We start from the raw sequence: 57,671 nt of genomic DNA, 5'->3' as shown, positions 1-57,671 counted from the left end.
TGAAAAAGATAAAAAATCCTCACTGGCCATCCTGATTTGATGGGATGCGTTACAAATAATCCAATAACCGGACAGGCGGGCATAGTGAGCTATCAAAATTTTATTCAATTGTTGTTTTTCCGAAAACCCGGTACCGGAATTTTCTATTTCTTTCTTGTCATGAATTCGCATCAGCAGGGTGACAAGTAAACGGAGTATATTTGAAAAAAGCTCACTGACGGTCAGTTCTTCTTCCACAACAAAGGCAATGAAAAAGTCTCCCGTCGGAAGGGTAAGACAGGTGCTGATTAAAACATGGTATATATCAGGAAAAAGCTCCTTACGATTGATGGCAACTGCCGGAACCGGGACAACATCTTTGCTTTTTTTCAGTTTCTGTAGATGTGTTTGACCATCCCGGCTGTTTAAAAGACGGGTTAGCACGTTCCGCTCTTTTTCCGGAACGGGAGTTATAAAAGTATATTTTTTTTCAGGCGATAACTTGATAATCCAAAAACTTTTTAATTGATTATAACGGTTTAATCCCCTGATGATTTTTTCCCAAACATTTTCGGGAGGGGTAACCTCCAGTAATTCATTCACCAAACGTAAACTTTCTGCATAAATTTCCACCCGCTGCAGCTGTGCTTCGTGTCCTTTCCGGGCATCTGTAAGGGTGCTTTCCCACTGGAGATGCAGCTTGCGGATTCTTTGTTCGAGTAAAATCAGCGAAAGCGTCATGATATAAACAGGCACCAAATCCTGAATCAACGATGGGTTGTGGGTCTGATAAATCAGGATGTTTAAAAATGGAATTGTACCGGAATAAATCATGAAATACCGGAAAAATGCCGAAAAGATCCAATACAGAAAGATCAGAAAAATCAACCCCGGAAAAAAGATATTTACATGCTTTTTCCAGGGGAGAGACTTTAAGTTAAAAAAACGGCGCACCTGCGAATTTGTCAGAGCGACACGAAAAAACAAAATGGAATAAAACCCGAAGATGGATTGAATCAGGATATGATAACCCAATTCAGCAGATGAAAAGGGCAGGGCGTATGTAGAATGGGTCCAGAAGAAAGGTTTGAAAGAAAGCAACACAGGAAAAAGGGTAAAAGAGCTCAATATCATAACAAAGCGGTAGAATATATCGAGGACGATCATGTCTGTCCAGATAGTATTCCCGGTTTCCCGGGAAAATTTTTCTCCCAGTCCATGCCATAAAACCCACAGGATATAAAAAGCAAAAAAATACACCGCACCAAATTCTGTCCCTTGTCGGAAGAGAAGAATTGAGAGATATCCCCCTGAAAAGGCTGAAACCAAGCCATATTTCCAGCCCCATACGATGGCTATGTACACCGGGAAAAAAATTCCCATATAAAAAGGAATATCAAAGATCCCCAGGTTAATATTCAAAGGATGAATATTCAGGGTAAAGCTGAGAATGCCGAAAAGTATGGAGACGGAAATCTTATAGTATTTTTGTTTGCTTATATTATGCAAATATTTCACCGGAGCGGATCCTTTCAGCATGTAAAAGAATAATTGTTCTGAAAAGTTTTACGGGCAAACATGGTTTCTCCGGAATTTTCATTCGGTTTAAGTTGGTTTTGAAATCTAAAAAAACTCGTGTGGACTTAATAAGGGATTCTGGATTTGTTATGAAATTATTTTGTAATTTTGCTTATTGAGAAACTTTTGTTTGAGATTTTGTACTAAAGGATATGAAAGTTCTGACGGCAAATGCGCTGAAAATAATGTTAAGCCGGCCTCTTCCGGGAGCGGCGAGTCACCGGGCAATGTGGCCCGAAGATCGTGAAGATATTCCTTTGGAGGATCTTTATCCCGCAGCCACCATGATTCTGATTTATACCCGGGATGGTCGGCAATATTTTCCTTTGATTCGAAGGAGCGACCGGGAAAATGATGCGCATCGGGGACAGATTGGTCTGCCTGGCGGGCATCACGAAGCGGGAGAAAGTTATTTGGAAACCGCTATTCGTGAAACAGAAGAAGAAATTGGTGTTAAAATCAAAGCGCATGAAATTGCAGGAAAACTCTCTCCGCTCGCCATTACACGCAGCGGATTCATTGTTTACCCTTTCGTGGCTCTTACCGAGGAAGCCATTACCTTTAAGCCCGACCCTGTCGAAGTGGACAAGGTTATTCCCGTATCCCTGGAAGAACTCATCAGACACCCGGAAAATAAAACCTTTAAACTGGAAAACGGGCGGGAAGTCCCGGGATTTCTTTTTTCACAGGTGAACGTGTGGGGGGCGACAGCGATGATACTCAATGAGTTTAGAATAGTGAGTGGAGAGTTTTGAGCGGTGTACTGAAAAACAGCGTTTTATTCTGTATAGTGCAACAAAGATTCTTGTTTACCTAACCGAAGTAATCACCGAGCCTTTACTTAAAATTATCCAGCTAAAAACCGGGGGTGTATCGAAATACCCCCCCGTGATATCTTTTCTGTAAGCACCTCATTTTTTTATGAAAAGTTTGGAATACCCATAAGGGTTTTCATGTTGAAACCATCACACAGTTTTTCTTTTAATCTTGACAAAATAGTATAGATTTGAGTAAACTCTCGTTCAAATGAAAACCGAGGAGACCATGAGCAAGGATCGCGAGCATATTGATTCACTGACGAAGAAAGAGTATGAATTTGGTTTTGTAACGGATATTGAAATGGAAATGGCTCCAAAGGGGCTGAATGAGGATATCATCCGTTTGATAAGTGCCAAGAAAGGGGAGCCGGAAAGCATGTTGCGGTGGCGTCTGAAAGCCTACCGGCGCTGGACCGGGATGAAGGAGCCTGCCTGGGCTTTTATAAAATATCCTCCCTTCGATTATCAGGATATTTACTATTATGCAGCTCCAAAAAAGAAAGATGGACCGAAAAGCCTGGAGGAAGTGGATCCGGCAATTCTTGAGACTTTTAATAAGCTGGGTATTCCTTTGGAAGAGCGGGCAGCTCTCGCCGGTGTGGCAGTAGATGCCGTCATGGACAGTGTATCTGTTGCTACAACATTTAAAAATAAACTCAAGGAACTGGGTATTATTTTTCTTCCCATTTCAGAGGCAATTCGTGAATATCCCGATTTGATTAAAAAATATTTAGGCTCAGTAGTTCCCCCTACGGATAATTTTTTCGCGGCCCTGAATTCCGCCGTATTTACAGACGGCACCTTTGTCTATGTGCCCAAAGGGGTGCGATGTCCCATGGAGCTCAGCACCTATTTTCGCATCAATGCCGCAAATACAGGTCAATTTGAGCGGACCCTGATTGTGGCCGATGAAGGAAGTTATGTGAGTTATCTGGAGGGGTGTACTGCCCCTGTGAGGGATGAAAATCAACTCCATGCCGCGGTTGTGGAACTCATTGCCCTGGATGGGGCGGAGATTAAATATTCCACTGTTCAGAACTGGTATGCCGGGGATAAAGACGGCAAAGGGGGAATTTATAATTTTGTGACGAAGCGGGGTGTGTGCGGTAATAATTCCAAAATCTCCTGGGCTCAGGTAGAAACAGGATCGGCCATTACCTGGAAATATCCCAGTCTCATTCTCCGGGGGGATAATTCCGTGGGGGAATTTCACTCCGTGGCCCTCACCAACAACCGGCAACAGGCCGATACCGGCACCAAAATGATCCACCTGGGAAAAAATACCCGGAGTACGATTATCTCTAAGGGAATTTCTGCCGGTTACAGCAATAATTCCTATCGGGGTCTGGTGAAAATCGGTCCCAAAGCCGATTACGCAAAAAATTACTCCCAATGTGATTCCCTTTTGATTGGCGATCGGTGTGGAGCCCATACTTTTCCCTATCTGGAGGTGGACAATCCCACCGCCAATGTGGAACACGAAGCGACCACATCCAAAATCAATGAAGACCAGCTTTTTTACTGCAATCAGCGGGGAATCGGCACGGAAGAAGCCATCGGTGTGATTATTAACGGTTATGCCAGGGAAGTTTTTAAACGTCTGCCCATGGAGTTTGCCGTAGAAGCCCAGAAACTCCTCACCGTAAGCCTTGAAGGCAGCGTGGGTTAATTTGAAAATAAAGGACATACGTATGTTAAGCATTCGGAATCTGAAAGCATCCATCGAAGGGAATCACATCCTCAAAGGGATCAACCTTGAAATCCATCCCGGCGAAGTTCACGCCATCATGGGCCCCAACGGTTCAGGAAAAAGCACACTGGCTCATATTCTGGCCGGACGGGAAGGATATGAGGTGGAAGACGGAGAGGTGATTTTTGACGGGAAAAACCTTTTGGAATTGGCACCTGAAGAACGTGCGCGGGAAGGACTCTTCCTGGCCTTCCAGTATCCCATTGAAATTCCCGGCGTTTCCAATACGACCTTTTTGAAAACAGCATTGAATGAAATCCGCAAGCACAGGGGACTGCCCGAACTGGATGCCATGGATTTTCTTACGCTGGTCCGCAAACGGATGAAACTGGTGGATATGGATGCCTCGCTCCTGGGCCGCCCGGTGAATGAAGGCTTTTCCGGCGGGGAGAAAAAACGAAACGAAATTCTTCAAATGGCTGTTCTGGAACCGCGGCTGGCAATCCTGGATGAAACAGATTCAGGATTGGATATCGATGCCCTTAAAACTGTAGCTAATGGGGTGAATTCCCTGAAAAATAAAGACAATGCCACCCTTGTGATTACCCACTATCAGCGCCTTCTGGATTATATTGTTCCCGATTACGTGCATGTGCTTTATGACGGCCGCATTGTGGAATCAGGGGACAAAACCCTGGCTCTTGACCTTGAACGGAAGGGATATGACTGGATAAAAACCAAATCGGGAGAGAGTCAATGACACACCGTGCACCGGACACAAAACACTTTTATCAAAATCTTTGGATGCCCACCTCCGGTGATCAGATGACCTTTCTGAAAAATTTCCGGGAAGAATCCCTGAAAAAACTGGAGAAAACACCATTTCCAACCCTGAAACATGAAGAGTGGAAATATACGGATTTAACGGATCTTTCAACTCAAGCGCCTATACAATCAACATTGTCAGATTTAGACGGACTAACGCCCGAAGCGGTATATCCCTATACGTTCAATCAGATGAAAAGCCATGTCCTGGTATTTGTGAACGGTTATTACGCTCCCCGTTTTTCCACGACGCACGATCTTCCAATCGATATGTGTGTGGAAAGTTTTGCAGAAGCAACCCAAAAAGATCCTGACGGGATAAAAGCATACCTGGGGAAGACCGATAAAAAGGGGAATGATTATTTTTCTTATTTAAACGGCGCTTTTTTTACAGACGGTGCCGTGATTCGTATTCCCGAGAACTACCAGTGTGAAAGACCGATCCATCTCCTGTATCTTACGGTGGGTAATGAAAATCTGCGCTACTCGGCAATCCGTAATATCATCCTGATGGGAGCAGGAAGCTCAGCCACGGTAGTAGAGACATACGACAGCCTGGACCGGAAACCCGTCCTGACCAATGCCGTAACCGAAGTGTTTGTCGGAGAAAATGCCGGTTTGCGTCATCACATCCTGCAGCTTCAGAATGAAAAGAGTCTTTTTTTCGGAAGTACAAACAGTACTCTTCTGCGGGACAGCCGTTATCTGAACACATGGGTTTCTTTAGGAAGCCGCCTTTCCAGGAAGGATGTGGACGCTGATTTAACAGGTCCGGGCAGTAATTGCCAGCTCTATGGCCTCTACGCCGGCAGGGACGGTCAATTGATGGACAACAGGACCGTCATAACACACCACACCCCCCATGCCACCAGCAATCAGGTGTATAAAGGCATTCTGGACGATGAATCACGAGGGGTATTTAACGGTAAGATTCTGGTGGCACAGGATGCCCAGAAAACAGAAGCCCATCAGTTAAACAGGAATCTGATTCTTTCAGACAAAGCTCATGCCGATTCCAAACCCCAACTCAAGATTTTTGCCGATGATGTCAAGTGTTCTCATGGGGCCACGGTTGGGCAGCTGGATAAAACAGCTATGTTCTATCTTCAAAGCCGGGGGATTGCCAAAGAGGTAGCCCGCTCCATGCTGACTTTTGCCTTTGCCAATGATGTGGTGGATTCCATCATTCTGGGATCAGTCCGGTTTTTCCTCTATAAGCGGCTTTATAACCGTTTTGGGCGGGACTGGGGCTCCGCAGAGGATTTTGAATCTCTGCATACAATGAAGGAGTGAGAATATGAATAACGATATCAGAAAATCCTTTCCCATTCTTGAAGAAACCGTTAACGGTCATCCTCTGATCTATATGGATAATGCGGCGACCACCCAAAAGCCTCAGCGGGTGATTGAAGCCATTTCCAATTATTACCTTCATCAGAATGCCAATGTTCACCGGGGGGTTCATACCCTGAGCCGGAAAGCCACAGACCTTTTTGAAGCATCACGGGAGGAGGTCCGGTCTTTCCTTAATGCTACATCGTCAGAGGAGATTGTCTTTGTCCGGGGAGTTACGGAGGGTATTAATCTGATTGCTGCGTCTTTCGGTCGCTCCCAACTGAATACCGGAGATGAAATCATTCTCTCGGGGATGGAACATCATGCAAACATCGTTCCATGGCAGATGCTGGCTCGTGAACTGAAATTTTCCATCAGGGTGATTCCTTTCAGCCGGCGTGGCGAGCTGGACCTGGAGGCATATAAAGAAGCCTTTAGCCCCCGGACACGCTTAGTGGGTGTGGTGCATGTATCCAATGTTTTTGGAACTGTAAATCCCGTCAAAGAGATAACAGCGATTGCCCATGAGCACGGTGTACCGGTTCTGGTGGACGGCGCTCAGGCCATTGCCCATGAAAAAGTGGATGTGCAGGATCTGGATTGTGACATGTATGCGCTGTCAGGACACAAGGCCTATGCTCCCACGGGTATTGGTGCCATTTATGTGAAAAAGAAACATTTGGAAACATGGCCGCCCTATCACGGCGGCGGTGAAATGATTGAAGAGGTGGCCTTCGGGAAATATCCCACCTTTGCCGCCCTGCCCTACCGTTTTGAAGCCGGCACACCCCACATGTCCGGTGTGGTGGGATTGGCCGAAGCCCTCCGGTTTATCCGGGATACAGGCTACGATGTTATTCAGGAACATGAACAAACACTGCTTGAGCATGGCCGGAAACAACTTTCTGCAATTCCGGGGCTCACGTTTTATGGAGACGCCGACCGGAAAACGGCCATCTTTTCATTTCTTATTAAAGAGATTCATCCCCTGGATGTCGGCAGTTTCCTGGATGCCCGGGGCATTGCCGTCCGGACCGGACACCATTGTGCCCAACCCGTGATGCAGCGTTACGGCATCCCTGGAACCGCCAGGGCCTCCCTGGCGATTTATAATACGATAGATGAAATCGATTACCTGGCGGAATGCCTCCGTGATCTGGTGAAACTCTTCGTCTGAAAGGAGGAAACATGACAGAAAAACGAAGTATTAAAGAGATCCGTGAGGAAGTTATCAAGGTGCTGAAAACCGTTTATGATCCTGAAATCTGGGTCAACATCTATGATTTGGGCCTTGTTTATGATATTGACATTAGCAATAACCAGGACGTTTATATCAAAATGACACTCACATCACCGACATGTCCTGTGGCTGAATCCCTTGTTCAAAAGGTGGAAAGCAAACTGAGTTATATTGAAGGGGTAAACGCGGTGGATGTGGAAATCGTGTGGGAACCGGCCTGGAATCAGGATATGATCACGGAAGACGGAAAACTGGCTCTTGGAATTATGTAAATGAAGCTCACCACTCAGGAAGTGTACGGACTTCGTTGTATTCTGCGCATAGCGCGATCCGGCAAAGAAAATGGTATCACAATCCATGAAATCAGTGAAAAAGAGGGGATTTCCGAAGCTTATACGGCCAAAATCCTCCGGATTTTACGATTGAAGCATCTGGTTCTGAGTGAACGGGGGAAACATGGGGGATATGTCCTTGCCGATGTGCCGAAAAATATCCCTGTCAGCCGGATTGTGGATGCCCTTGGAGGAAAATTATACGAAGCCGATTTTTGCTATAAATATCATCCGGACAGGAATAAACTTTGTGAATCCGTCGAATATTGTTCTCTCCGGCATCTCTGGTTTTCCGTTCAAAAAGCCGTGGATCAAGTCCTTAACGGAATAACCCTTCAGGATATACTGGATCAGAATGTGGGTATGGGACGACTTTAGAAAGAGGATAATCTTTTCTGTTATGTGATTCATTGATCATTCCTCAAAGTATTAGTAAGTTTAGCAGAATTTTTAAACAAGAGGTTCATGATGGATATGCGAACCATTCTGATCGATTTCGATGTACATAAAGAAATAGAACGCCGCCGCCGTTCTTTCAAGGAAACGCCCAATGATGTATTAAGGCGGAATTTTGGATTGCCGGCCCTGATGCCGGACGAAACGGAAAAAAAACGTGAAGAACCGGGACTTGCAGTGCGGGGGACCGTTATTCCCAACGGAACCAAGCTCCGGGGGACATACAAGGGAATCCAGTATTATGCCGAGGTGAACGAGGGACAGATAATTTTTAATGGTAAAAAATTTAAATCGCCTTCGGCTGCCGTGATGGATATTACTCATGTGAACACCAACGGTTGGGTATTTTGGGAATATTACGATGCCGTAAACAGCGAATGGCAAATTTTAAAAACCCTTCGTGAAAAAGCACAAGACCCTATGTGATGAGAGAATAAGTGTATAACATAAGGGGCGGTTTTTAGCCGTTTTCTGCTCCTCAACCTCAACCTCAACCTAAACCTAAACCTAAACCTAAACTTCAACTTTATCCAAACCATACAATGAAACACAATCTTAAATCTCTTTTGCTGATCCTATCCCTCACAGTGCTTGTAACGCATTGTGAGCTGCCCGGAACTGTAACAAAATGGTCCGGTCAGACGATGGGGACTTTTTATCATGTCAGTGTTTATGGTCCGGCGATGGATAAAGCCAGCCATCTTCAGATTCATGACGGCATCGATTCCGTGTTGCAATCCATGAATAAACAGATGAACACCTGGGATCCTGAAAGTGAGATTTCACGGTTTAACCGCCTGAAAGAAAGTGATACCCTGGAGATCTCTTCCGAATTTATCCGGGTGTTGGAAATATCCAAGTCTGTTTGGAAGGAGTCTGGAGGTGCTTTTGATCCCACCGTAGGCCCGCTGGTGGATTTGTGGGGATTCGGCGCCGGTTCAAAGGAGAAAAAAGCCCCGGATCTCAATGAAATAAAAACCTGCCTGGAATACACAGGATTTGATTTGATCGGATGGGATAACACGAAACTGACGAAAAATGATTCACGTGTCCGGCTGGATTTAGCAGCGGTAGCAAAAGGATTTGGCGTGGATGCTGTTTCCCGTTATCTGAAAAGCCGTGGATTCATGAATCATCTGGTTGAGATTGGCGGGGAAGTGTTTGCCTGTGGAAAGGTGAAGAATCGTTCATGGCGTCTGGGCATAGACAGGCCGGATGACAACGCGCTCCCGGGTGAAAATCTCAGCTCAATCATATCCATTTCAGGACAAGGTGTGGCTACATCCGGAGATTACCGCAATTTTTATATGGATAAAGGTCGAAGAATTTCTCATACCATCAATCCCAAAACCGGTGAACCTGTGACGCATACCTTAGCCAGTGTAACCATTATCGCCCCGGATTGTGCCCGGGCCGATGCCATCGCAACAGCGTGTATCGTGATGGGAAATGAAGCGCCGGATTGGCTGGAAAGCCTGGATTCCGTGGAGGGATATTTCATTTTCAGACAGGATTCCGTCACGATTCAGGAAAAAATGACCAACGGATTTGGTCGTTTTCTTGTCAAATAGAATCAATTCACCTTAACGATCCCCGATTAACGGAGTCCTATAATGATAAAATTCTAATGAAATATATGAATAATCTTATAATTATGCACCCCCGGGGATAAAATAATCCCCGGATAAGAAAAAAGCAAGATTATATGATTGTTAATATATTATACGGAAATAAAGAGAGGGGATTTTATATAAGTACAAAATGATCATCGGTTTGTTGCTGGTTTTCCATAAAATAATTCAAAAAAATCATGGTTTTACTTTATAACTATTATCTTATGCTGTAAATTTTAATCCTGACGGTTTTTTAAATACCGTCAATTGCTTGTTTGATAACCTCCATATTAAAGTATAGCGGTCCAACCGCCAATAAAAAGGAAAGGCTATCCTCAGGAATCATGAGAGTCTTCCGGAAAATCATACTCACGACTTTTTGCATGGCATCTCTTTTGATGGGAGCTGATACGGGTTTGTTGCGGGGAACGGTTCTTGATGAAAAGGGCAGCCCGCTTCAGGCGGCCAATGTCATGATACCCGGTCAGAAAACGGGCTGCAGTACGGACGAAAATGGATATTTCAGTATCCGTCTAAAAGCAGGAAATGTCCCTTTTACCGTATCCTACATGGGGTATAAAACCTACTCCGATACGATTACGATCCCTCCGGAAGGTTCCAGAAATGTTACCGTTCAAATGGTTCTGGATTATTTCAAAATCGGCGATGTTGTGGTTCTGGCCGAACGGGAACTGCTCCCGGATGCCGTGGAAACCAGCACGCGGATCAACAGCGGTGAAATTGAACACCTGCAGGCTTCCAGCCTTGGGGATGTGATGCTCCTGGTGCCCGGGCAACGTTTTGAAAATCCCGGTATGGCAGAAAAGAAGCAGGTTTCTATCCGAAATAATGTGACGGACAGTGATGCGGAATCGAATGAACTGTTCGGTACACAAATCATTATTGATAATATTCCTCTGTCCAACAATGCCAATTTACAGCTGGATACTAAAACAACCACAAGCAGCGGCGATGTGCTGGCAACTGCCAACTCCGGTCTGGATATGAGACAAATTCCCGCCGATAACCTGGAAAAGGTTGAAGTTATCCGCGGGATCCCCTCTGTGAAATACGGTGACCTCACGTCCGGTATCGTGAATGTCAAAACAAAAACCGGTCTTCGGCAACACAGCCTGAAAATCAAATACAATTTCAACAACCAGGAAGCAAATCTGGGAGGCGGTTTTTCTCTTTTCGGACAACAAATCGATTATAATGCCAATTATGCTCACAGTGTGCGCAATATCCGTATCCCGGAAGAAAATTATTCGCGCTTGGCCGGTCAGATCAGCATGACCTCCGTCCTTATGGATAATATCCTCACACTGAAAAACAGACTCTATTATACACGTTCTTTTGATGAACGGGGACTCCGTCCGGATGATCTGTACCAAACGGTGAAATATAACCGGGATTACACACTGCGTTTCAGTAACCAAAGTACCTATCTGCTCTCCACTTTCCAAAAATTGGATTACAATTTTTCCGTCAATATGACCCGGCAGAATTCATACCGGAAACAGCTTATCAGTACGGACCATACCTATATATCGGACAGAATGACCGAAGGATGGCAGGAGGGTATATATGTTCAGAATTATATGTCTGAACTCTCTGTGAAGGGCAGGGCCTGGAATATTTATCAGGATTTAAGTTATAACCAGGAACTCATCCTCAATAAAACAACCCACACCTTTCTTGCAGGTATAACCTGGCGTCTGGAATTTAATGATGGTGAAGGAAGGATCTACGATCCCCTGAAACCGCCGACAGTAAACAGCAATAAACGGGAGCGCCCCCGGCCCTATGACGATATCCCCGGCCTTTCCACAACCAGTTTTTATGCCGAAGACAAGATTGAAGGCCGGTTTCTCGTAAATTATCAATTGAATCTGGGGGTTCGTTATGATATGTATGGCAAAAATCGCTTTGCCGGGACGGATCACGGCTCCGGCCTGAGTCCGAGAATTAACCTCATGCTCTCCCCCTTCCGGGATACCCGTTTCCGCATTGGCTACGGACGGACCTCCAAAAGTCCCTCCCTCGGCATGCTTTACCCCAATCCCATCTACTTTGATGTGGATGATATCAATGATATTCTCAACGACCGGGTTATTGTATCCACCTATATATACAACCTGGAAAATCCGAATCTGAAAGCGTCCGTACAAAATAAGATTGAAGCCAGCATTGACCAGAAAATCGGGAATTTCGGCATTTCCCTGACAGCCTTCAGCAATGTGACGGACCAGGGCTTTGCAACCACATTGACCCGGCCGATCTTTGAATATAAATATGACCGGGATGATCCCGCCATGCCGGTGAGGGATTCTGTTTTTACCACCTATTCCGTTTGGGAAAACAGCCTGACCACCTATTCCCGGGGAATTGAAGCCAGTATACAATCCAGACCCCTGGCCCCCCTGAACATGCAGTTCCGGCTGGAAGGATCTTATATCTATACGACCAGCGAAAAAGAAAATGCCTATGATTATGCCACCTCCTATCGCTATGATCCCACCCTGGATGAACGGATCAAACCCTATTGGAAACCCATCACCATGGAAGCGGATAAATTTCTGATTAACTACATCCTGGATTTCAGGCTCAAGGATCTGGGCGCCTGGGCGACTCTTTCCGCACAGCAGGTAGTGTTTGACAGGGATCGCTTCCTGGGGCTGGAGGATTCCCTGGCAGTGGGGTATCTTACCCCCGGCGGGAACAGGGTGCTCCTCACGGAAGAAGAAGGATCTGCCTTTGTCCGGTCACAACCGGCATATAATTTCAGAACTGAAAATATTCAAAATATCTGGGTCTTTAACTTCAGGGCGACAAAAGGACTCGGCGACAATGCCCGGCTCAGCTTTTTTGTGAATAATTTCTTTAATTCCCACCCCCTGTACCGGCGAAAGCGGACTCCTGTTGAATCCTACCTGAAACAAAATCCGGACCTCTATTTCGGCCTTGAACTGAGTGTCCAGATGAATCCTCTGTTCTCACTCGGGGAGGGTAAAGAATGAAAAAGTATACCCTTTTGTTCAGCATGCTGTTCCTTTTTACCTGGGCTTGTGTGGATGTCCCCGAATCCCCCCATTCAGCCCATTTTAACCTGAAAATTCAGTTGCAGGATACCACGGTTTTCAGTACCGGTTCCTTTAATAGTACGGAAGGGGCTACCGTAACCCTCCTCTCACTGACTGATGGAAACAAGTTTACAGCCGTCACCGATTCGCAGGGAGTGGTTCTTTTCAATGCTATCCTTCCTGACCGTTACAGCATCTCTGTCTCCCGCCCCTTGAAAACGGAAGAAATCTGGGAAGTTCTGAACCGGAACGAAATGTGGACCCTGAATGGGGATTCTTCCAACGTGATCCTTTTTGCCGAGCCCGGAGAAACCCTTACGTTAACCGTTCCCCTTGCACGGTCCCGCTCCGGAAGCCTGGTGATTTCTGAAATTTATTACAGCGGGTCTAAACCCGACCCCATCCCCAATTACTTTCATGACCAATTTCTGGAAATTTACAATAACTCCGAAACCATTCAGTATCTGGACAGCCTCATCATTTGCGATACGGATTATGGTTTTGCCGATGATCAATACCTTCATGCCATCCATGCCTATATGTTTCCTGGGACAGGGACCGATTATCCTCTGGAGCCCGGCGAGGCTGTGATTATTGCCCAGGATGCCATTAATCACGCCCAATACAATAAGAGTTCCATCGATCTTACGGACGCAGATTTTGAATACTATGTGAAAGACCAGGGAGATGTGAACAACCCCAATGCTGTAGATATGATCCAGGTTCATCATAAGTACGGTATTGATTTTCTCTATTCCGTTTTTAATGATGCGATTCTTCTTGTAAAAGTCAAAGATCCCTATCAATACGGTTATGACAATTTTGAGCGCCTGTTGATTCCCGTGACCAGTGTGATTGACGGGGTAGATTATCGGGAGAACACTTCCCTTATGGATAAAAAGCGGCTGAGTCCTGCCATCGATGCAGGACTTACAGGTGGCATGCCGGCCTATACAACCCAGTCTGTTTCCCGGATTGTGGATACGGTCGCCGTGGATGGACGGGTCATCCTGAAAGACAGCAACAACAGCAGTTTTGATTTCATTATCAGCCAATCGCTCACCCCAGGGGAGGTGCCCCAATGATGAGACGATGGGTGTGGACGGTTTTATGCCTCTTCATGGGCATGACAACGGGACTTCCCGGTGCTTCTCCAGTGGAATATTTTAAAGGATCCCCCGTTATTCATGCCACATACATGGAATTTGCCAATCCGGCATCCCTTGTTGCACCGGCCCCGAACGGTTCATGGTATCGTTATGGATTTAACAATATATCCGGCTCCATTCACCACCCTTTTGAATCCGGGGCAGCAACATACCACACCCTTACAGCGGCGGGATATAAAACCCTGACAAACAAAACACTCTTTTCCGGAACCTTTTCTTACAGGGAAAACCGGGAATATGACCGGCTTTTTCGTCACAACAGCACTCTCAACGGACAGATACCGGTCTATCTGGCCGATTCCACAGCCGGCGACTGGCACATGAGCGGAATTCAATGGACCCTGGATGTGCAACAACCCCTGTCTGAATCACTATCCGGAGGACTGGGCCTGACATATCTGGTGGATGAACACATCAAGCAGAATTTTCCCAAACCCGGTGTGAAACGAAACGGTTATGAACTGACATCCGGCATTCTCTATCGTTCCGGAAGGCAGGCCATGAGTCTTTCCGCTGCCCTGTTTGAGTTCAAGGAAGAGATTGAAACAGTAAAATACAGCCTTGAACAAAATCTCACCCCCGTTTTTATGCTTTTTCGCGGTTTCAATCATCCCGTCTATTACCGGGGGCAAACCAGTTATGAACGGCTCCAGACGCGCCAGGGATTTTCCGTATCCGCAGGCATTGAAACCACACTTCCGGCCAGGACAACTCTGAAGGGAGAAGTAACGGCGGAATGGAGCCGGGGCGAAGCAGAAGACGAAGGTACCGATGCCATTCCACAAGGATCCTGGACCACCCGTCGGATTAACTGGGATATTTCTGCCCAAACAAGCCGGGAATCCTTCATCTCTCCTGTTCTGACTGCAGAAGGACAAACTGTGACGTCTGAGGCAACACATCCCGATTTTCCCCTGACGCTGTATAAAGGAACCCTGACGGAAATGTCCGCCTTTGCCGGAATAACTCTTGGTAAGGCCTCATATCTCACCGCCGGTGTGTGTATGGAAGGTTTTGAAACATGGCGTGAGGATTCTTTTCACGGAAGAGGCATTTACGGGAAACAGGTTATGGCCGGACCGAAACTCCAGGCGCATACGGATCCGGAGGCCAATCTGTCATCACGTTTTTATGTGGCGGTTTTGAAGGAAATTTCCGGGGAATCCCTTTTGAAGCAGACTTTTTACAGCATTCCCCCGGCTTTTCTGGAGGATGAAAGATGGGCCATGACAGCCGGTAACACGCTCCTGAAAGCCGGTTCATCCATCGATGTAGAGATTCTTTCACGCCTTAACGCCCGCCTGGATGCATCCTATGCCTGGTTGGCGGAGATGGATGATCTCCGCATCGTAAATGCCCGGCGGGATCAATTTCTTTTGAATATTACACTCATTCCCAAGTATGAATAAAAGGAGAATCTTCTTTATGAAGCGTATGATGACAACCCTTGCGTTGCTGTTCATCTTCTTATCCGGATGTACTCACACAATGGTACAAACAGGCAAACTGGCACCTGAAACCGGTGAAAAACCCGGCATTCTGGTGTTTATCGATGATAAAACTCATGAGCATGTCCGCGAGGAACTGACGGCCTATCTGGAAGCCCTCCGGTATGACGGGATGAAACCCACACTTTTCAGCAAGTCCTGGGAGAACCCCGGTGAAATCAAAGACAGTATCATTGCCATGATTGATAAGAATCCTGCAACAGAAGGCGCCGTTTTTGTGGGGGATATCCCCATTCCCATGATCCGGGATGCCCAGCATCTTACTTCAGCTTTTAAAATGGATCCGGTGAGGTTTAAGGACATGCAGCGCTCATCCATCGCCTCCGACCGTTTTTACGATGATCCGGATCTGCGTTTTGATTTTATCAGCCAGGATACCAGTGATTCCCGCCTCTTTTATTACTCCCTGCGGCCCGATTCCCCCCAGCGGATCGAAAAGGATATCTACAGCGGACGGATTATATCCCCCCGCCATTCTGATGAAAAATATGAGGATATCGCTGCTTATCTGAAAAAAGCGGCTGAGGCGAAATATGAATCCAATGCCCTTGATCATGCGATTACATTTGCCGGACACGGATATCATAGTGAGTCCCTTAGTGCTTGGGAAGACCAGCTTAACATGCTGAAGGAACAGTTTCCCCAACTCTACCTGCCGGGTGCTTATCTGAAAAATTACTATCACACCATGAGCCAGGATTTAAAATCCATCCTTCTGGATGAATTGCAGCATCCTGATTTGGATCTGGCTGTTTTCCACTGTCATGGCGGATATGATACGCAATATCTTCTCGGACTTGAAACACCCCGGAATCCCGCCATGGCGGCAGAGTATATTAAACGTCATTTCAGAAGCAAAGTCCGCACTGCCCGGGAACGCTATGGTGAAGAAAGGGCTGAAGAGTCCCGGAAATATTATCAGGACGCGTATCATGTGAAGGATGAATGGTTTGAAGGTCTCTACGACCCGGAATCCATTCGGGAAGATTCCCTGTATTACGCGGCGATGGATATCTACAGTTCCGATATCTTAAAAACGGATCCGATGGCGCGAATGGTGGTTTTTGACGAATGTTTTAACGGACAGTTTTTTAAGGAAAATTATATTTCCGGTACTTATATCATGGAAGAAGGGGCAACGTTGGTGGGGGTTGCCAACACGGTCAATGTGAAACAGGATATCTGGCCCAATGAACTGATCGGCATGATATCCCGGGGGGCGCGAGTCGGCCAGTGGCATCAGTTCAACACGTATCTTGAAAACCATGTGATCGGAGATCCCACCTTTCATTTTTCCAACCAAAGCCGGGAAACGGTATGGTGGGATTGGCTTCTTGCCTATCATAAAGACGATGTGAAAATCTGGGAACAACTGCTCGAATCCGAAGATCTGACGCTTCGGGGACTGGCTGTCCGGAAGGTGTTTGAACTGGAAGGCAAGGCAGGGAAGGACTTTCTGGTGCGAACCTTCCTCGAAGATCCGTCGGAAAACGTCCGGCTTCAGGCCCTGAAATGCCTGGCAATCCTCCGTACGCCTGAATTTTATGATCTTCTGGAAAAAGCGGCGAAGGATCCGTCCGAACTGATTCGCCGTATTTCCATGAATATGATGGGCGCTGCAGGACACGAACGTTATCTGCCGGTTTTGGCCGGCGCCGTGGAATCCGATGTTTCCAAACGGGTCCGCTTTGCCGCCCGGGGAGCCCTGGAAATTATTCTGGCCGATGAACAGGAAACCTGCTATACCTATCGTAATGATATTAAAACCGACAATGAACTGTCACGTATTAATGAGACGATTCAACGTTTGGACCGAAGTTCAAACCACCGCCTTTACGACGATTTACTTAAGTCCCTTGAAGATACAACACTCACAGATAAAGAGAAAAACAGGCAGATCCGGATTTTTAGAAACTACCAGTTTCCCGAAGCCATTTCCGTCCTGCTGAAATATGGAGCATCACCTCAAGAAAGTGAATATATCCGGACTGTTGCACTGGAAGCTCTGGGATGGTATCATCTGAATCCGGATGCCCCCGGGCTTGCCGAAGGAGCACTTTTAAAAATAGTTGCCGATCCCAAAACGCCGAAGGCCGTCCGGAAAGAAGCCCTGAAAAGCTATAACCGCCTGAAAGAAGGCGCCAACAATCCCATTACACCCTGAGGCAACCGTCAACCGTGAGAAGAGTATACCCTCGGGATATTGAAACGAAATGCGCTCAATGGGACATAATATAAAGATGAGGAGACAGATGAAGCATAAACACATAGCATGGATCTTAATACTTGTCACCGCAGGAATCATGTTTTCCTGTGCCGATAAATCCGTGGTCAGCAAACCGGAGCAGATTCCCCTTGAGGCTCAAATCCCCGTGGATTCAAAAATATTAAAGGGGAAACTTGATAATGGCATGACATACTATATACGGGAGAATGGAGAACCGGAAAACAGGGCGGAATTGCGTTTGGCTGTCAATGCCGGTGCCATTCTGGAAGACGATTCCCAGAAAGGGTTTGCCCATTTGCTGGAACATCTTCACTTCAACGGAATGGCCGATTATCCTCACAACTCCCTGATTGATACCCTGGAGCGTATTGGCGTCCGGTTTGGGTATGATTTAAATGCCTATACCGGTTTTGATGAAACGATTTATATCCTTGAGGTCCCGACGGATTCGCTGCCCCTGTTGAAAATGGGAGTTAATATCCTTGAAAACTGGGCCTATAAACTTCTGTTTGATTCTCTCGAAGTGGAAAAAGAAAAAGGTGTAGTCATAGAAGAGTTCCGGTCCGGCCGTTCAGCCAGGGCTCGGATGTTTGACGAACATATCAAGGTTCTGTTCAGGGGATCCAAATATGCAGACAGGCTGACCATCGGTGATACCCTTGTCATCCGAAAAGCCCCGCACTCAGAAATTAAACGCTATTATCATGAGTGGTACCGTCCGGATCTTATGGCGGTGATTGCTGTCGGAGATTTTAAGGCCGACTCGATGCTGACGTGGATCCGTGATACTTTTGAACCTTTTGAAGGACCGGAAAACCCCCGTGAACGGGAACTATTTCAAGTCCCCGATAACGAAGAGCCCCTTTATTCCATTTGTACCGATAAAGAAGCCACAGCAGAGCGGGCGAGCATTTATTATAAAAAGATACCACAAGTAAATAAAACTGCCGCCGATTACCGGCAAACGCTTCTTGAGAATCTTTATTTCCGCATGTTGAATGCCCGGCTGGCCGAAATCAACCGGGAACCTGACGCACCCTTTGTCCGGGCCAGTTGCGGCAAAGGCAGTTATGTGCGGACCGTGGACGTCTTCGGACTGAATGTCATTGCCAAACCCGGACGTCTTATGGAAAGTATTGAAACCATTCTGACTGAAGCAGAACGGGCCAGGCGGCACGGATTTCTGGAATCAGAACTGGAACGAGCCAAAAAACAACTCCTGACCGGTTACAAACGCAGTTATACCGAACGTGAAAACCGGGAATCGGAATCCATCGCTGCAGAGTATATCCGGAATTTCCTCAGCGGTGAAAGCATTCCGGGAATTGAATGGGAATATAAGCTGGCACAGCAGGAAATACCCGGCATTCGCCTGGAGGAAGTCATGGCTGTATCTGAAGGTCTTATGACTGACGAAAACCGCATTGTACTGGTGGAAATGCCTGAAAAAGAAGGATTGCCTGTTCCTACGGAAGACGATTTGAATGCTATTTTTGAAAAAGTCATCACTATGGAGATTAAACCTTATACGGAAACGGTTCTCACAGAGCCACTGCTTGCAGAACTCCCCGAACCGGGAGAAATTATCCGGGAAAAAGAGTATCCGTCGGTAGGTGTCACGGAATGGACTCTTTCAAACGGGTCAAAAGTGGTATTGAAACCAACAGATTTTAAGGCAGATGAGATTGAATTTGCGGCTGTAAGTCCAGGGGGGTGGAGTCTGGCGCCCACAGAAGACCTGGTCAGTGCCAAGATAGGGGCACAACTCATCCAGCAAAGCGGATTGGGTGCTTACAATGCCACGGACCTCCAGAAGAAACTGGCCGGTAAGAATGTCAGAGTAAACCCCTACATTGCCATTCTCTCTGAAGGGATGCGCGGAAACAGCACGGTTTCCGATTCAAAGACCCTTTTCGAAATGATATATTCCTATTTTGTCCAGCCCCGTGTGGACAGTAGCGCCTTTAACACCCTTGTTGAACAGTACAGGGCACGGCTTTATAATGCTGCCGCAGATCCCGAATCCGTCTATCATGACAGTGTGATGGCGATTATGTATGACCATCATCCCCGCCGGGAGCCCATGTCTCTGGATGATCTGGACAAGATGGATATGCAGGTCGCAGCGGATTTCTATAAAGACAGGTATGCAGATGCCGGCGATTTCACCTTCGTTTTTGTCGGGAGTTTTACCTTGGAGGAGATGCGCCCTCTGGTGGAACAATATCTGGCCACGCTTCCCGCGTTGGATCGGAAGGAAAGCTGGAAAGATGAAGGCGTCCGTTTTGCCGGGGGTCCGGTTGAAAAGGAAATATACCGGGGTGAGGAAGATAAAAGTATCAATTTCATGCTGCTCCACAGTCCTTTTAACTATTCTCCCGCCGAGGAATTTTATATAACAGCGATGAAAGATGTGGTTAAGGCTCGGTTAAGGGAGGTTATCCGTGAAGAAAGCAGCGGGACATACGGAGTGTCTGTCCGGGGAAACATTTCACGGTTTCCCGTGGAAGAAACCTCCGTGCAATTCTATTTTGCCTGCGAACCTGCCCGGGTTGAAGAGTTGACGGATAAGCTCCTGGATGAACTGGAACGGATAAAGGCCGGAGAACTTGATCCCGTGGCGGTGGAAAAAGTCCGGGAAATTGCCCTGCGTCAGCGCGAAAATAACCTGAAGCAGAACAAATACTGGTTGAATGAACTGAAAAATATCTACTTCTATGGAGATGACCCCGACATGCTGTTAGCCATTGACGACTATATCAAAAATCTGTCCAAAGAAGTTGTTGTGGATAAAGCCCGGAAATATCTCGACACAGACGGGTATATCCGGGTGGTTCTGTATCCACAAAAACAAATCCTGAAAAAATGAAAATAACTTACCGGTATGCCGAAAAACTCCTCTCCCGGCGTACCGGTAATTCTCCTGAAAACACAAGATATTGTTTTTGAACAGTTGTGTATATTTATGCACGTATTGTATATTATTAACGCGCAATGTTTTTACTATGTGTGCCCATATTCTGGTTTTGTCTTTATAAAGTACAGGAATTTTGAAAAAAAATTATCATATTGTTGCAAAAATATAAGATTTTCTGAAATTGATGCTTGTCATTTATCGGATAGTTTGCGAAAATTGCTTATGCTGTAAACACTCTAAACACATAACCAAGAGAAAGTGTATGGAATACGCTGTAGAATGTAGAAATCTCACACACTATTACGGAGACAAGAAGGTCTACGAGAACATGAGTTTTAATATTAAGACCGGTTCAATACTGGGACTTCTTGGCAAGAACGGAACGGGTAAAACCACCACCATTAACATTTTGAACGGGTTTCTGGAGCCCAAAGCCGGGGAATGCTTTATCCTGGGCGAAAACTCTCAGTATCTGAGTCCTGAAACCAAATCAAAAGTAGGATTTCTTCTGGAGGGACATATTCAGTATGATTTTATGAATATCTACCAGATCGAGAAATTTTATTCACAGTTTTATCCCCAATGGAAAAAAGAGCCCTATTATGAACTCATGAGCAAGCTTAAAATTACGGAAAAGCAAAAAATATCCACCATGAGTTGCGGACAGCAAAGCCAGGTTGCCTTAGGACTTATTCTGGCACAGGATCCGGATTTGATGATTATGGATGACTTTTCCATGGGGCTTGATCCGGGATACCGGCGTCTTTTTGTCGAATTCCTGGCAGAATACGGCAAAGCTGAAAACAAAACCATTTTTGTCACTTCCCACATTATTCAGGATATGGAACGCCTGATTGATGATGTGGTGATCATGGGATATGAAGGAGTTTTACACTCCTCTTCAATGGATTACTTTATGAACCATTTTCGACAGTATGATTTTCAGGTAAAAAACGGCCCGGTGAATTTGACAAAAGATGATGTCATTACCAATTATGACCGGGTGAAGAATCACGCCTCGGTTTATTCATTCAAATCCCCGGAAGATGTGAAAAAATACCTGAAAGATAAAGGTATTGCCTACGATAATTTCAGGGAAGTCCCCATGACACTGGAAGATGCCTTTATCGGCATAACCGGGAAGTATTAGGAGGAGAGATGATAAAGAACATATTCTATAAAGAATGGTTAAAAATCCGGTGGGCCTATTTGGCCATGGGATTACTTTTTGCGGGAGCCATCATTTATGTATTTGCTTCCGTGGGGCATTCGTATAAATTCTATGAAGCTGCCAGCTATTGGTATAATATCATTTTCAGGGGCGTGAAATTCTATACGACCCTTCGATATCTGCCCCTCCTGGCAGGACTTGTGGTTGCAGCGGTTCAGTTTGTCCCCGAAATTCAGCGTAAACGGATTAAACTGACATTTCACCTTCCTGTGGATGAATACAACGTGTTACTGGTTATGGCCGGGATTGGTTTTGTTTCCCTGCTGGCCATGTTCGGCGTGTATTCCCTGGTTTTTCTGCTGGTCGGATATACCTATTTTCCGGCGGAAATTGTCCACAGTGCGTTTCTCACTACGGTTCCCTGGTATCTTTTGGGATTGACCGCCTATTCTCTGGCTTCGTATGTGATTCTGGAGCCGCTGTGGAAACGGCGCATTTTCTATATTCTTTTTGCCGTGGGATTCGGAAAACTCTTTCTGTATGGATGGTTCTATAATATTTACGACAGGGTTCTGATCGGAATGCTGATTCTGACAATCCTCCTCTCAGTGTCTGTTATTTATTCCGGTCACCGCTTTAAAAAGGGGGTCTTTAAATGATTGTTCGAATCAGTCGCTATACATTAATACTCGTTGCCATTGTGGTTATGGCCATTTACCTTCCCGATTTTTACTGGCTTTTCTTTGACGTGAAAACACCCTCACCTTATGTCTCTTTCTCACCGGTGGATTCCATGTTTTTTATGCACCGCCGGAAAGATAACAAGCTGGTGTTCCTGGATGAAGAAGGGAACATCTATACCCGGGACGAATATGAGGCAAAGCTCCCATTTTTCTACTATATGCAATTGATCTCCGACGGGAGAATGCCCGAATCCATCCACGGTATCAAACTGGATGTGAATGAAATTAAAAAGAACCGGAATATGCACCGGTTAAAACCCTATCAGCTGGATATTCCCCAGATACCTCTTTATCCCCTCCTGGAATCTGAATCCGGCCGTGTGCGGCTCGAATTTCCCGATGAATATTTCCGGATCACCGATGAAGGTATGGAATTTGTCAACAGCATTACCCGGAAAGTGGATAAAGAGATGAGCGCCCTTTTTACACAAGCGCTGAAAGAAAAAGGATTTGAATTTCCGGCCAAAAAGATATTTACAAATCCCACGACCCGGAAGGCTTTTGACGAAGGGTGCTTTGTTGTGGACGCAAAGGATGACCTTTACCATATCAAAAAAGCGAAAGGCCAACCCGTTGTTGCCAATACACATTTTCCGAAGGATATCAAAATTCGTCACATGATGGTCACCGAAAATACCCTTAAGGAGTATTACGGAACCATTATATCTGAGGATGACAGGATTTATTTCTTAACCTATGACGAATATAAGCCTGTAGAATTGCCCACAAAAGGAGCTTATGACAGTGGAAAAGCAATACTCCTTATCACGACCGATCTCTTTTTCCGCCAGGTGACTCTGGATAAGGAAGACGGCATCGATGTTTTCGTAACGGACCGGGATTATAACCTGATCGATGAATATCATGAATCCTGGAAAACCCGGGAAGAATTCCCGCAGGGAAAAATTGCACGGGCGATCTTTCCCTTCTCCATTTCACTGAATGATGGTTCCACAACTTATGTGGGGCTCTATGCGGACTGGCATTTTCCATTGGCCTGGATCGGGAATATCATTGCCCTGCTTATATTTGTCATTTTTCTGAAAAAAGAAAAACGCAAGCTGAAAAAGTCCATACCTGAACTGGTGCTCGTGGCCGTTACCGGGTTATATGGACTCATCGCCTGCATGGTTTACATTTATGTGCCCGTGTGGCACTCGGAAAGGAAATGAAGAAAAGACTTTTACATTTTTGCCTGATACTTTTGATCCTTGTCGCCGGGGCTTCGGCCTCGGTGATCAGGGGTAAAGTCATTTGTCACATGGATAAAGCCGTGATCCCCGAAGCACTGATTGTGCTTGAAGATCCTGAAGACGACAACTTCCAGATGGAAACGATGTCAGATAAAGAAGGCTTTTTCATGTTCCGGGATGTCCCTCCCGGACGGTATAAGCTGGCAGCCCTGAAAGAAGGGTTCTACAATAACAGCCTTTTTGATTTTGATGTTTTACAGGATCAAACGTATGATGTAACAATCCGCCTGATCAATCAAAAAGGGCGCTGGAATTCTGAATACTGTTTTATGATCGGCGGTATCGAAGTGAAGGCCGTGGAAAAGGATGTTATCCAGAGCGAGATGGTGACAACACGCCGTATTGACAGCGGGGAAATTGATCATCTCCAGGCCGATAATCTGGGTGATGTTCTGACCCTTGTTCCCGGTGTGGAAAAATCCCGGCAGATTGGCCTGTCCTCAGATCAAAGCATTGGTATCCGGAAAGTGGCGAGCAGTTATACTACCTTGTCCGGAAACGAGACCTTCGGGACAACAGTGATGGTGGATGGCAACGTAATCAATAACGACGCCATGATTACCGGAATGAGCAGTTCCCTTACTTCCGGTATCGATTTGCGAACCATCCCCGCAGACGATATTGAAAGTGTCGAAGTCATTACCGGTATTCCCTCTGTTGAATACAGCAATTTTGCCGATGGCGTGATTAAGGTTAAAACAAAACGGGGTCAGGTCCGTTCACGGCTGAAAGGTAAATTCAACCCCGATACCAAGGGTGCCAGTTTCAGCAGCGGATTGAAGGTTCCCTTTGGAGGCACGCTGGATTACCATGTAAACTACGCCTACAGCGAACGGAATATCCGGAAAAAGGGCGATGAATATCACCGCTTCTACCTGAGTACGGCTTACTCCGGTGAAGCTTTTGATAAAAAGCTGAATTATGTGCTGAAAGGAAGATATACCCGGTCTTTGGATGATGAAAAACCGACAGATGCCAATAAAGTAGGGCGCCATAGCCATGATTACAGAACAAGCGGCGGACTCATCCTGAAATACAAACCGGATCCACAACTGATGTATTCCAACTATTTCAATGTGGATATGAACCGCAAGAATAACTACCGCAGCCGGTGGGTTAATGATCAGATTGATACGGTTTACGGGTATATTGGTGAGCTCTGGGAAGACGGCAGAGAGTGGGATATAAGCTACAAGCTGCTTCGGGACAAAACGGTCAAACGGAAAAACGGGAATGAAACCGGAACTCTCTTCGGATTGGAATTCAACTATCAGAAAAATACCGGCAGCGGCGTTCATCTGGATTCTATTTACAACTACTATGGTGCTTACAGCACTCGCCGGAGCTACTCGTTTGATGTTTATCCCGGTTTCCCAAAATTCAGTGTGTACGGTGAACGGAACTGGAAATGGACGGTCAATGACCGTTCTGTTGAGATGATGCTCGGCCTGCGTTATGACGCTATCAACGTCCGCGGGCTGGATATAAGCATCGGCAGGGACGATGTTTCTTTTCTGAATGCACGTCAGGGAGAATTTCTAAGCCCGCGTTTCAATACCCGGATCGAACTGGCGGATGGTCTTTTTTGGCGATTTGGTGCAGGACGCAGTGTCAAGTCGATTTCCCTGAGCCATGTATACCGGAATTCAGCCTATGTCCAGACTTTCATTGATTCCCAGTGGGTGGAAGTGGAATATAAACAACAGAACCCGGATTTGAAGTCTTATTATACGGACAAGCTGGAAACCAGTCTGGACTGGAAAGCAACGGACTGGCTTGGACTGACTCTGACAGCCTACTATCAGGAATCGAAGGATCAACCTTCTACGATAGCTTATCCTGTCGGATATGAAATCAACCCCGATACCCTTACCTCTCTCACCTACAGCCTGATGGAAAATGCCGCCTGGAGTAAAGACAGGGGGGTTGAATTTTCCCTGAAAACAAAGCGGGTTAAGAATCTGAAGTTTGTATTCAATGCCACGTATCGCTATTCTCTCCGGGGTAAAGAGGGCCGGTATTACGACAGTTCCGTGGATACCTCATGGGAAGAAATCTGGGTCCCCAATCACGAAACCTGGAAACACAAAATCATCCTCGGCCAGCAAACATCATATATTAATCAGGTTTTGGGCGTATGGTTCACGGTGGATCTGCAGTATATCCCCTTTGATCAAAAAAGAACTGTTTACAAATCGAATTCCATTGAAACAGTCCTCGAAGATCACCCGGTTACTCTCTACCAGGGAATGACATACTGGTATGATGCTGAACGCTGGGAATATGGTGATCATTGGATTGTAAATGCACGATTGAGTAAATCGGTGGGACAAAACACGGAAGTGTCACTGTACGTAAACAATCTCTTTGATGATCCGGGTATATGGATTGATCCCTACCGGGGAAATATTTATAAATTGAATGTGCCCATTTATTACGGACTGGAGGTCAGTACGCAATGGTGAAACATTTTATGAAACTGATCGCCTTTTTATGTGTTGTGGCTTTCCTTCTCTTTTCTTGTATGGAAGTGGATGATAAGCCGCCGGAATATGAGGGAACGCAGCAGAAAAACCTGATGATTCGCCTGGATACAACTTCTCTGGGGAAGTTTTTTAACGGGCAGAGTGCTGTTTTACCGGGAATCCCGGTTGTGTTGACAAACCAGGATTATGAAGGTTTTGTAAGGACCGGATACACCGATGACAGCGGATGGGTCTGTTTCGATAGTCTGCTAAATGGTTATTATATAGCCAGTGTGGGCGTTGATTACCCCTTTGATAATGCCCTTGATACTTCCCGGGTTACGGGACAACAGGAGTTTTACGTTCATGATGAAGTCCCGGTAACCGACACGCTGACAGTACGTGTCAGCGGAAATCCCGGACTCAAGATTAATGAAATATATTACATGGGTCCCCCCAATAAGATTTTTTACTTCTTTGATCAATTTATTGAATTGTATAATGCCTCTTCTGAAACAATCTATCTGGACGGAATGATTGTGTGTCGGATGGGATCCTGTACCATCGGCGCGGATAATGTCACCTATATTTTTCAATTTCCCGGTGAGCCTGTGACAGGTCGTGAATATCCCGTAGAACCCGGAGAATTTGTCGTTTTGGCCCAGGATGCCATGAATCATGTGATCGTTCAGAGGAATGATACGCTTGTGAACAGCATTGATTTATCAGATGCAGACTGGGAATTTGTGAATTCACAGGATTATGCCGACACAGACAATCCGGATGTACCGAACCTCGATAATATCGAAGAGGGACACCGGCGGGATTTTATGATTGCTCTTGGGAATGATGTGGTGCTGATTGCAGACGGCCGGGATATCAATTACGCAGATGGTATCGATATGGAAACAATCATCGATGTCGTGGAATACAGCTCTTCGTCCACGAATGTTAAAGATATTACAGAAGAACTGGATGCCGGGTGGGCCGGTGTGGGAGCCATTAAGTACAGTGGACAATCCATTGAACGTATTGAACCCGGTTTTGATACGGATAACAGTACTATCGATTTTATCATTCTTGATACACCAACCCCCGGATATCACCATGAATAGATTCATCAGACAACTTATGTTCCTGTTATTGATTGCCTTATCTACGGGTTATGGTTATACCAATTCTATCGGTATTTCTGTTCCGGAATCCTGGAATACATTGTGGGATTTTGACAGGCACCCCCTTCATTTTAAAACGTATAACCATTCTGAAGGCATGAATACCGTGATTTACACCGGTTATAAATCACAGAATATCCAAAGATCCTTTGACCCGGAAGCCGTATTTAGTTATGGCGCCATGTTTGAAACATATCGCAAACTGAATGAAAAAACAGCTCTCTATGCGGCAATTGATTTTGGAAACGCCTGGCATAAGCAGCAGTTCCGTTCAATTGAAAAGAATTATTATGCTACCTATATTGGATTTACCGATACGACATCCGGCGATTTCCGGTACAACGGTCCCCTGATTGATTTTTTCTTCTCCAGGGATTTCGGAAAACGGGTCACCTGGGGCCTTGGCATCAATTATGGGGTTGAACGGGGAATCAAAGATGTTTTTACCCGGGCGGAATCCCGTGAGCTGAACAGTGATGTAACAAATTCCCTGCGGATCAGGCCAATATCATCTCTTTCTGTAGACGGGTGGTTCCGACGCTATCACGGGCGGACTGCTCTTGAAGCTGTCAAGGAATACCAGGATGCCCAGGTTCAAACCTGGTTTGGTTATCTGGCTTACCGTATGGAAAACCCCGGTTCCTCTGTTGAGATGGAACATAATAAAGATGGGTATGAACTGGGAACGGGACTGCTACTGGAAAAACAGGACAGTCCGTTTTCTGCCTATCTGGGATTTTCAGTGGGTACCGAAGAGAATGACGCCCGGAAAGGCAAAAAAAGTGTTGCTTCCGAACGGGGATATTGGCAGCGTAATACATCTGAAGGACAGATTTGGCTGAATTATAAACAAGCAAAGGCATCCTGGAGTATTTTCGGCACGGTGATAAATATTGAGGATTGGGGCAAAACCGGGATATACGAAGCACTTTTCTTTGAAACGGATGAATCCCGGTATTTGGGTGGTATCGGATTGGAATTTAGCGGTATAAAGAATACCCGTTTGGATATTATGGCTCGTGCCGGAAAACGTTCGTGGGATTACCGGAATTATCTGAAAGCACAAAACCTTACCCGTGAAGAAAACGAATGGAGAGTCTCTTTTGATTTTGACATTCATCCCTTTCCGGTTGTTTCCTATACCGGAGGCATCAGTGCGGAAAAGGTGCCCCTGCATTTTACCTGGGATATTCCCTCACTGACCTGTTATTTTGTCCAGGCCGGTTTTGAATATCAGTGGGGATTCAATAGAATTTGCCCAACCCTGGTGTGGGGTGTGGAAAATGCAGACGGGTTGGATGATAAAAATACAATCTGGCAAATCCGTCTATCGGTGAAGCGATAACGGACAATGCTTCCGATTAAAATATAACAAGGAGGTAAGAATGCGAAAAGTGTTAACACTTGTAATGGTTCTTCTCTCGGCAACATTTCTCATGGGACAAACCTGGGAAGTTGTCAAAGAACAATCCATTTCCTTTGAACCGGCAGACGTATACTTTCACGATGCCCAGAATGGTGTTCTTGTAGGAGGAGAAGGCGCGATTTATTTAACGACAGACGGTGCGAAGACACTCACACCGGTTATTGCTGCCGATCCGGCCGTTCCGGATCTGGCTGATGTCCATTTTGCAGATGCCAATAACGGTTATGCTGTGGGAGATGATGGCTTGATTTTGAAAACAACGGATGGCGGCAGTAACTGGATTGATGTCTCCGATACCAGTGTGGTTGTTGATCTGGCCGGTGTTGCTGTGATTTCAGATCAGGTTGCCTATGTAGCCGGCGATGATTCAACATTGCTGAAAACGACGGACGGCGGCGCAAACTGGGTCAAAAGCACCTTTAATTTTAACAATGCCGATCTGGACGGTGGTATTGCTTTTTATGATGCGGACCATGGCATAGTTATCGCTGATGCTAATGGAGGTGATGCCTGGTATACGACGGACGGAGGTGCAAATTGGAATTATAGTCCTTTGGCCGGCTATTTCCCTGTAGGAACCACCAGTTCACGTCTGTATGATATTGATGTGGCCGGAACAACCTTCGTTGTCGTGGGATACCATCGGACCACCTTCATTTCCAAGGATAACGGACAAACCTGGACACAAAGCGGGCCCTTTTCTTATGAGTACGACCGGAACATCACGGTTGATGTCATCGACGACAATACCATTTACGTGGGAGGAAACGATGGATGGCTTCTGAAAACAACCGATGCCGGTGCCAATTGGGATACCCTCTATTTCAATACCGGAAATGATGCAGAGATTGTCCACTTTGTCAATGCCGATGAAGGCTTTGTTTTCGGAAATTATTCCCAGTGGATGGCTACCTCAGACGGAGGTGCAACATTTGAACCCATCAATGAATGGCCCTCATCCTCATTTTGGGGACTTGCACTGCCGACAGATACCAAAGTGATGGTTACCGACTGGAGCGGTGGTGACATGACGGTAAGTGAAGATCTGGGACTTACATGGTCTTATCCATCCAACGCGATTACGCAAACCGTTGTCTCTATCTATGAAATTGAATTTGCCGATGAAAACACCGGTTTGCTTGCCGGTAGCAACGGACTGGTTAAAAAAACCACCGATGGCGGACAGACCTTTACCTTTGTCGACAATCCCATGGCTCAGATGTCCCGGAAACACATCAATGCCTTGCGCTATCTGGATGAAAATACTGTTCTGGCTGGGGGATCATCCGGAATAATTATGAAATCCACGGATGGTGGGGATAACTGGGTAGAAATCAGCAGTGAAGGCAGCAGCACAGTGTATGACTTCTGGCCCGTATCTCCCGATCTGACCATTGCGTCTGTCGGAAGCGGCCAAATCCTCTATGCCGATGCTGACCTGGATACCTTTTATCTTGCCCGGGATTATGGAAAGATGTCCATGCGTGCCGTAGAATCCAGAAACGGTGTATTGTTGATTGGTGCTTCATCAGGTGAAATTTACCGGACAACGGATTTCAATGCCCTGGATTCTATGGAAGTCGTTTTTACGGATCCCGACGGGAACGATATCTATGATTTGGAATTTGTTACGGATGACCTGGTGTATGCCGTGGGTCGTCGTGGACGGATCTATAAATCAGAAGATGCCGGAGCGAACTGGGTGCAGGACGTATCCGGAGTGGAAGTCTCTGAGCCCACACTGCAAAAATGCGCATATCGGAACAATGTCCTCTGGGCAGTGGGTCAGAAAGGTGTGATCCTCAAACTGGATATGACACCGGAAGAACCTGTGACAGGTATCGTCATCAATGAAATTCTGGCGAACAATGTTGAAGCCGCCGATGATAATTTCATTGAATTCTACAACACGAATGCCGAAGCCGTTGACATTGGAGGTTTGTATCTCTCAACTGATTCTGAATCTCCTTTGGAATGGCAAATCCCCGATACGGATCCGACAGCAACCACAATTCCCGGCGGGGGATACCTGGTGATGTGGGCCGATAACCTGCCCAATGAAGGTACGCTTCATGCAGGTGTTTTGCTGGATGCTGCCGGCGGATATATCGGACTGGTTCAAAATCTGAATGATACACCCACGATTGTGGATTCATATACCTATGAAGCTCAGTCCCCCGATACAGCTGTTGGCCGCTATCCCGACGGGACAGACACATGGCAGGAAATGCCGGCGACACCCGGTGCCGCCAACGAAGAGTTCCCGCCTGTTTCTGTTGTGAATGAGTTACCGAAAACATTCGCTGTTCATGAGAACTATCCCAATCCCTTCAACCCGGAAACAACCATCCGGTTTGATCTTCCGGAACGGATGAATGTCACGGTGCAAGTCTACAATATTCTGGGTGAACTGGTTAAAACACTGGTAGACAACACGCAGATGCCGGCCGGATATCATAGTATCCGCTGGAACGGGACAAACCAGATGGGTATGTCCGTAGCAAGCGGTATCTACCTCTACCATGTAGAGGCCGGTACACATCAGTCTACACATCGTATGGTACTGCTTAAGTAATCACATATAACTTTCTGAAAGGGGGAGATCTGCATCTCCCCCTTTTTATTGTTTATCTGTATAGGGGTCGTTATGGCGAAGCAATATAACAATCGTTTGAAACAAACGATTCAACTGACAATCCTGGGACTCATTGTTCTTTTCATGCTGATTCCGCTGTTTAAAAAGGATTTTGTCGTAGATTTTGAAGCCTATTGTCCTTTCGGTGGATTGATGACACTGGGCAGTAAGGCCTGGCTTGGGAGTCTGTCCTGTTCCATGAGTGCAACACAACTCTTTATGGGTGTTGCCCTTGTCGTAGGTATCATCCTTTTCGGCAAACTCTTCTGCGGGTATATCTGTCCGATTGGAACGGTAATTGAACACCTGCGGAAACTGGCTGCAAAAATCGGATTGAAAACAATTACCCTGAAGGGATGGCCGGATCGTGCTCTGCGGGTTTTAAAGTATTTTATCCTCTATTTCACGGCTTACTTTTCCATTACATCCAGTGAGCTTTTTTGTAAAAAGTTTGATCCATATTATGGGGTAACGTCCGGTTTTGATGTGGATACAGTCCTTTGGTGGTCATTGAGTGCTCTCTTTATCGTCCTTGTCGTTTCTGTTTTTGTACGCTACTTCTGGTGCAAGTATCTGTGTCCTCTTTCAGCCGTCAGTAACATCGCTGCCAATGTTCTGGTTTCAGCTCCTATTCTTGTGGTATATCTCATACTCCGTTGGGCCGGTGTGGATTTGCATGTGGCCTGGCTTTTGGGGGCATTGGCACTCAGTGGAGCGGCAACGGAAATCTTCCGTTACAAGTTTTTTGGTTTGACTCCCTTCAGGATTAAAGTCAACGAGTCTCAGTGCACAAGCTGTGCCCTTTGCGATCAAAAATGTCCCCAGGGCATTGAAGTCCATAATTATAAAACAGTGGACCATCCGGATTGTACCCTGTGTATGGATTGTGTAAAAACCTGCCCTACAAAGGGCGCCATTCATTTCTGGAAATGGAACAAGACCTGGATTCCCCCGGTCATCATTGCCGTACTCTTTGTCCTGGCTCTCATCTTTGCAAGCAATTATGAAATCGCCACAATCAGCGAGCGCTGGGGAGATTACCGGAATGTAGAAAATGTTCAATCGGTTGAACTTGAAGATCTGCGATCTATCAAGTGTTATGGTAGTGCTAAAAGTTTACAGGGAAAACTGATGCGTAAGCCCGGTATCATCGGCCTGGATGCCTATGCCAGTGAGCACAGGGTAATTATCTTTTATAACGGGGATGTGTTGGATGAGAGTGGTGTGATGAGAGCCGTTTTTTCTCCCAGCAAATATAAAATACATTCTCCCGAACCCTCCATTGATCAGGTGGATATCCTGCAAGTCGGTGTTTATGAACTTTTTGACGGATACGACAACTATGATTTATACCGGATGTTAGCCAAACATAAAGGGGTTTTTGCCTTTAAAACAGAATTTGGCGAACCGGTTATGGTAGATATTTACTTTGATCAGAATCTTGAATCCGTTGACGATATTTTAAAGACGATCAATGGCGGTGAATATATTATGGTGAAAGAGGGAAAAGAAGAGACGGTTTATGTCGAATTTGAAACCGCCGAAGGCGAAAAACTCCTCGATCCTATATCTTTCAGGGATTTTGTCCTGGAATTCTTTCCTGCCGTAAAGCAAACCTTTAACAATTATGAAACATACGAATTGTCGGAGCTGAAAGTTCTGGAAATCGGTTTACCTGAAGCAGAAAACAGTTCCTATAAGCGGAATTTGAGTTATTATATCAGCCATTTATCCGGAAATGACGGGATTGTACGTTTTGAAACTCTGTATACGGACAGACCCATAGCTCATATTTACTTTGATCCGACACAGGTGGACTCTGCGGAAATCGTGGAAATGCTGACATCTCCCACCATGACGGTGTATCTCCGGGATGGTTCGTCCCGGGATTTTGATAATCCCTTCCATCCTGAAGAACCCTTTAAGGTGATCCCGGCACCCTGATTACTGAACAATGATATCCTGGAAAATAAAAAGCCTCCTGCAGGAGGCTTTTTTTGTTTCGGGATTCAGGAAAATTTTAAAAAATGGTGGAAAAACTCATTGACTCCCATTTTAAAAACCGTTAACATTATCCGCTTTTTGGCAACGGAGCTGTAGTTCAACTGGTTAGAGCACCGGCCTGTCACGCCGGAAGTTGCGAGTTCGAGTCTCGTCAGCTCCGCACCCACAGATAAAATTGTTATATATAATCATGAGGAAGGATGGGTCCTCTTTGTTCAGCGGTGCCATGCAAACAGGGTCCGGGAAACCCGGCTGAAGACATATATCATGAAACAGAATCGCCATATCGAGCCGATTGATCATTTTTTCTATCGTCAATAAACTGTTCAGGGAAAAGAGTCTTTTTTTCTATTGAATGATTGTCAGTTCATTCAACAGCTCATCTGCCTTTTCAATATCTGTCAGAATGAGCAACAGGTAGCGGATATCCACCGATATAGCCCGGGTCAGTTCGTTGTCATAAATCCAGTCGCTGGTCATGGCTTCATAATTTCCATCAAAAGCAATTCCTACAATGCGTCCCTTTTTATCCAGGACGGCACTTCCGGAATTCCCGTTGGTAATATCCATGGTATGGAGAAAATTGACAGGGAAATCCTGAAGCCGTTTATCATAAAAAGGTTGATTCCGTTGATTCAGATGAATGGATTTTATGGATTCAGGAACTTTGAATGGGTGTTCACCACGATCCTTTTCCAATACGCCTTTCAGGGTGGTAAAAGGTTCATACCAGATAGCATCAGCCGGTGAATATCCATTGATATGGCCATATGAACAGCGAAGGGTTCCGTTGGCGTCCGGATAAACGGTGTGGTCAAGAAATACTCTCAATGCATCAAAATAGCGTGGCATGAGGACCATTCTCTGGCCGGAGCGTTTTTTACCTTCTTTCCTGAATTCCCGGGCTTGTTTTTCCAGCAAACGCGCAAAAAGAATGAGAGGATCCTGAATTTTACTGAATTCTTCCGGCGTGATATCCAGGATATCTTGCCTGAACTCCGGATCCGTCAACCGGGTTTCGGAGTAGAGATTTTCCACAAATGTCCCTACAGCCTGAGAAACAGATTCTCCTCCTGTCGTGGAAAAAAGTGAATCGATGAAAGGAATCCGCTCTGATGGCGGTGACTTCAAAATTTGTGTAAGATGTTGGTGCAGGAGGATTTTATCCAGTGTTTCGTCATAAGAGGACAAATAATAAGCCATGGAACGCTGTTGTTTATCGTAATCCCTCTGTTGAAACCCCTGTTCCCGTTCCAGATCCGGTTTTTTCTTTTCATTATTCCACCGGACAATATCCGAGGCCACTGCGACAAGACGGGGATCCCTCTGCAAATTGTAAAATTGCTCCCGGGCATGATAGCTTATTTCGTATTCTTTCTGCAGGTCTTCCAGTTGATGTAAAATGTCCCGGTTTTCATCACGATGACTAAGTTTTTCTTCCAAAGCACGTTTTTCTCCGACAACATCCCGGCTTTTTAATCCATCCAGCATTCCCTGATATTTTTTTTTGTAGTTGTTCAGTCCCTTGATTCTGGAGGCAAACTTCAGAGCTTTATCCGGATTTTCGGCGCCCAGGGAATCCATAAGACTTACCAGAAATTCAAAATGACGGATTGCGTCCGGGTATTCCACATTGAGGGTAAATGCGGCTTCCCGGGCGGTCAGATAACGCTGTGTAATTCCGGGATATCCCAGAATCATAGTGAAATCCCCGGGTTTCAAGCCTTTCGCAGAAAGGGGGAAATAGTATGTAGGTTGATAGGGGATATTTTCATCTGAATATTTTGCCGGATTGTTTAAAGAATCGGCATAGATGCGAAAAATGGAAAAATCCCCTGTATGGCGTGGCCACATCCAATTGTCAACATTCCCGCCAAATTCACCAATAGCCCGGGGAGGTGTATAGACAAGACGCACATCATTAAATTCAAGGCGGCGAATTAAATAATAGGATTTTCCATTGTAAAAGGAACGGATCAGAACCTTCTCATGGCCTTTTTCTTCCCGGGCAATGATGCGTTTGATCCGGTAAGTTACAGAATCATATCGTGCGACAGGATCCATATTGTCGGTAAGGCCGTGTAAAATTTCCTGAGTAACATCCTCAAAAGAGGTCGTAATAGAGGCCCGGAAACGGGGGACATGCTTTTCTTTGTCACGGGTGCGGGCAAGGAACCCTTTCTCCAGAATATTATCATCGAGGGTGCTGAGTTGTTGAATCCCGCTGAATGCCACATGATGATTGGTGAGGATGAGTCCCTCCGGCGAGATAAATGAAGCAGAAGCACCGTTCAGGTTCACAATACCCGCTGCAATTTCCGGGTAGCCCGTATCGGCATTCGGCTCGATTCTCAGGCGAAGACCGGCTTTCCGCATTTCTTTCAAGGGCAATTTGTTGGGAAGATACATGCCTTCAACAGCAAACAGATTTTGAATCGTTAAGGTTATAAACAGGCATAATCCAAGGATTCTTTTCATGATTCCTCCGGGATTTCGTTCGTTTCTGAATTTAAAATACATGGAAGGAATTGTTGAAACTTTTCTTAGGGAAAAAAACGGCAATATATACATATAAATATTGCAATATAATCTTGACAATGGTGCAATGAGCGTGTATTTTACCCCCGGAGGGGATTAAATATAGGATCTTTCCTATAATATGATAAAATTATTTATAAATATACAAAGCGAATTATTCAAATCGGGTTTTCAAAAGAGTATCTGTTTCAGAGGTGTGATTTTCCAGATTCAACTTCAGGATTTTCTTTTCTATAAAAGCTGATGATATTGATGTGTTGAATAACATAATCAGCAAACTAATCAGCATCATCATGCCATCCCGGCGGGATCCGGAGAAGCGGTATTAAAAGGGGGTGGAAGACGGTTTTCAGAGGTTTTCGGACATTGAGACGTTGATACGTTAAGATGTTCAGGCTCACTTCGTTTGCTGTTGAAGTGTTCATGAGTAGCGAGGTATAAAAATGAATAGGTTTGTAATTCTACAGAATAAACCAAATTCATTAATTCATAACTCAATTCAGAATTCAGAATTTTATCTACCGTCTACCGCCCTTTGCATCGCCAGCAGGCATTCAATAGTAGATTCTGCACCGGAATTATAATTCACATTTCCTGCATCATTAATCCCGTCATAACAGCGGCCTGTTTCAGGATCATACATGGCAATACGGGCTGTGTTATTCCCGGTGAACCAGGTAAGGATTTCGTCGGACATTTTTTGATATTTTTGATATCCCGTTTCATCAGCAAGGGCTCGCATCCCCTGATACATGGAATTGATGCCGTAAGCAATCTGAGGATAGTGTGTTATTGTGTATATGCCATCAGCATGTACCTTAATTTCCCAGGGGTAATGATTTGAAAGCACAAAGGGGATAAAATGATCTGCCCACAATCGCACACTTTCAAGGTAGGCAGGATTTTTTATCAGCCGGTATGCTGCCAGGAGTGCTGCAGCCTGTGTATTACCCCAGTTATGCCAGAGAGATTCCCAGCAGAAATACATACCGTGTAGTTCACTTTCCGCATTCAAATACTGATATCCCATCAATCCTTCAGCTATTTTTTTGATTTCTTCACGGTAATCAAAGTCCCCTGTTTCAGTCAGGCGGACCAGAACGGTCAGGAGCTCTGCATTCATGTCGGGAGCTTTTTTAATCAGCCAAAGCGGACGACTCCCAATAGGTGTTTTTTCCTTTTCCGGATAGAGGGATAAAATATCCTGTAAATGGGAATCCATGGTTTGAATTTGCTTTTTCACCCTTTCTTGCAGATATGAATATTTCGGCCGCTCATTGAATATGTTGTAAGCAGCCGCGAGTCCCCGAAGTCCCCGGATGGCCCACCATTGAAATTCAGCGGTGCTTGTCCGGTACTGCGTATTGATGGAACCATCCTCATGCATAAAATTGTACCACAACCCATCATCACGGCTCATATACAGTAAAAAACGGGTCATGCCGGCGGCAACGGGGAGCAAATCATTTTTGTGGAACCTGTTTATTTCTGTTTCCAGTACCTCCAGGAAACGTCCCACATCATCCACACAGGTGATACCTTCACCGGGGGCAATGACCGGTTCATACGAGGGTGCATCGGCATAGATGTAGATAAAAGAGAGAGATTCCCCATCCACTATAAGACTGTCTGTCAGGTTCAGGGCGTGATTCAGGTTTACAGAGGTGTGCATACTATCTTTCCGGGAGTTACATCCCTGAAAAAAGATTAAAAGACATAGAAGAAGAATTGTCCTTTTCATACTTTTATCCGGTCTTTCTCTTCAAAAATCAGATCACGTTTATCCACGACAGCCGCTCCGATAACGGTATCCGCACCGGCATAAATCACGACATACTGATCTTTCGTTTCCATGGTGGCACAACTGAAGATTACATTGGGCACAAAACCATGAATTTCCCAGTCCAGTTCGGGTTCAATGACAGGCCGGGATTGACGGGCCAGAATCTTGGTGGGATCATCATACTCCAGCAGCGCAACACCCAAACGGTATGTATTGGTTTCATCCACAGCATGATAGAACAGGAGCCATCCCTCCGGATGTTTTACAGGTGGTCCGGCAATTCCGATACGGGCACTTTGCCAATCATCGTTGATGGTTGTCATGATTTTTGTATGGTTGTAAAAGTGTTTCAGATCTTTGGAATAGGCAATCCAGATATCAGGATGGCGACGGTGTAACAGGATGTATTCACCGTTGATTTTTCTGGGAAAAAAGGCGGAGTTTTTGTTTTCTTCATCCAAAAGGATTCCTTTCCGGTCCCAGTGAATCAGATCCCTGCTGGTAGCCAGACAAATCCGGTAATCGCCGGGAAAGCGGTTTCCAAAGCCTGTATAGGTCATATAAAAGGTATCGTCGATTTTTACAATTCGCGGATCCTCAGGTCCTCTCAATTCCTGGGGAACATCATTTTTTACAATGGGTTCTTCCCGCCTATCCCAGTGAATCAGATCATCACTGGTGGCATACCCCAGTTGATTAATATATTCACCATAACGGGCATGACCACCGATGTTGGTCGCTCTGTAAATCATATGAAATCGTCCGTTTTCGTATACGGCTCCTGCATTAAAAACAGCTGCCCGTTCCCATTCATGTTCCGGATCGGGTAAAAAAATCGGATCTTTTGAAATTCTGCGTAGTGTGATCATTGCTTCTGTTTCCTGTGTTTACGGGTTCATGGTTACGACGGTTTTCAGGCTTTTCCGTTCGGTCTGATTCCCAATGGCATGTTCAATCTCTGTCAGAGGGAATGTTTTTATCTCAATGTCATCCAATGTGATCTTTTTCGATTGTACCAGATCGATGGCGGGTTGAAAAGTTCCCGGATTGAGAAATGAGCCACTGATACGGATGTCATTTTTAAAGAGTTCATAAGGATATAAGGAGAAAGATTGCTCAGGGTGTGTTACACCAAACAGGATTAAATGACCGCCACGGCTTAAGAGGGAATATGCAGTTTTAACGGCTTGGATATTTCCCACACATTCTATAACACAATCGGCTCCGCCTTGGGTTAATGCGTGGATTTTTTCCTGAAGACGGGGATCATGAGGGTTAAAAGCCGCGTCTGCCCCCAGTGACATTCCGTAATTTCTCCGGTTTTCATCCGGTTCCACCAGAAGAACCATGAGTGCCGGGGAGAGTCTGGCAAGTTTCAACATGAGGATACCAATTATTCCGCCGCCCATAATGACAACCGCATCACCGGGATTAATGCAAGCCTTTTGAAAACCATACAGGGCACAGGAGAGGGGTTCCATCAAGGCTGCCTGTTCGGGAGGTAAATCCGGTGGGATATGATAACACTGGCTTTCAGGCACATAGCAGTGTGTGGCAAATCCACCGTCTATGTTCACACCGAGGGCTGTCAGATTTTCACAGAGATTGATCTTTCCTTTCCGGCAAAACCTGCAATGCCCGCAATGTATATTGGGGTCCACGCTGATAGTGTCGCCAGGCTTGACGGATGTGACCCGTTCGCCGGTTTTCTCTGCGATGCCACAGAACTCGTGTCCCAGAATCACAGGTGGACTGGCTTCAGATTCACCCTTCAGGATTTTGACATCCGTCCCGCAGACCCCACAGGCCTGAACACGGAGCAATACCTCATGATGTTGGGGAACCCGAAGCGCACGCTCAATGGAATTCAGGCTTTTTCCATTAAATTGTACAGCTTTCATCATTAGTTTTTTAATCCTGTCGTTGCCATGCTTTCGATGAAATACCGCTGGAAGAAGGCATAGACCAGAATGATGGGAACAGCTAAAAGTGTTGCCGCCGCCAGTTCTGCTCCGAGCTGGGCTTCTGCCTGACCGCCTACGGCAAAAAGGGTCACCATCTGGGGCATGGTCATCAGTTCCCGGACACGGATCACAATCAGAGGCCATAAAACATCGTTCCAGCTTCCCATAAAAGAAATAATACCTACAGTAATGATAACCGGCCGTGAAAGAGGCCAGAAGATCCTGAACAGAATCATCAAATCATTACACCCGTCTATCCGTGCGGCATCGATAAGATCCTGGGGAATATCCAGGAAGAATTGCCGGAAAAGGAGGATGCCAAATGTACTGATCATCCCGGGCACAATGAGGGCGGCGTAACTATCCACCCAACCGAATTTGACCATGAGGATGTACATGGGGATCAAGGTGATTTGAAAAGGAATTACCATAGTGAAAAGGATCACTCCCAGAATCAAATCCCGTCCGAAAAAACGGAGGCGGGAGAGAGCATATCCAACAATAGATCCGAAAAAAATGACGGAAAGAGTAACACAGGATGAAACAAAAAGACTGTTAAAGAGGGATCGCCAGATGGGGATTTTATGCATGACCGCCTTGTAGCTCTCCAACGTGTAGTGTGAAGACCATAATCCCACATGACTGATTTCCATTTCCGGTTTGAAGCTGGCGGAGATCATCCATAAAAAAGGATAAGCAAAAATCAATCCTCCGACAATCAGGAAGAGGTATATCCAAAATTTTTTCATGTGTCTTTCTGCTCCACGAGTTTCTTTTGAATCAACACAATTATCAGCACAATTACAGCAAAGAAAAACCCCAGTGTGGCAGCATAGCCCATGTGACCGAAATAAAACGCCTGATTGTAAATATACAGCATGGCAGACAACGTGCTGTTGACAGGTCCGCCGCCGGTCATGACGAAGGGTTCAATAAAGAGGGAAAAACCACCGATAGTGGATAAGATAATCACAAGGACTATGGTGCTGTTCAGGGCAGGCAGGGTAATAAAAAAGAATTGCTGAACAGGCCTTGCTCCGTCAATTTCCGCGGCTTCATACAAATAACGGGGGATGCCCTGAAGACCTACCAGAAAAAGGACAATATATAATCCTACGTTCTTCCAGGTCGCCATAATGGCAATGGATGGCATGGCCCAGTCCGGATGGGTAATCCATGGAATGCGTGATAAACCCAATTTGGTCAGAAGGGTATTCAACAGGCCTGAATCATAGGCATACAGTTGTCTCCATAAAAGGGTAATCACCACTCCTGAGACAATCACCGGCAGGAAATAGACTGCACGGAAAAAGCCCCGTGCTTTGATCTTTTGATTGAGTAAAACTGCCAGAAGCAGGGCAACCACGATTTGAAGAGGGATATGAATAATAAGAAATTTGAGGGTATTGAGGATGGATTGAAAAAAGAGTTTATCCTGAGAAAGTCGGATAAAATTCCGCAAACCAACCCATTCCATAGGGGTGATAACATTCCATTTATGGAAAATCAGGATAAAGGAAAAAACAAGTGGAAAACCGACAAAAAGGAGAAAATAAAGGGTGTAGGGCAGGCTCATCAGATAGCCTATTCTGTTTTCGGGATTTTTGCTTTTTCGTTTCATCGTGAGCGGTTCCATTCAATAATCATTTCTGCCCGTTCTGCCGCATCTTTTACTGCCTGCTCCGGTGTTTTCAGATCAAAAACAGCACAGGCTTCATATTCCTGGGAGATTCCGTCAAAGATTTCTTTCAAATCCGATGCCCCGTCCACGCCCCGTGTATAGGGAGCCTGTTCTGCATATTTCACCATTCGGGGATGATGGGTGAAATAATCCCGATAGAGGGGATCGTCTGTCAGATTTGCCCGCAGTGGGATCTGGCTGCACAACTCCAGCAATCTTAAATCGGCGTAGCGAGTAATCAGGAATTTGGCAAACTCCCAGGCAGCATCCGGGTGCTCAGTTGTGCTGAAAAGAGCGATGTTTTTATGGTCACCGTAAGTATAAACCGGTCCTTCATGGTCATCGGGGACGGGAATCGGTGAAATGTCAAATTCAAAGCCCGGTTTTTTAAACTGTTCCACGTGGATGACATTCCAGGGACCCACAAATTGAGTGGCCAGTTTTCCGGCAACAAAATGATCTCCCTGAAAGGTTGTCCGGGGGTAGTAGCCTTTGGCATACAATTCCTGAAAGAACTGAAAGACTTTCACGGATGCATCGTTGTTAAAAACGATTTCTGATTTGTCAAACAGGGTTTTACCGCCGGAAGCTGCAATGTAAAATGTGTAATAGTCAAAGAATCGCTGCCACCAGATGGGCCGGATATCCCGGTATCCCATCCATTGGTCGAAATGACCGTCCCCATCCAGATCTTTTGTGATCAGCCGAGCCGCGTCAAGGTATTCGCTGTATGTTTCAGGCGGATTTTCAATACCGGCTTCCCGGAAAAGACGGACATTATACATGACCATAATAGGATTGGTTTTCCACGGGATTTGATAAAAATGACTATCCGGAGCCTGAAAAGCCTGGAGAAGTTCCAGAGGTATCCGGGATAACATTACGTCAAAGAAGTCCGGAAATTCATCAAGGCGGACCAGTCCTCCGGCATTGGTAAAATCATCCATGGCCCCGGGCCAGATATTTGAACAAATGTCCGGTGTGGTTTTGCCTGCAATGGCAGCCAACAAGACCTCTTCGGAGGATTGACTGGCGGGAATGGGCTGTAACAGGACCTGTATGTCCGGATGGGTACGGTTCCATTTTTCCACCAGTTCCTCTGCCAGATTGATCTCATTCTGATTCGAAGAACACCAATAGGTTAGATGAATAACTTCAGCCTGTTCATCCCTTTTTCGGGAGGATTTTTCATCGCAGGCTGTCAGCCCAACAATCAGGAAAATCAGGATTATTTTACGCTTCATCATTCTCAAAAATTTACTACCAATTCATCATATTCTTTACTATGAACCATGTGTATGGAGATTTTATAATAAACGCCGGACTTGCTGCCCGCCCATTCCCCGCTGAAGGGACGGCCGTTCAGCGTGAGAGAGACCGGTTTGACGGGAGAGATGACTATCGTTTTATTATGATGTCCTTCATAGGCTTTCAGTGTCATTTTCAATGCGCCTTCAACAAATTGACAGGATTTAACCTGTGCTTCTGAGCGTAACAAACAGGGTTTTTGAGGACGATCCCCCAATTTTACGGTAACATTTTTGACTCCTGAAAAATTCTCCGGGAAAACGGCCGAATATGCAGTCTTCTTGTCATAATGAATTTTCTCTATCACATCACCACGGCCTTCGATATGGAGAAGGATGGGGTTCCCGTTCACATATAGGGTAAGAGAACACGCCTTCTGATTTTTTTGCAGATAGGGGTCAAGGGCAATATTCCACCCGTTGTCCGTAACACCGAATAATTGATACAGGCTGTTCAAATACCAGGCACCGGCCCACAAAAACTGGGGTTTATCGACTGTCCCGTATTCTTCAGGATTTTCCCGGTTGGCGTTTCGGACTTCATAATAAGCCGGCTGGCCGTTGGGACCTTCCATGATTCCGTGAAGGGACAGGGTATTATCAATGAATTCAGCGGCTTTAGACCTTTCCCCGTTGGCAATGAGGGCCATGGCATACCATGCATTCCCCTGGGGCCAGATGCCACCGTTAAAATAGTAGTATTTTTTACCGGCTTCATTTCCTGCAAATTTCATAAAATCCCGCCATTCCTCAAAATCCATGGGCCATACATTGTATATCCCCACCTTTTCATCCAGTAAGACAGATGTGGCTGTCTGTACCAGTTTATTCTGTCTTTCTTTATCCAGTAAACCATAATGTGCAGCCAAAAGGGATCCGATATAATAGTGCCCGTCCAGGGATCCGTCGTTGTGGTAGTTTATAAGGTAACCCATTTCGTCGTGCCACAGTTTTTCTACCAGGGCAGTCTGCATACTGTCTGCCAGAGATGCATATTTTTGGACAGGCACAGTACTTTGATCTAATGCGGTGGCAAGATATATGTAATCCCTCAAACTTTTAATGGCAAGGGTAGTCATGTATGTCCTGGGACCGTAATTGTGGCCGATGTCCCACCAGTCCGGCCGGTAGGACCACATGAGATAATCCTTTTCCAGTGTGTGGAGGGAATTTTCCACACTGGTTCGGATATAAGGAAGAAGCGACTTCACAAAAGTGCTATCTCCGGAATGACGAAGATATTTTGCCGCCACCTGGACGAACCAGAAATTATTCCAATTGTCCGAATCAGCGAATTCCGTTACATATTTTCCGTCTTTCCAGTAATAGGCATGTGGAATTACATGTTCGGCACTGGCATGGCGGATGATATAATCCAGATCCGATTTTACCCGGGCAATGTCAAAACAGACGGCGGCCAGATCCGAGACCAGGGCATCATGGGTAAAGTAGAAATTGTATTCCGCCGGACAGGGCATGGGGACGATTTCATCTTCCAGAAAATGGACATTGGCAGCCATGACCGCTTTTGCGTAAGCCGCGGAATGATCTGTTTCAGGATCACCGGTTTTTAAAGCAGTCCCAAAGGCTTTATCGTTTATATATTTTTCATACAGGCGGACTTCATCCTGGTTGTTTTGCTGTAAATAAGCCACCAGTTCCCGGCTTTCTTCCATCTTGGAGGATCCAATGATCTGGACGATATTCATGGATTCTCCCGGCTTCAGATTTTTAATATAGACATGGCGCACGGCAGAGGACTGGGCAGGTCCGGCAAGCATGCTTTGTGCCGGTGTATCGCCACCGTTGGCCACAAAGAGAACGGACCGGTCCGCATCATCCTCCGGGAAGTGAAAATAAGCCGTGCTTCCTTCAAGGGTGCTTTCCGACCGGTCTATCCGCCGAAAAGTATGACAGGTGCGAATGGATGTTTTAAAAAGAGTGCTGAATTCAAACCGCTCTGTCTTATCCGATGTGTTACTTATCTGAATGGAGAGAATCATGGCCGGTTTGTTCAGGCAAAATTCATAGGCGGCTTTTATTTGGCAAGTGTTTTTTTGCTGTGTAAATACAACAGAAGCCGGTGTGAGTTTGAAAGGAGTTTTTTCTTTTCCAACAGCAACCGGTGATTGATCACCAATCTTCAAAAGCCACTCAGCCACATAAGAAGTATCCCGGGTCCAGTAATCCCGGCTGTGATCGATACTGTTGGCCACAGGATAGTAGAAACTGATGCGCTGGGGAATCATGGCACTATGATGAAAAGAGACGCCAACATAGGGACCGCCTGTTTCGATTTTGGCGTCGCCGGTGAATGATACCGGAAGGGTGGAATGATCCCGGGGAATGCGTGGGGAACAGGCGAAGAGGAAGATGATGATTATGGTTGAGGATAAGATTAAGAATGATGGGGGATGAGACTTTTTTTTGAAAAGGGCGGTGGGGGTTGTGCCGTATTTTTTTTGCAGTATATCAGTTAATAATTTTTTCATGATGGAGTGATTTTCATTTCAGTTTTACACATTTTTTCACAAAAGTCAGTTCATCTGCCTGCAAGCGGTAAAGATATATTCCGGAACTGATATGAGAAGAGTTCCAGATGTGGGAATAAGAACCGGCGGTTTTATATTCATCCACGAGAGTTTCAATCAACCGGCCGCTGATGTCGAATATTTGCAGTTTTACATGACCGGCTTTCGGAATGTCATAATGAATTGTTGTTGCCGGATTAAAGGGATTGGGATAATTCTGGGAAAGTTGAAAACTTTCCGGCAGTTCATTGTCGTTGTTGCGATTCCCACTGGTCACGGAATAAAGTTCGGCAATTTCCTCAAGGGATAAAGCATAATCATAAATAGCAATATCATCCAAAGTACCTTTAAAGTTATACTCTGTGACATTTGGCAAAACCTGCCCGATCATCAAATCAATAGATGTGGTTAAAAGAGTTCCCGAAAAAGTGGCATGTGCATCCAGATTTCCATTGATAAACAATTCAATATTCCGGCCGTCGAAAAGTCCTACAATGTGATACCAGGTATTTGTGGATACTTTGATCTGTGAATCCAAATCCTTGATGCCATCTGTTGTTTTGATGGTCCAGCGGATGCGTTTCTCGGGAATGATGGATATCTTCCAACGGTTTTCCCAGTTTCCGTGAGAGATGGGGTAAGATTCCCGGGAGCTGTAGAGTTCGGAGGCGTTCATCCAGAAACTGACGGAAATAGCTTCTGTAAAGTTCAAACTGGCACTGTTCGGAACGCGGATGTTCTGGTTTGTGCCATTAAAAGAGTAGGCGCAATTGGCATTATCGAAACGGTTGGCTGTGAGTACGGCACCGTTTACGATGCCATGGTTATTTAAACCGCTGTCATCCGTTGCATCTCCGTTGAAGGGATACCAGGCAACCGGTTCGCCGGTTTGGGCTCCGGATGAATCACGGACCACAATCCCGATGCTGTCTGTATCATATCCTCCCCGGGCGTCATCAATGGAACATACAACATAAAAATATCCTGCCGAATCAGGTGCAATCCAGGTAACAACTGAATCACTGCCAGTAAGAGTTCCGGATTTTGTGGTCCATGTAAAATTCAGTGGATCTGCGTCAGGATCGGAGGCCCGGCAATAAATGGTTGTTGTGTCACTTCGGTTGATTTTTCGGGCAGAGGCAATCAGTTCCTCAATCACGGGATTATGATTGAATGCTTCAATGACTGAAATCATCAGGCTGTCCCGGACCGGTTCTGCCGTCCCGTCACTGACAAAGCAGTAAACAGTCACCAGTGTATCGGCAGACGGAGCGGTCCAGGATATGGAAGGTGCATTGCCATCCAGTGTATCGTTTCCGTTTGTCCACAAATATGTCAATGCGTCCAGGTCTCTGTCTGCCGCCGTGCAATAGAGGGTGACGGTTTGGTTGAATAGAACAGTAGCAGAGTCCGTTGCCAGCGCTTTAATTCTTGGCGGATGGTTGCTGACGGGCCGGCCGCTGTAATAATCGGCGACAATGCCATTCACCAGCATCTTTTCTTCAACGTAAGTGATATTTCCTCCGGCGGGTATCAATACGGCCAGAATCACCCCGTCTGCCGGTATGGTTATCTCCGTTTTGCCGCTGATGCCGGTTTTGAGAATCTGATTGGATACAACATCGTAGAGATCTACGACAGCCGGGCCTGTATTCAGTGTTACGGTTTTATTTTCGTCATACGGATTATAGTATAAATAGGAAGGATAGGAATTTTTTTGGAAATAATCTGTTTTGCAAAGGTCCAGTTGCAGGATGCCCGGAATCTCAGTGGTATCGATTATTCCGCCCAGAATACCCACGTGGGAGGAACCGTAAAGGGCAAAATTGGTGGCACCCCAGCCGCCCGAGATGGCATCGCCGGTGGCAAAGGGACTCACACCGCTACCGATGGCAAATTCCCGCATGGATTCATGGGCGATGCAGGCGGTGGTATCATATTCATAGGCCCAGGCTTCGCCATCCTGGTGATCTGCCGGCAGGTAATTGGCATAAAAAAGGCGGGAAGCATTGGCCAGATTCAATACCCATTTGCCGATGGCCCGGGCGTATCGGTCATCGTATCGGACCATGGGCACCAGTGCTCCGGCCATTTCAAACCCGTTCATGACAAAGGCATAGCCGTCATAAAGAGCTTCCCCCACCAAACCATAGCAGTCGTAACCGCCCCAGTTTCCCAGGGTTACACCCCACTGCCGGACATTTTCCTCCGGATTGAAACACCAGTTGAGCATTTTGTCCACATTGTATGTGGTTCCCAGTTCTGCATTCATGCGTGCAGCAATATACACGCCATAAGGTAGCTGAAGTTCATAGGCAGCATTAGTAGAAAAGCCATTCAGGAATTCCATGGCCCATTCGGCACCCATCAGGTACCGGCGATTTCCTGTTTGTACATAAGCGTTATATAAAATCCATGCGATGGATCCGGCGGATTCAGGTTCCGTTATGCCTTCCGTGTGGGGTGTCATGGTGGAAAGGTACCAGCCCCTGTAGTTCATGTGTGCCCGGTTCCAGGGCGTAGCACTGCCGCCCATGACTTCCACGGCTCTCAGCCACTGATCAGCCACCGATACAAACTGAAAGTCAAAATCTCCCGTTCCGGGATACAGGTCATATAATTGGTAAAAGAACACATTGGGCATCATGGCATACCACCAGTCATCCCCGCTTTGGGCGGTAGGGCCATTCAAATAGACATTCTCTTCCGGTCTTCGGTTGAACCACTCCTCACAACCCAGCACCCAGTTGTGTCCATTTTGGTTGCTTTTGTCAATGCCAACCAGAGTGGCTCCGATTACAGCAGGCAACACATTAATGGCTTCTGCATTGCCCGGATAAGGAGTTCCCACAACGGTATGAAGACCGAAGCTGTTGTGGCTGGGATAATTGAAAGTATTGGTGTTAATCCATATCAAGGGTAAATATTGACCTGTCCGGTTCAGATCAAAAACGAGGTTGTCATAATCAATGGCCACCTGTTTCCAGTTTCGCATCAGATAGGGTTGTGGCAGATTCGGCATTTGTTCTACACGGGGAATAGAAATCTGATCCGCAAAGGATACAGAAAATCCGATTATCACACAGAAGGAAAGTCTGGCCAATGCCTGGCGGCACCCTCTGTATTTATTCATGTAAGTTCCTGTAATTATCCTTTAACATGGTGATGTCTAAAAATTCAGGCGGATTGTAAATCGGTTGACATGTTGCAACCGCCCGAAATCGGCATAGGCATAATCTACCATGATATTGGATTGTCCGAACATCTTGTAGCGGAGTCCCGTTCCCAGAGTCAGGCCTTCTTCCGTATCTTTTTGCCCAATGGCCTTATATCCGGCCCGCAGGTAGAGCATATTCAGCAGGAACAGTTCACATCCTGCGTTGATGCTTTCCGTATTGTTGACGGGATGAAAAGCATCCACGGCAACTGTGAGGCGTGCGTGCTGTTTGTTTATCACATCATAAGCCAGTCCGAACTGCATATTCAGCGGAAGAGGCCAGTCATCGGTCATGAGCTTACCCATGATCCTGTCGTTATTTCCGTCAATAGATTCGTCGGCATCGTAATAAATGATAAGGTCGCTACCGTCCATTTGAAGGGATGGACCGAAATTAGTGATGGCCGCTCCGATACGCAGGCTGCCGAAACCTGTATAATACAAGGTGCCGATATCCACGGCCATTGTGGAAGTATTTTCATGCCAGATGCGTTCAGAGATGAATTTTCCGGTAAATCCCATGGAGAAGCGATCTGTGATTCCAAAGGAATATGAAAGTCCTACGGCATAGCTTGTAGCATCATATTCTTCCCCTGTTCCGTCGGGAAAATCCACCGTTCGCACTTTCATGTGGGGGACCGTCATGGCATTCAGAAAAAAACCGGCGGTTCCAAAACCCCGTAAGGGCAGGGCGACGCCCATATAATTAAAAGCAATATCCGCGAGCCATTCAATTCTTTCAAAAACGGCTTCTCCCTGATTCATGCGGCACAGGCCGGCGGGATTCCAGTACAGGGCCGACACATCATTGGATACCGCAACAAAAGCACCTCCCATGCCAATGGCACGAGACCCCACCCCAACTTCCAGAAAAGGTGCAGCGGTTGTGCCCACATTGGTCAGCCTTCCCGATTCGCCATATAAGAAGGATGCTCCTGCCAGTAAAACAATTCCCATTCTCCTGATTCGCAGGATGCGTTTTTTTATCTGAGTGCTTTTCATGAAAAACTCCTGTTCACTAATGTGATATGGATACACCTACAAAATCTATTTTTCGTGATAATCCCTCATCCGAGGTGTTGATGCTGAAAAGAATTTCCTCGTCAATTTCTATTGATGCTTTGGCTCTTAATTCTGTCAGATAGTTTTCCAGACAGGCTTCCAGGCCTTCATCAGTGGTTATACTGTCTTTTACCGAACTGTAGAGCTTCCGGATCATTTTTTTCGCCAGTAAATATTCTTTGCGGGTTTGGACTTCTTCTTTAACAGAGGGAAGCCGGTCCAGCTTTTCCCTGATTCCCATTTCAGAAAGCACATAGTCCCGGACATAGACCGCAGCGGCATTTTTCAGACTTTCCCGGAGTCCAATTTCAGAGGTGTATATAACCGGCTGTGGATTGACCCGGTAATTCATGATCAGATCATCAACGGTCATTTCTCCATCCCGAAAGGTGACAATGACCATGGAAGCCAGCCGGTGATCTGTATCCTGCAGTGTGTTAATCTCCCGGTCGGGAAGAAATTGTAGTTTTTTATCTCGTTCCACCGGTCTGTTTTTCCACATGTGGCGGGTTAGGGCGTTCAAGGCATCGGCTTTGATAATGATGTGTTGCGGATCCATCACATCCCGGACAAATTCAGAGGCTGCAAAGGACTCTTGCCTTTTCCGGAGAACTCCCTCGATGGATTCCCTGTTTGCCAGAAAATCGCTTTCACGAATCAGAACATTTTTTTCATAATCCACCACTTTGAAAATGTGATAATACGTCCCGTCAAAAATGGGTTCGGAAATCTGGTGCAGCTCCATAGAATAAAGCATTTCCTCCAAATCGGGAGCCACATCGTTCCAGGAAACGGCATCCACTTCTCCGTATAGGGGGGATTCGATAGTTTCGGACCCGGGGTACAAAGGGAGGTGATTCCAGGGTACTACACCGGACCGTACATTTTTAATTTCCGATTCAAGAGCCGTTTGAAAATGTTTTACATGCAATGTTTTACATGATCGTTCAAAGGCCTTCCGGGCTTCGCTTTCTGTCACGATAATGGGTTTCCGGACATATTTCAGATAGAGTTCCCGGTTTACGGCCTGCCTGCGGAAAAGGTCCAAAGCTCTCTGCATGAGGGTATCCGATTCTCCGAGTCCCAATGATTCCGCTTCCTGGGCCAGGAGAATCCGATCCGTTAACCGTTGTAATGCATCAGTATAGGCCTTTTCTTTTTCCTGGCTTGTAATATGACGGGGAACAAATTCGTAGAAAAAGGCAAATTCACCGGCAGAAACGGTCCTGCCGTTTATCGTGGCAACAGGGGGAGACACCGGTTCCGCGCTATCACATCCCGGCAGAACCGGATAGAGGAAGAGGACCGGAAGGATCAGCTTCAGCATCCTATGTTTGCTCGTTTTTTTCATCTCATTTAATCAGGGCAAAACGTCCGATTTTTTCTCCCACTCCCGGTGCTTCTACATGGTAAATGTAAATTCCGTAAGCAATTTCATTGTCATCTTTGGATAAGATATCCCAGGCGGCCATTCCGTCATTGGCCGTTGAGTGGTGTTCAATGGTATCAATGAGATGACCCCGCAGGTTGTAAATCCGGATAGTACAGTCTTTAGGCAGGTGATAGAAATGGAGCCGACGTTCGCCTCGTCCGAATTTGTACATGTTCCGGGGTTCCCAGGAGGCGGTGACCACATAGGGATTGGGAACCACACAGATATCATCCAGTTCTTCCCGGGCCAGGGTATTGCTGGAATCTTCACCCGTTACGGTAAAACGGAAAATATCACCCTCGCGGAAGGGCTTTTTGGTGGCCAGATAGTATATATCTCCGGGTTGTGGCGGATCTACGGTGATCCAGATTGTATCGGCATAGGGAACTTCATTAACCCATACCGTATCGATTTCCAGAAGTGGTGCAAAACGGATCATCCAGGATGTGTAGCGTTTAAATAAAAATTCGTCGTCCGGAACAAGAATGATGATATCATCCCCGTGACTGTATTGTCCGTCCTTATCTATATCCGATACAGCATAAAGGGCGTCTGTTGAGTCGGTAATATTATAGACCTGAACATTGGATGGTACCGATTTAATGCCAAAAACACCGGCTGAATAGGTGTAAACGGAATCATGAAAGGAGATGAGGTAATCGGATGGTTGTTCCAGGTTTAAGCGGTAACCGATGACATCTTCGTTTTTCGGATTCAGGCGGATTTTTGGGACGAAATCTGACGAGCCTTTAATAAATCCGGATTTATCCTCATCGATTGTGATTGTTGTATCGTTGTAGATTGTGAGGGAAATGCCGTCGAAGAGGGGGCTCTCATCGCCGTAGGATGTAACCCGGGTACTGTCCAGAACCAGGGTGTCTGCTTCAACATTACGGACCATATAAAAAGGTTTTGTTTCATTGTGGAATTTGGTGGATTCCAGAAAAGCAAGTTCATAGGTGGTTTCTCCCGGGGGAATTTTATGTTTTTCCACCAAAGCGACATTGATCCTGCCGGTTCCGGGCCCTACATGATCGATTTCTCCCTCCACCTGTGGGGGAATGTATCCGGCGGCGGCGGGCCGGGGGGTGGCACTGCCACAGTTAATATCCATAAAAGTCACCTGACCCAAAGAATTCATGCTGATAATGGCCGAACATTCCGAAGGCTGAAACCCCTCCACACCGTTTTCCGTGTATGTGTAAAAGCCATAATCATAGGATACGACGGCATAATAGTAGGTCTGCCCGTTCTTTACATTTTTATCCGTGTAAACATGCCGGATGCCGGTGTCATCCCCCTGATTGAATTTAATGCCGTAGATATCCACAGGATGTGGCCCGGTAATACCATCCTGCAAGTCGAATTGGGCAATGGGTTTCCGGTATGTTTTATTCCCGTAAGAATCGGTGATAATTTTGCTTTCCAGAAACTGTGGTTCAGTCCCACGGTAAATCATATAGCCTTCAAAGTCGTATTCCTGCAGGAAGGGGTCAAAGGACTGTTCCGCAATATCATCCCACACAAGGGTGACTTCACCGTCGCCGGGGTAGATTTTTACTGTAGGTTTCAGCGGCGGTTTGGCAAACTGATAATCCGCATTATAAATTTGCTGGACGGCTTTTTTATTTTTCACCAGATCGTCTTTGTCTTCCCCGAACAGCAGAGCCATGGAATAGCGTTCTGTTTGGTTTTGCATAAGAGGAAAGGCTCCTGACGAGAAAAACATACTCAGATTGTTCGGTTGTACAATTTCACTCATGGGGGGAGGCATCCGGCTGAAGACACCCCAGTTTTCTTCATCATTGATGAGTTCATAGCGATGGGTGGGAAAGATATCAAAACCGGTTAAACCGATTTGATCCGATTCATCCGGATCTGTGGCATTGTAATTGGGTTCTCCGTTGGTGGGTAATCCGTCCCCTTCCCCCTCATCCGGACCGGTATAGTGTAAATCGTACATGCCTACACCGTCAGCACCCACATCGTCATTTAACGGTTCATTCGGATCCCATTGTCCGTTTCCATTTACGTCGGTGTAAGGTTCCCAGTCACAATCCTCATCATTTTCCCAATGGGGTTTCGGGTCATATTTGTACACCCGGACAAAGTTTTCCACGTTATCAATACCATAGGGATATGTATCTATAAAATTTCCCGGTCCGTTGCTTTCTCTGGACTCATCCACCATGCCGTCATTATCATTGTCTTTACCGTCTGTTTCAATGCCGGGACTTTCCAGAAAGGCGTAGCCGGCATAACCGATAGGCTGCCAGTTTCCCGGTGTTCCCACGGCTCCGGGAGGCCCGTAAGCAAAGGCGATGTCCAGGTCCAGGTCGTATTCACCGATGTTTTGCACATCACTGCCCACACCCCCGATACCCCAGTCGATGTATTGGGCAAAATAAGATTTGTTATAATTAGTATTGGATTCATTGGTGATATCATAAAGCCAGAAAATACAGTCTTCCGCCAGCACCTGGCTCCATTGAAATCCCCGGGCTTTCACAACAAGTCCCACACCACCCCGGGTGGAGTCTCTTGAATCACAGTAAAAATTCATGTGGAGGTTGGGTTCTTTATCCGGATCATCATCAAAGACAAACACCGTTTCCAAATCAGCATTATAGATGCCTTTTCCGAAATAGCCGTTCCAGTATCCGGCCCAGGACAGTGGTTTATCCAGCCAGTAATCGGGCCAGGAATTTGGATTGTTACTCATGGCCGGGGATGTATTGGATTCTTTGTCCATATTAAACCAGTTGGGGCGAGCTTCAAAACCCCATGGGATTCCTTCCGGAGAGACATCCACAAATTCCCGGTACTGTGTTTCCATGGGATGGATAACTTCACCGTTCCTGTTGATTGTTTCCACCGAGACAATCAGGGTGATGTCGTCCAGGTAGTGTCGTTCCGGAGAAGGCCAACAACCGGAGGGGTCGTCGGGGTAACTACCCACTTCACAGTAATTCCAGAAAAGAGTATGGACCAGGTTCCCGTTCATCAGTCCCCGCCTGCGGTATTCCCGGTGTCCCCGCATGGATTGAGGTGTTTGTCCCGGTAGAGGCAGGCTGTTAATCATCAGACAACTTAAAACGGCAACCAGAACAATTGTGTTTTTTTTCATGGTGTAAGTCTTCATGTTAATTCTCATCGTTTCTGATCAAAACTTAAGGAGCAGCCAATGATGATTTTTCGGGGTTCATCGTAATAGTTTGGCTGTATATACCATTCTTCCTGCGTTTTATATCCACGGTATGTTTCAAAAACCATATCGTAGTTGTAATCAGCCGTGCCGCTGGAAGCATATACTTCACGGTTATTTTTCCGATCCAGAAGATTGGTAATTTTCATAAAAGGAGAAATTGTCCAGGTGTTGAGGAAAAAGTCTTTGGTTACATTCAGGTCAAAGGTCATGGTCATGGGTTTGCGTTCACCATTCAGGATCCGGTTATTGTAGTATGGCGATTCCCGGGTATAGGGGGTGCCGCTTCCGATTTTTCCGATCAGGCTGATGTGATATCCCATCCGGGTGGTGGTCAGGGCCATGTTCAGGGAATGGGTTTGATCCCAGTCCAGAGGTCTGCGTTTCTTTTCTGATTGAATGGGCGGATCGGATTCCTGGTTTTTGGATTCATCCAAGGGATCCGAGGCGTTTCCTGTGGCGGACTGATAAGTATAATCCACAGAAAAGCCAAAGGAGCCGGGACGCTCAAGCATTTCAAGGGCAACTGTAATGCCCTTAACATTGGCATAATCCCGGTTGATAAAGCGCCAGAATTTTCCTCCGTAGATGTTTTGCATGGTAATCTGACCGATTAAATCCCGGATATCCTTGTTATAGCCGGTGATGTCGATGGTCAGGTCGGAAGTAATGGCCTGTTTGATGCCGATTTCATAACTGACGGTTTTTTCCGGTTTCAATTCGGCATTGCCCATGATATTATATCGGCCCCGAGGCGGCTGATCACCTTTAAGCTGGATCAGATTTACCTCAAAATCGGGGTTGATATACAGATGTTCATAATTGGGAATCTGAAAGAAATGTCCATAGGAAAAATGGATAACCCCCTGATCGGAAATAGGATAAGCAATGCCGATGCGGGGACTCCACTGATGGGATGTTTTGGCTTGCCGTTTCGGTGCTTCCCGGGTATCGTAAAAATATTCCGGCACTTCACCGTTCGGGTCAAAATAATCCAGCCGGAGGCCCATGTTGATGATCATCTCCCCCAGCTCCAGTTTGTCCTGGATGTAGGCGGCGATTTCCACAGGCTCACGGGTGTAGGAGTTATTATACCAGGAGGAATCGGAGGGGATACGAATCGCGTTGTTTTCATCGAAATACAGCTGATATTCATGGAGCCATAAGCGACATTGCTTGTGGCTTGCCCCAATGCCCAGGGTTTGATTTGCGGTAAACTGGCTTCTTAAATCGGCTTTAAAAATGCGGGTGCGGTTGTTCCGGAAATGGTGCCACATCCGCATGCCACCGGTGGAAAAACCGTTGGAATTATTTTGTGTGAGATGCTCAATGGGCACATAACGGGGATCATAGGGATTCTCGTAGACATACTGGCCGTATTCGGTAAAGGATTCAGAGGCATTGGCCGTAAGAAAGGTGGATTTCCCAAACATGTGGGTGTACTGAAGTCCATTCTGATAACTATTGCTTTCATGGTGATAGTTACCGTCCGGATTGTATTTGAAAAGACGGTCAAAATCCCGGTGGTATGCATCTTCATAGAAGAAAGTATAATTTAACTTATCCCGTTGGGATAGTCTGACACTGATTTTCCCCTGAATGGTTTTAGTCTTGTTGGGATTCATGGGAACGTAGGCACTGTCTCCGGTTGATCGGATTATATTTTCTTCAGGATTGTCGGAAAACGTGCTGAAATCCTGAGGGCGGAAGATACGCCGACCGTATTGCCAGCCCTCATTGCCGTAAATCCTTCCTAATATGGAAAAGGACACCCGATTTTTCAGGATGGGAAAGGGACCGCTTAAACTCATTTGCAGATTGGAGACGGAAAGAGGGTTGATATGGTCGATATGCATGAATGTTTTGGTATGTGAACTCACATAATCACCGGAAAAAAGGGAGAGCTTACCGGAATAGTTCTGCTGTCCCTCCTTGGTAACGATGTTGACAATGCCGGACATAGCCTGGCCATATTCGGCATTGAACGTACCGCTGATGATTTCCACTTCCTGAATCATATCACTCTCTACATCAAAGAGGTTGTCTCCGGAGTAGGCGTCATTCATGGGAATGCCGTCCACGATATACATCACTTCACCGGCCCGGCCGCCACGGAAGTGCCCTTCCACCACACCGGCCTGGAGATTCACAATTTCACTGAGGGTCTGAACCTGAAGCTGTTCAATTTCATCTGAGCTTACACGGAAGGAGGTTGAGGTTACGTCTTTTTTTACGGTGGGCATTTTGGCAATTACAATCACTTCCTGTCCGGCCAGGACCTCTGTGGTCAGCTCAAAATCCAGGGGAGTGGTTAAATCAATCATCACCTGTACATTTTGCTGTACTACTGCCTGATATCCGATCATGGAGGCCCGGACAGAATAAGTCCCCGGCATGATGTTCAGAATGGTATAGTATCCATCCGCATTGGTGGCTGCACCGTGGGAAGTTCCATCCACAATGATATTCACACCGATTAAAGGTTCTCCGGTTTCACCATCAATTACTTGGCCGGCGATTTTCCCGGTTGTCCCGGCGGACAAGATGGAATACTGCAGGATAAAAGCCATTATGGCAATTCGCAATGAACGTCTCATGTGATAATCCTTCAACGATTTTAACAGGAATCCACCGGAGCGGTAAGCTCCGATGGACTCAGGGGAAAGGAAAACTAACGCAACAGAACCATCTTTTTCGACAGTTGCTGTTCGTTGGTTTTCAGAACATATAGATACATACCGGAAGGAGCCAGGGCTCCCCGGTCATTGGTGGCATCCCAGATTAAGGAATAGCTTCCCGGACTCTGAACGGCATTGACCAGTGTTTTTACATGTTGTCCCATGATATTGTAAATATCAATGGAGACATGTGTCTGATGGGGCAGATCATATTGAATTGTCGTAACAGGGTTGAAGGGGTTGGGATAGTTCTGATGCAGGGCAAAACGTTCGGGAATTTCAGGAATATCCTTTTCTTTGGGTTGAATAGCACTCCCGGGAGCAACAACCATTTTAACCACGCTGAAATCATCGAACCAGGCTTTACCGGTCACCCAATTGTTGAAACGGGCCCGGACGGAGATACCATTGGCATCGTCAGCCGCTTTGTGGATTCCTTCATAGAGGCGCCATTCCGTGGTGCTGTCCCGCTGATCCACATAGATAAAGCGGTCGCCCTGTGCACTCCATTCGGAGTCAATATTGCCGCCGTGGGTGAAAAAGCAGAGGTTGATTCCGCCGTCATAATACTCACCGGTGGGATAGGTGAATTCGCCGGTTCCGATATCGGGCACATTTTCCGTTTTGACCC

At 46.1% G+C, this 57,671-nt stretch carries 37 protein-coding genes and 1 tRNA gene (1 of these 38 running past the window's edge); 23 read left to right on the top strand and 15 right to left on the bottom strand.

The genetic code is table 11. The features are described from left to right. Positions 1-1,497, bottom strand: partial view of a PAS domain S-box protein gene (locus tag J7K63_05495; protein MCD6234471.1) — the 5' portion only. Its footprint begins 1,329 nt before the window's first position; only the first 1,497 of its 2,826 coding nucleotides appear in the window; it begins with the start codon at positions 1,495-1,497; its stop codon lies off the left edge, out of view. Positions 1,498-1,709: 212 nt separating this feature from the next. Between J7K63_05495 and J7K63_05490 the strand changes: the two genes are divergently transcribed. The 23 genes from J7K63_05490 to J7K63_05380 all read left to right on the top strand — a co-directional run bounded on the left by J7K63_05490 (position 1,710) and on the right by J7K63_05380 (position 33,802). After that, positions 1,710-2,312, top strand: a complete 603-nt coding sequence (locus J7K63_05490) for a CoA pyrophosphatase (protein MCD6234470.1) — start codon at positions 1,710-1,712, stop codon at positions 2,310-2,312. Positions 2,313-2,601: 289 nt separating this feature from the next. Then, on the top strand, positions 2,602-4,044 hold the full coding sequence (gene sufB / locus J7K63_05485; protein ID MCD6234469.1) for a Fe-S cluster assembly protein SufB: 1,443 nt from the start codon (positions 2,602-2,604) through the stop codon (positions 4,042-4,044). A 22-nt stretch (positions 4,045-4,066) separates the two neighbouring features. Then, entirely contained in the window at positions 4,067-4,825 is a 759-nt protein-coding gene (gene sufC, locus J7K63_05480) for a Fe-S cluster assembly ATPase SufC (protein ID MCD6234468.1), read from the top strand. Then, positions 4,822-6,183, top strand: coding sequence for a Fe-S cluster assembly protein SufD (gene sufD / locus J7K63_05475; GenBank protein ID MCD6234467.1), 1,362 nt, complete (start codon positions 4,822-4,824; stop codon positions 6,181-6,183). Before sufC ends, sufD begins: the two co-directional genes overlap by 4 nt. Before the next feature lie 4 nt (positions 6,184-6,187). After that, the gene (locus tag J7K63_05470; GenBank protein MCD6234466.1) at positions 6,188-7,402 is read left to right on the top strand and encodes a cysteine desulfurase; all 1,215 of its coding nucleotides are present in this window, start codon (positions 6,188-6,190) and stop codon (positions 7,400-7,402) included. 11 nt (positions 7,403-7,413) lie between these two features. Next, on the top strand, positions 7,414-7,737 hold the full coding sequence (locus J7K63_05465; protein MCD6234465.1) for a DUF59 domain-containing protein: 324 nt from the start codon (positions 7,414-7,416) through the stop codon (positions 7,735-7,737). Then, a complete protein-coding gene (locus tag J7K63_05460) occupies positions 7,738-8,175 on the top strand; it encodes an Rrf2 family transcriptional regulator (protein ID MCD6234464.1) in 438 nt (145 codons plus the stop codon). An 87-nt stretch (positions 8,176-8,262) separates the two neighbouring features. Next, positions 8,263-8,679, top strand: coding sequence for a DUF2924 domain-containing protein (locus tag J7K63_05455; protein MCD6234463.1), 417 nt, complete (start codon positions 8,263-8,265; stop codon positions 8,677-8,679). A gap of 116 nt (positions 8,680-8,795) precedes the next feature. Then, positions 8,796-9,824 (top strand): FAD:protein FMN transferase, encoded by a 1,029-nt coding sequence (locus tag J7K63_05450; protein ID MCD6234462.1) that lies wholly within the window; start codon positions 8,796-8,798, stop codon positions 9,822-9,824. A gap of 386 nt (positions 9,825-10,210) precedes the next feature. Further along, positions 10,211-12,886, top strand: coding sequence for a TonB-dependent receptor (locus tag J7K63_05445; protein MCD6234461.1), 2,676 nt, complete (start codon positions 10,211-10,213; stop codon positions 12,884-12,886). Continuing rightward, the gene (locus tag J7K63_05440; GenBank protein MCD6234460.1) at positions 12,883-14,034 is read left to right on the top strand and encodes a DUF4876 domain-containing protein; all 1,152 of its coding nucleotides are present in this window, start codon (positions 12,883-12,885) and stop codon (positions 14,032-14,034) included. The genes J7K63_05445 and J7K63_05440 overlap by 4 nt, the downstream gene beginning before the upstream one ends. Continuing rightward, the gene (locus tag J7K63_05435) at positions 14,031-15,527 is read left to right on the top strand and encodes a hypothetical protein (GenBank protein MCD6234459.1); all 1,497 of its coding nucleotides are present in this window, start codon (positions 14,031-14,033) and stop codon (positions 15,525-15,527) included. Before J7K63_05440 ends, J7K63_05435 begins: the two co-directional genes overlap by 4 nt. A 16-nt stretch (positions 15,528-15,543) precedes the next feature. Then, the gene (locus tag J7K63_05430) at positions 15,544-17,790 is read left to right on the top strand and encodes a HEAT repeat domain-containing protein (protein MCD6234458.1); all 2,247 of its coding nucleotides are present in this window, start codon (positions 15,544-15,546) and stop codon (positions 17,788-17,790) included. An 88-nt stretch (positions 17,791-17,878) separates the two neighbouring features. Then, on the top strand, positions 17,879-20,722 hold the full coding sequence (locus tag J7K63_05425) for an insulinase family protein (protein MCD6234457.1): 2,844 nt from the start codon (positions 17,879-17,881) through the stop codon (positions 20,720-20,722). A gap of 310 nt (positions 20,723-21,032) precedes the next feature. Further along, complete coding sequence (locus tag J7K63_05420; protein MCD6234456.1) at positions 21,033-21,920, top strand: ABC transporter ATP-binding protein; 888 nt, start codon at positions 21,033-21,035, stop codon at positions 21,918-21,920. A gap of 8 nt (positions 21,921-21,928) precedes the next feature. Continuing rightward, positions 21,929-22,600 carry a hypothetical protein gene (locus J7K63_05415; GenBank protein ID MCD6234455.1) on the top strand — a complete coding sequence of 224 codons (672 nt, stop codon included), beginning with the start codon at positions 21,929-21,931 and terminating at the stop codon, positions 22,598-22,600. Then, the gene (locus J7K63_05410) at positions 22,597-23,856 is read left to right on the top strand and encodes a DUF4857 domain-containing protein (protein ID MCD6234454.1); all 1,260 of its coding nucleotides are present in this window, start codon (positions 22,597-22,599) and stop codon (positions 23,854-23,856) included. Before J7K63_05415 ends, J7K63_05410 begins: the two co-directional genes overlap by 4 nt. Next, a complete protein-coding gene (locus J7K63_05405; GenBank protein MCD6234453.1) occupies positions 23,853-26,402 on the top strand; it encodes a TonB-dependent receptor in 2,550 nt (849 codons plus the stop codon). Before J7K63_05410 ends, J7K63_05405 begins: the two co-directional genes overlap by 4 nt. Continuing rightward, positions 26,396-27,517, top strand: a complete 1,122-nt coding sequence (locus tag J7K63_05400) for a DUF4876 domain-containing protein (GenBank protein MCD6234452.1) — start codon at positions 26,396-26,398, stop codon at positions 27,515-27,517. The genes J7K63_05405 and J7K63_05400 overlap by 7 nt, the downstream gene beginning before the upstream one ends. Continuing rightward, positions 27,510-28,922 (top strand): hypothetical protein, encoded by a 1,413-nt coding sequence (locus tag J7K63_05395; GenBank protein MCD6234451.1) that lies wholly within the window; start codon positions 27,510-27,512, stop codon positions 28,920-28,922. The genes J7K63_05400 and J7K63_05395 overlap by 8 nt, the downstream gene beginning before the upstream one ends. Positions 28,923-28,962: 40 nt before the next feature. After that, on the top strand, positions 28,963-31,578 hold the full coding sequence (locus J7K63_05390) for a lamin tail domain-containing protein (protein MCD6234450.1): 2,616 nt from the start codon (positions 28,963-28,965) through the stop codon (positions 31,576-31,578). A gap of 72 nt (positions 31,579-31,650) precedes the next feature. Then, positions 31,651-33,582 carry a 4Fe-4S binding protein gene (locus J7K63_05385; GenBank protein MCD6234449.1) on the top strand — a complete coding sequence of 644 codons (1,932 nt, stop codon included), beginning with the start codon at positions 31,651-31,653 and terminating at the stop codon, positions 33,580-33,582. Positions 33,583-33,728: 146 nt separating this feature from the next. Then, a tRNA-Asp gene (locus J7K63_05380) sits at positions 33,729-33,802 on the top strand. Positions 33,803-33,990: 188 nt separating this feature from the next. On the opposite strand, the gene J7K63_05375 is transcribed toward J7K63_05380, so the two are convergent. The 14 genes from J7K63_05375 to J7K63_05310 all read right to left on the bottom strand — a co-directional run. After that, complete coding sequence (locus J7K63_05375; protein ID MCD6234448.1) at positions 33,991-36,120, bottom strand: S46 family peptidase; 2,130 nt, start codon at positions 36,118-36,120, stop codon at positions 33,991-33,993. A gap of 574 nt (positions 36,121-36,694) precedes the next feature. Continuing rightward, positions 36,695-37,921 carry a hypothetical protein gene (locus J7K63_05370; GenBank protein MCD6234447.1) on the bottom strand — a complete coding sequence of 409 codons (1,227 nt, stop codon included), beginning with the start codon at positions 37,919-37,921 and terminating at the stop codon, positions 36,695-36,697. Further along, on the bottom strand, positions 37,918-38,832 hold the full coding sequence (locus J7K63_05365; protein ID MCD6234446.1) for a glycosidase: 915 nt from the start codon (positions 38,830-38,832) through the stop codon (positions 37,918-37,920). Before J7K63_05365 ends, J7K63_05370 begins: the two co-directional genes overlap by 4 nt. Positions 38,833-38,850: 18 nt before the next feature. Then, positions 38,851-39,867 carry an alcohol dehydrogenase catalytic domain-containing protein gene (locus J7K63_05360; protein MCD6234445.1) on the bottom strand — a complete coding sequence of 339 codons (1,017 nt, stop codon included), beginning with the start codon at positions 39,865-39,867 and terminating at the stop codon, positions 38,851-38,853. Beyond that, positions 39,867-40,676 (bottom strand): carbohydrate ABC transporter permease, encoded by an 810-nt coding sequence (locus J7K63_05355; GenBank protein ID MCD6234444.1) that lies wholly within the window; start codon positions 40,674-40,676, stop codon positions 39,867-39,869. The genes J7K63_05360 and J7K63_05355 overlap by 1 nt, the downstream gene beginning before the upstream one ends. Next, positions 40,673-41,563: a sugar ABC transporter permease gene (locus J7K63_05350; protein MCD6234443.1), complete on the bottom strand. Its 891-nt coding sequence runs from the start codon at positions 41,561-41,563 to the stop codon at positions 40,673-40,675. Before J7K63_05350 ends, J7K63_05355 begins: the two co-directional genes overlap by 4 nt. Continuing rightward, positions 41,545-42,855, bottom strand: a complete 1,311-nt coding sequence (locus tag J7K63_05345) for an extracellular solute-binding protein (protein ID MCD6234442.1) — start codon at positions 42,853-42,855, stop codon at positions 41,545-41,547. The genes J7K63_05350 and J7K63_05345 overlap by 19 nt, the downstream gene beginning before the upstream one ends. 2 nt (positions 42,856-42,857) lie before the next feature. Continuing rightward, the gene (locus J7K63_05340; protein MCD6234441.1) at positions 42,858-45,407 is read right to left on the bottom strand and encodes a hypothetical protein; all 2,550 of its coding nucleotides are present in this window, start codon (positions 45,405-45,407) and stop codon (positions 42,858-42,860) included. 13 nt (positions 45,408-45,420) lie between these two features. Then, positions 45,421-48,579, bottom strand: coding sequence for a T9SS type A sorting domain-containing protein (locus tag J7K63_05335; GenBank protein ID MCD6234440.1), 3,159 nt, complete (start codon positions 48,577-48,579; stop codon positions 45,421-45,423). A gap of 36 nt (positions 48,580-48,615) precedes the next feature. Beyond that, the gene (locus J7K63_05330; protein MCD6234439.1) at positions 48,616-49,665 is read right to left on the bottom strand and encodes a PorV/PorQ family protein; all 1,050 of its coding nucleotides are present in this window, start codon (positions 49,663-49,665) and stop codon (positions 48,616-48,618) included. Between the two features lie 16 nt (positions 49,666-49,681). Then, on the bottom strand, positions 49,682-51,052 hold the full coding sequence (locus J7K63_05325; GenBank protein MCD6234438.1) for a hypothetical protein: 1,371 nt from the start codon (positions 51,050-51,052) through the stop codon (positions 49,682-49,684). A 25-nt stretch (positions 51,053-51,077) separates the two neighbouring features. Then, the gene (locus J7K63_05320) at positions 51,078-54,299 is read right to left on the bottom strand and encodes a hypothetical protein (protein ID MCD6234437.1); all 3,222 of its coding nucleotides are present in this window, start codon (positions 54,297-54,299) and stop codon (positions 51,078-51,080) included. An 8-nt stretch (positions 54,300-54,307) separates the two neighbouring features. Continuing rightward, positions 54,308-56,959, bottom strand: coding sequence for a TonB-dependent receptor (locus tag J7K63_05315; protein MCD6234436.1), 2,652 nt, complete (start codon positions 56,957-56,959; stop codon positions 54,308-54,310). A gap of 74 nt (positions 56,960-57,033) precedes the next feature. Continuing rightward, positions 57,034-57,671 (bottom strand): T9SS type A sorting domain-containing protein (locus J7K63_05310; GenBank protein MCD6234435.1); only part of this gene is annotated, 638 nt, incomplete at its 5' end.

This window comes from Candidatus Neomarinimicrobiota bacterium, assembly GCA_021157965.1.
Taxonomy (GTDB): Bacteria; Fidelibacterota; Fidelibacteria; order Fidelibacterales; family Fidelibacteraceae; genus Fidelibacter.
This window is presented reverse-complemented; position numbering and strand designations above follow the sequence as displayed.

Coding starts and splice junctions, on each gene's coding strand:
- J7K63_05490 (MCD6234470.1), top strand. CDS start 1,710: ATGAAAGTTCTGACGGCAAATGCGCTGAAAATAATGTTAAGCCGGCCT.
- sufB (MCD6234469.1), top strand. CDS start 2,602: ATGAGCAAGGATCGCGAGCATATTGATTCACTGACGAAGAAAGAGTAT.
- sufC (MCD6234468.1), top strand. CDS start 4,067: ATGTTAAGCATTCGGAATCTGAAAGCATCCATCGAAGGGAATCACATC.
- sufD (MCD6234467.1), top strand. CDS start 4,822: ATGACACACCGTGCACCGGACACAAAACACTTTTATCAAAATCTTTGG.
- J7K63_05470 (MCD6234466.1), top strand. CDS start 6,188: ATGAATAACGATATCAGAAAATCCTTTCCCATTCTTGAAGAAACCGTT.
- J7K63_05465 (MCD6234465.1), top strand. CDS start 7,414: ATGACAGAAAAACGAAGTATTAAAGAGATCCGTGAGGAAGTTATCAAG.
- J7K63_05460 (MCD6234464.1), top strand. CDS start 7,738: ATGAAGCTCACCACTCAGGAAGTGTACGGACTTCGTTGTATTCTGCGC.
- J7K63_05455 (MCD6234463.1), top strand. CDS start 8,263: ATGATGGATATGCGAACCATTCTGATCGATTTCGATGTACATAAAGAA.
- J7K63_05450 (MCD6234462.1), top strand. CDS start 8,796: ATGAAACACAATCTTAAATCTCTTTTGCTGATCCTATCCCTCACAGTG.
- J7K63_05445 (MCD6234461.1), top strand. CDS start 10,211: ATGAGAGTCTTCCGGAAAATCATACTCACGACTTTTTGCATGGCATCT.
- J7K63_05440 (MCD6234460.1), top strand. CDS start 12,883: ATGAAAAAGTATACCCTTTTGTTCAGCATGCTGTTCCTTTTTACCTGG.
- J7K63_05435 (MCD6234459.1), top strand. CDS start 14,031: ATGATGAGACGATGGGTGTGGACGGTTTTATGCCTCTTCATGGGCATG.
- J7K63_05430 (MCD6234458.1), top strand. CDS start 15,544: ATGAAGCGTATGATGACAACCCTTGCGTTGCTGTTCATCTTCTTATCC.
- J7K63_05425 (MCD6234457.1), top strand. CDS start 17,879: ATGAAGCATAAACACATAGCATGGATCTTAATACTTGTCACCGCAGGA.
- J7K63_05420 (MCD6234456.1), top strand. CDS start 21,033: ATGGAATACGCTGTAGAATGTAGAAATCTCACACACTATTACGGAGAC.
- J7K63_05415 (MCD6234455.1), top strand. CDS start 21,929: ATGATAAAGAACATATTCTATAAAGAATGGTTAAAAATCCGGTGGGCC.
- J7K63_05410 (MCD6234454.1), top strand. CDS start 22,597: ATGATTGTTCGAATCAGTCGCTATACATTAATACTCGTTGCCATTGTG.
- J7K63_05405 (MCD6234453.1), top strand. CDS start 23,853: ATGAAGAAAAGACTTTTACATTTTTGCCTGATACTTTTGATCCTTGTC.
- J7K63_05400 (MCD6234452.1), top strand. CDS start 26,396: ATGGTGAAACATTTTATGAAACTGATCGCCTTTTTATGTGTTGTGGCT.
- J7K63_05395 (MCD6234451.1), top strand. CDS start 27,510: ATGAATAGATTCATCAGACAACTTATGTTCCTGTTATTGATTGCCTTA.
- J7K63_05390 (MCD6234450.1), top strand. CDS start 28,963: ATGCGAAAAGTGTTAACACTTGTAATGGTTCTTCTCTCGGCAACATTT.
- J7K63_05385 (MCD6234449.1), top strand. CDS start 31,651: ATGGCGAAGCAATATAACAATCGTTTGAAACAAACGATTCAACTGACA.
- J7K63_05375 (MCD6234448.1), bottom strand. CDS start 36,120: ATGAAAAGAATCCTTGGATTATGCCTGTTTATAACCTTAACGATTCAA.
- J7K63_05370 (MCD6234447.1), bottom strand. CDS start 37,921: ATGAAAAGGACAATTCTTCTTCTATGTCTTTTAATCTTTTTTCAGGGA.
- J7K63_05365 (MCD6234446.1), bottom strand. CDS start 38,832: ATGATCACACTACGCAGAATTTCAAAAGATCCGATTTTTTTACCCGAT.
- J7K63_05360 (MCD6234445.1), bottom strand. CDS start 39,867: ATGATGAAAGCTGTACAATTTAATGGAAAAAGCCTGAATTCCATTGAG.
- J7K63_05355 (MCD6234444.1), bottom strand. CDS start 40,676: ATGAAAAAATTTTGGATATACCTCTTCCTGATTGTCGGAGGATTGATT.
- J7K63_05350 (MCD6234443.1), bottom strand. CDS start 41,563: ATGGAACCGCTCACGATGAAACGAAAAAGCAAAAATCCCGAAAACAGA.
- J7K63_05345 (MCD6234442.1), bottom strand. CDS start 42,855: ATGATGAAGCGTAAAATAATCCTGATTTTCCTGATTGTTGGGCTGACA.
- J7K63_05340 (MCD6234441.1), bottom strand. CDS start 45,407: ATGAAAAAATTATTAACTGATATACTGCAAAAAAAATACGGCACAACC.
- J7K63_05335 (MCD6234440.1), bottom strand. CDS start 48,579: ATGAATAAATACAGAGGGTGCCGCCAGGCATTGGCCAGACTTTCCTTC.
- J7K63_05330 (MCD6234439.1), bottom strand. CDS start 49,665: ATGAAAAGCACTCAGATAAAAAAACGCATCCTGCGAATCAGGAGAATG.
- J7K63_05325 (MCD6234438.1), bottom strand. CDS start 51,052: ATGCTGAAGCTGATCCTTCCGGTCCTCTTCCTCTATCCGGTTCTGCCG.
- J7K63_05320 (MCD6234437.1), bottom strand. CDS start 54,299: ATGAAGACTTACACCATGAAAAAAAACACAATTGTTCTGGTTGCCGTT.
- J7K63_05315 (MCD6234436.1), bottom strand. CDS start 56,959: ATGAGACGTTCATTGCGAATTGCCATAATGGCTTTTATCCTGCAGTAT.